The sequence below is a fragment of the Stenotrophomonas sp. JAG2 genome (assembly GCF_041080745.1).
Taxonomy (GTDB): domain Bacteria; phylum Pseudomonadota; class Gammaproteobacteria; order Xanthomonadales; family Xanthomonadaceae; genus Stenotrophomonas; species Stenotrophomonas maltophilia_AA.
This window is the reverse complement of sequence record NZ_JBEUMH010000003.1, coordinates 115,343-171,764: the sequence shown is the minus strand read 5'-3', so window position 1 is coordinate 171,764 and position 56,422 is coordinate 115,343. Positions and strand designations below refer to the sequence as shown.

Below are 56,422 nucleotides of genomic sequence, written 5' to 3'. Positions count from 1 at the left end.
GCCATCCGTTCGATCCCTACGCCGATGACGTCAAGGAACTGGTCGGTACCGACCTGGGCAAGCTGGAGAAGTTGATCCCGCCGGCGCGTCCGAGCAAGGACGGCGAGAAGCGCGCCTGGCGCCAGGAAACCCCGGTGATCCTCGCCGGCCTGGTGGTCGGCGTGCGCCGCAAGGGCGAAAGCCAGATCTTCATGCAGCTCGAAGACGGCAAGGGCCGCGTCGAATGCAGCGCCTTCACCGATGGCCTGGCCGAGTTCGGCCACCTGATGACCAAGGACCGCATCCTGGTGGTCAAGGGCGGCCTGCGCGAAGACGAGTTCAACGGCGGCTACGCGCTGCGCATCCGCCAGGTCTGGGATTACGAAGACATCTGCGCGAACTACGCCACCCGCCTGTCGCTGCGGGTGGACCTGCGCCAGGACGGCGCGGTGTGGAACCGCATCAACGCCCTGCTCGACCGGCATCGCCCGGGCCGCACGCCGTTGCGCCTGGACCTGCTGCTCGGTTCGGAGCAGGGCGCGGTGGCCGGCATGCTCGACGTTGCCGGCGAGATCGCCGTGCGCGTGGACAGCCAACTGGTCGACGCCCTGCGCGCCGATCCCGCGGTGCGCACGGTGAAGGTGCGCTACAGCCCGCCGTGGGCGAACTGATCTTTTTTTCTGTTGCAACACAGGTGTTTTGTTTTGATCAAGCGTTTTGCCGTGCTGCTGAGTGCAGCCGTCGCCATCACCGGCTGCTCCGGCCCCGCCCAGACCTTCGAGATCGACAACCCGGGCGCCACGCCACTGACCCTGCGCATCGATGGCAATGAACTGCCGATCGCCGCGCACGCCTCGCGGCCGGTCAAGCTCAAGCCGGGTGAACATCATCTCCAGACCGAACAACTGGGCGACGTGCGTTTCATCGTCTACGCCAGCGGCAAGGGCGGGTTGATCAACCCGACCCTGGCCGAGTACGTGATCGCCAACGAGATCTACGTCACCGGCGAGGACAAGCTGCAGCACTTCGGCAGCCTGAAGAACCAGATCGCGCTGGGCGGCGTGACCTTCGAAGGGCCATACCAGGCCACCCATGACCTGTTCATCGACCAGGCCTGGAGCTTCGGCGTCCGCGAACCGTTCCCCGAGGTCCAGACCGTGTCCCACGTGGACGCCAGCGGCGGCCGGATCAACGCGAAGATCTTCACCGCCCCGGATTTCATCGCTTACGTCGAAGCAGGCATGGGCCAGCCGGGCGCTTATGCGCGCCAGCAGCCCAAGGGCTACATGGCCCCCGTCTACACACTGGACGCCGCGCCGACCGCCCTGCCCGCACTGGATCCGGCCTTCGAAGCCCATGCCGGCCCGCTGCGCGAGCTGTACAGCCGCTACCTGCAGGCCACCACCGCCGATGCGCAGCTGCAGCTCCAGCAGGAGGCCTTCCAGGCCCAGATGGCGTTCACCGCCGCGACGGCCACGCTGGGCTCCGGCCTGTCCAAGGAGGCGAACGAGGGCTACAACACCTTCGTGCGGACCCGCAGCACGCTGATGGGCAGCGCGGCGCTGGTCGTCCCCTGACCTGACTGGCGCCCTTGGCCCCGCTGCGCTACCGTCGGTTTCCAGACGACGGCGTACGGGGCTTTTCGGCGCATTCGGCTACACTTTCCCTCTTTTCTTCACGACGGTTTCCGATGAATCCGAACTACCTCGACTTCGAGCAACCCATCGCTGATCTGGAGGCGAAGATCCAGGAACTGCGCAGCGCCAGCGCCGGACCTGCGGTCAATGTCGAGGCCGAGGTCAATGCCCTGCAGGACAAGCTGCGGGTGCGCACCGCGCAGATCTTCCGCAACCTGACCTCCTGGCAGGTGCTGCAGCTGGCCCGGCATCCGTCCCGCCCGTACACCGAGGACTACATCCGCATCATCTGCGATGAGTTCCAGGAACTGGCCGGCGACCGCGCCTTCGCCGACGACAAGGCGATCATCGGCGGCCTGGCCCGCATCGGTGGCCGCTCGGTGATGCTGATCGGCCATCAGAAGGGCCGCGACACCAAGGAAAAGATCAGGCGCAACTTCGGCATGCCCAAGCCGGAGGGCTACCGCAAGGCGCTGCGCCTGATGAAGATGGCCGAACGCTTCGGCCTGCCGGTGCTGACCCTGATCGATACCGCCGGCGCCTGGCCGGGCATCGACGCCGAATCGCGCGGCCAGTCCGAAGCGATCGCGCGCAACCTGATGGAAATGGCCGAACTGAAGGTGCCGGTGGTCTGCACCGTGATCGGTGAAGGCGGCTCGGGTGGCGCACTGGCACTGGGCGTGGGCGACCGCACCGTGATGCTGGAGTACAGCGTGTACTCGACCATCAGCCCGGAAGGCTGCGCCTCGATCCTGTGGAAGGACCCGGCCAAGGCCAAGGACGCCGCCGAACAGCTCGGCCTGACCGCCCCGCGCCTGAAGAGCCTGGGCCTGGTCGACAAGGTCCTGCGTGAGCCGACCGGTGGCGCCCACCGCAATCCCAACCAGATGGCCAAGCGCCTCAAGGCCGTGCTGCTCAACGAGCTGGACGTGCTGGAGAAGCTGCCGGTCGACGAACTGCTGCAGAAGCGTTACGAGCGCCTGCGCAGCTACGGGACCTACGAAACAGCCTGATCGGGCTGCGGCGCAGACGAAGAAGCCGGACGCGCAAGCGCCCGGCTTTTTTTTCAGAACGGCTTGGCGAGGACCAGCCAGACCACGCCGATGAACAGCACCAGCGGCAGTTCGTTGAACCAGCGCAGCGCGCGCGAGGACGGCAGCACCCTGCCCTTGACCGCGCCTTTCAGCAGCCGCCCGGTCCACGAGTAATACACCAGCAGCAGCACCACCAGGCCGAGCTTGGCATGCAGCCAGCCCGCCGCGCCGGGGGCGACCATGGTCGGGAAATCCGGAATCACGCGGTAGCCCAGCCACAGCACCAGGCCCAGGATCAGCGCGAGGCCGAACATCATGTGGCCGAACCGATACAGGCGCAGGCCCATCAGCTGCAGCCGCTCGGTCACCGGCAGCTGGCCGGCGGTCTCGCTGAGGTTGACCAGGATCCGCGGCAGGTAGAACACCGCCGCCATCCACGCCACCACGAACAGCAGATGGAAGGTTTTGACCCAGTAATAACTCTGCATGCGCTTGCTCCCGCGGCTGGCGTAGGTTGGCCGCCATTCTCGCACGCCCGGTAGAGCCACCCCATGGGTGGCTGACGCGACCGATCGCCACACCTCAACGACGCATCCACGTGCGCCACGCCGTACGATAGACGCCGCTTTCACCCACGTGCACATCCTCCATGGACAAAACCTACGACGCCGCCTACTTCCAGCGCTGGTACCAGCCTGACCAGACCGGTGGCGCCGCGCGCCTCGCGCGCAAGGTGGCGCTCGCGGTGGCCAGTGCCGAGTACTACCTGGAACGCCCGATCCGCAGCGTGCTCGATATCGGCTGCGGCGAAGGTGCCTGGCGTGCCCCGCTGCTCAAGCTGCGGCCGCGCGTGCAATACCTCGGCTTCGACAGCAGCGATTACGCGGTGCTCCGCTACGGCCGCAGCCGCAACCTGCACCCGGCCAGGGTCGGCGATTTCGCGTGGCTGCGCCCGTGCGCGCCGGTCGATCTTCTGATCTGCTCGGACGTGATGCACTACGTGCCCAGCCGCGAGCTGCGCCCGGCGCTGGAGGGCTTCGCCGAACTGACTGCCGGCGTTGCCTTCCTGGAGGCGTTCACCGCCGAGGACGACTTCGACGGGGATCACGAGGGCTTCCAGGCGCGCCCAGCCCGCTGGTACCGCAGCCAGCTCAAGCGCGTCGGCTTCACCGCGCTGGGCTCGCACTGCTGGCTGTCGCCGGCGCTGGCCGGCCATGCGGCCGCGCTGGAACGCGGCGCACCGTGAGTCTCCATAACAATTGAGACAGGACCCGCATTAACGCGCCCGCGCGGCGGGTACGCTATGCTGCGCGGCAACATAAGACCATACATATTGGACGTCATGCTATATCAGCTGCATGAGTTGACCCGCAACCTGCTCGCCCCGTGGGTGCACCAGGCCCAGGCCAACGCGAAGTTCTTCGCCAATCAAGGTCATTGGTGGTCGCAGATGCCCGGCGCGGATCGCCTGGCCGCTGTGAACGAGCTGTTCCACCGCATCGGCAAGGATTACGAGAAGCCCGAGTGGGGCATCAACGAAATCGACGTCGAGGGCGAGCGCGTGCCGATCGTCGTCCACGAAGAGATCAGCAAGCCGTTCTGCAAACTGCTGCGCTTCAAGCGCCACAGCAATGAAGCCGACCAGCTGCACACCATGCTCAACCAGCCGTTCGTGCTGGTGGTGGCGCCGTTGTCCGGTCACCACGCCACGCTGCTGCGCGATACCGTGCGCACCCTGCTGCGCGACCACCGCGTGTACGTCACCGACTGGGTCGATGCGCGCATGGTGCCGGGCAGCGAAGGCGAGTTCGGGCTGGATGACTACATCGCCTATGTGCAGGAATTCATCCGCCACCTCGGTGCGGAGAAGCTGCATGTGGTCAGCGTCTGCCAGCCGACCGTGCCGGTGCTTGCCGCCGTCTCGCTGATGGCCAGCCGTGGCGAAACCACGCCGCGTTCGCTGGTGATGATGGGTGGCCCGATCGATGCGCGCTGCAGCCCGACCGCGGTCAACAACCTGGCCACGCAGAACCCGATGTCGTGGTTCGAGAACAACGTGATCCACACCGTACCGGCCACCTTCCCGGGTGCCGGCCGCCGCGTGTATCCGGGCTTCCTGCAGCATGCGGGATTCCTGTCGATGAACCCGAGCCGCCATTTCAGTTCGCACTGGGATTTCTATGCCGACCTGGTCAAGGGCGACATGGAAGATGCCGACGCGCACCGTCGTTTCTACGACGAGTACAACGCAGTGCTCGACATGCCGGCCAAGTACTACCTCGACACCATCCGCGTGGTTTTCCAGGAGTTCCTGCTGCCGCGCGGCGAGTGGTACGTGCAGGGTGAACGCGTGGATCCCACCGCGATCACCGGCACTGCGCTGCTGAGCATCGAAGGCGAGCTGGACGACATCGCCGGGCTCGGCCAGACCGAAGCCGCGCAGGCACTGTGCACCGGCATCCCGGCCGCGCATCGCGAGCATTTCATCGTCGAAGGCGCCGGCCACTACGGTATTTTCAGCGGCCGCCGCTGGCGCGAAACGGTCTACCCGAAGGTGCGCGATTTCTTCGCCGCCCATGCGCAGACCGTGGCCAGCAAGCCGAAGAAGGCCGCGAAGATCGCGAGCAACGTCACGCCGCTGCGCCGTAAAGCGGGCTGAGCGATCCGTACCGACCAACGGTCGGTACCTGCAGCGCCGGTAGAACGCTTGACGAACGCCCCCCCGACTCGGGGGGGCACTACCGGATCCTCGGGTTCTGCAGCGCCGGTAGGTGACGACCGTTGGTCGTCACCCTCGCCATCCTCGTGTCCCGTTTACAACCGCACCAGCAGGTGCTTGGCCATCATCCCGTGCAGGCGGCCGATGCCGCGGGCCAGATGCAGCGTCGCGAACAGCAGCAGCACGCCCACCACCGCCAGCAGCGGTGTGATCCAGACCGGCAGCATCTGGCTGCCGTCGATGTGCAGTCCTACGTAGCTGCTGGAGAACAGCGCCGCCACCGGTGCCCAGATCAAGCCCATCGAGGTCGACAACAGCGTGGTGGCGATCGTGAAGTAGACGATGCCCAGCGGCAGCATCAGCACGAAGTACAGCAGGGTCAGCCAGGTCCGCCCGTCAGTGAACATGTCGCCGATGCGCTGCAGCCAGCTGCGGCTGCGGTCGGAGTACGTCGGCCGGCGCGGCATGCGCTCGCCCAGCAGTGCTTCCACCAGCCGTCCTTCCAGCAGTGACAGGCCGCGCACCGAGCCGAAGAACAGCACCGCCACCGGGATGCCGATGATCAGCACCATCAGGCCCAGCGACAGCGACAGGCCGGTGACCACCCAGGTGAAGAAGAACGTGCCGGTGGCGAGCGACAGCAGCATGTAGAACAGCGCGCCATAGGTGCGGGCCTCCAGCGCGACACCGAAGAAACGGGCCAGTGCCGAGCGCGGCCTGGGCGGGGCCGGCGGCGGCACCGATTCCGCGCCGGTGCTGACCGGCGCAGCGCGTCGCAGCGGCGCCGTCCCGGCACTGGGCGTGCGCAGCGCGCGGTTCACGGTGATCTCGGTTTCACGGTAGATGTCGGCGACTTCTTCCGGCGCGCCATAGCTGCCGGCGACATCGGCGATCACCTCGGCCTCGCTGCGGCCGGGCTGGGCGGCCAGCTCCGAACGCAGGTACTCCTCGGCGTCGTACAGGGCGTCCTGCACCATCGCCGGATCGGCGTCGTGCAGCGCCGCGCGCAGCTGGGCCAGATACGCGGGAATGGTGGTCGGCAAGGCCCGACCGGCCACGGACTCGATGTTCATTCGGTTACCCCTTCCAGGACGGAATCGACGGAATCACGGGTGGCGCGCCACGCGGCGATCCATTGCCTGAGCACTTCGCGCCCCGTGTCATTGATGCGGTAGTAGCGGCGCGGCGGACCGGCCACTGACGGTTCAACATGGCTTTCCAGCAACCCGGCCCCTTCCAGGTTGCGCAGCACCGGGTACAGCGCGCTCTGCTTGCCGCTCAGCACGCCCTCGCCGATCCGCTCCAGCTCCTTGGCGATCAGGTACCCGTACAGCGGCTCGCCGGCCTTGGCCAGGACCGCCAGCAGGGCCAGTGAGACCGTGCCGGAGCTGAGCTCTTTCTGGAACTTTTTCAGGTGGACGTCGTGGTCGCTCATGGCGGTCTCCGCTAGCGTGGAGTCCACACTAGTCCGAAGTTCGCTATAGCGGATGTGTCGTTAGTCACCGTGCCGGTGGGCATGGCCGGCTGGCCGTAGCTGGCGTGCTTCGCGCACAATCGGGGCACTACCTTCCTGAACGGGTCCGCCATGTCGCCACGTCGTCCTGCCCTGCTCGCCCTCGCCCTGGCCTGCCTGCTCCCCACCCTGGCCAGCGCGGCCACGCCTTACCGCAGCCCGCAGCAGATCCTGGACGCCTCGCCGGACAGCGACTGGCGCACGCCCGACCCGGCCAACCTGCTGTACATGAACCTGCCGGCCGGCCGCGTCATCATCGAGCTGGCCCCGGCGTTCGCGCCGCAGCACGTGGCCAACATCCAGACCCTTGCCCACGAGCATTTCTGGGATGGCGAGAGCATCTACCGCGCGCAGGACAATTTCGTGGTGCAGTTCGGCGATGCCGACGCCGATGATGCAGCCAAGGCAAAGCCGCTCGGCAGCGCCACGCGCAAGCTCCCGGCCGAGTTCCAGCGCGACAGCAAGGGGCTCAAGGTCAGCCTGCTGCCCGACCGTGATGGCTGGGCCGACCAGACCGGTTTCGTCGACGGCTTCCCGGTGGGCCAGGACCGCAAGGACGGCAAGACCTGGCTGGCGCATTGCTATGGCGCGCTGGGTGCCGGCCGCAACAACGAGGAAGACAGCAGCGTCGGCGCCGAGCTGTACGTGGTGACCGGACAGTCACCGCGTCAGCTGGACCGCAACATTACCGTGGTCGGCCGCGTGCTGCAGGGCATGGAACTGCTCAGCGCCCTGCCGCGCGGCCCGGCGCCGATGGGCTTCTACACCGATCCGGCGCAGCGCACCGCGATCCAGTCGATCCAGCGTGCGAGCGACGTCCCGGCGGCGGAGCGACCCAAGCTGCAGGTGCTGCGCACCGACTCCAGGACCTTCGCCGATGCGACCGAAGCGCGCCGCAACCGCGTCGATGATTTCTACAAGCGCCCGGCGGGCCACATCGACCTGTGCAACATCCCGGTGCCGGTGCGCTGAGGATGAGATAACCGACGCGTCAGCGTCCGGATGCCCCGGTAGAGCCACCCCATGGGTGGCTGCACGCGGACCCGCCGGCCTATCGCTGCGATGCCGCCACGCTGCCAAGGATCAGCACACCCGCCACCACCATCGCGCCGGTCACCGGTTCGCCCAGGAACAACCAGGCGAACAGTGCGCCGAACATCGGCACCAGATAGGTCACGGTGGAGGCGCGCGCCGGGCCGATGCGGGCGATGAGGCGGTAGAACATCAGGAACGCCAGGCCGGTGCAGACCACGCCCAGGGCGATCGCGCAGGCCCAGGACAGCATCGGGATCGGGCCGGTCGGCCAGTGGGTCAGCGCCATCGGCAGCAGCAGGATCGCCGCGCAACCCAGCGTGGCGCCGGCCGAGGCCGCCGGCGGCAGGCCGGTCATGTGGCGCTTCACCAGATTGACGCCCAGGCCGTACAGCAGCGCCGCCAGTGCACCGGCCAGCACCGCCGCGCCGATACTCAGGCCGGAGACCTTGGCCGTCGCCAGCACCACCACCCCCGCGAAGCCGACCAGCAGGGCGATCGCGCGGCGCATGCCGATCTTCTCGCCGAAGAACAGGAAGGCCATCAGCGCGGCGAACAGCACCGTCATCGCATTGCAGATCGCACCGATCGCCGCCGGGGCGCGCTGCGCGGCCCAGGCGAACAGCACGAACGGGATGGCCGAGTTGATCAGGCCGATCGGCGCCAGCCACAGCCAGCGGCGAGCCGGGAACTGCGCCCGCGCCTGCCACAGGAACGGCAGCAGCACGAGCGCGCCGAGCAGCAGCCGCACCTCCACCAGTGCGTAGGGTCCGAAGGCAGGCACGGCCACGCGCATGAACAGGAACGAGCAGCCCCAGATCGCGCCGAGCACGGTCAGCTCCAGCGGCGTGCGCCAATCGCGCTCGACCGTGCCGGCCGCCAACGGCGCCCCGCTCATGACCGGCCCCCCAAGCAGGGCAGACACGCGGGGCAAGCGGAAAGGGACGGCAACATGCGCGTGAATCCTGGGAGGAAGGGCGACAGCATCCGCCCGCCGTTGCGCGCCCACAAGCGCGTAGTATCCGTGCAAGCCACAAACATGATTTGGGTCTCGACCATGATCCTTCGCCCCGCCCTGCTGCCCGCCCTGGGGGTGTTCGCGGTAGCCGCTCGCCACCAGAACTTCGCCCATGCCGCACAGGAACTGCACCTCACCGCCAGTGCGGTCAGCCACCACGTGCGGCGGCTGGAGGATCTGCTGGGCACGGTCCTCTTCCAGCGCCATGCGCGCGGCGTGCGGCTGACCGCCGAGGGCCGCCAGTTGGCCGATGCGGCCGCGGCGGCATTGAGCGATCTCAATGCGGTGGCCGGCAACCTGCATCCCCAGGCCGACATCGTGCCGCTGCGGGTCACCACCATCCGCTCGCTGTCGTACTGCTGGCTGATCCCGCGCCTGCCGCGTTTCACCCACCAGCATCCGCGCATGCGCATCGAACTGCAGACCAGCACCGAGCTGGTCCGCTTCGACGAGACCGGCCCGGAGCTGGGCATCCGCTACGGGCTGGGCCAGTGGCCCGGCATGACCGCGCATCACCTGATGGACGACGAACTGTGCCCGGTCGCCTCGCCGTCCCTGGCGGGCGTCTCGACGCTGCGCGAACCGGCGCAGATCGCTGCCCTGCCGCTGCTCAGCGACATGTCACCGCAGGGCTGGCGCGACTGGTTCCGCGCGGCCGGCGTGCGCGGGCTGGATCTGCCGTCGCTGCACACCTTCAGCGACAGCACCGATGCGATGCGCGCGGCGGTGTATGGCATCGGCGCGGTGCTCGCCCGCAAACACATCGCGCAGCCCTATCTGCAGCGCTACGAGCTGGTGCGCCTGCCCGGGCCTGCGCTCAAGGCACGCTACGCCTACTACGTGGTGCACGCCGAGCACCGCCCGCTCAGCCCGACCGCGCAGGCGTTCATGGACTGGCTCAAGCGCGAGGCGCTGGACGAACGCACCCCGCTGCCCGCGCTCCCCGACGAACTGCTGGGGTTGCCCCCTGCCGACGGCACGCACGACTGAACCGCACGCCGCAGTCCGTCGCGCGTCCTCACCCGGCCTTTTCCGTCCGCTGGCTAGGCTGGAGTCCCTTTCCCCCGAGGCTCGACCCATGGCCCTGTTGCGACTGCGAATCACCGGCACCGAAGACGATGCACGTGCCATCACCGACCTGCTGCAGAGCATCGAGGGGATCGAACACGTCGAAGAAACCGACGACCTGATGCCGCACATGGACGACGACGATTCCAGCTCGGCCGGCCTCTCCGACGACATCGGCCCCGGCACCCACGAACTGGAAGTGGAAGTCGGCAATGCACTCGGCGCCCAGCGCGTGCGCGATGCCGTGCAGGAGCTGGCGCTCGAGCTGGATGTCTTCGTCGAATACGAGCAGGACGAAGGTTGAGTCAACGGTCGTGCCGCGCGTTGAGGCGCGGCACGACCCGTTTCATCAGCGCGCGGCCGCGGCGGCCTTGCGACGCTTGCGGCGGCGCCACAGCGCCACGACCACCGCACCGACCGCCCACACCACCACGCCGACCGGCAGCAGGGCCGCCACCGCGCGGATCACGAAGGCGATGCCGGTGGTGAAGATCGCCCCGAACTCGCTGAACGCCTTGCCGATCTCGCTGCGGCTGCGCTGCCCGGCCGGGCCTTCGAAGTTCATCGTCACCAGCTGGGTATCGATCCGCCGGCGTTGCTGTGCCGCGTCCTTGTTGGCCTGCTCCAGCCCCGCCTCGATCTCCGCCATGCGCTGCGAGACCGCCAGCAGGTCGGCCACCTTCATGTCGCTGCGCTGCTGATACGCCTGCAACTGCGCGTGTTCCTTCTGCAACCGCGTCTGGGTCAGCGCGGTATCGGCCACCTGCTGGGCCAGATCTTCGGCATGCGTGTTGCGCGAGGCCACATCGCCGCCTTCACCGGCCAGGGCGATGATCGGTTCCACGCCCTTCGGCGCGATGCGCACGCGGATCGAGCCGGACCGGGTTTCACCGCCCTCCTCGCCCACCTGCAGGACGGCGCAGTCGCCGAAGCGATTGCTCTGGCAGGCCTCGGAGACCGCCTTGACCCGCGCGCTGATGCGCTGCGCATCGAGCTGGATGCGGATGTCGTGTTCGTAGGCCAGGAACGCGCCTTCCGGCGACGCGACGGCCCCGGCAGCCGCATCGGCGGCGTAGTTCGGCCCGCTGCGGCCACAGGCCACCAGGCCCAACAGCAGCATCCCTGCCAGCCCGGCGCGGGCCCCTCCTGTCCATCCAATCACAGTGCAGCTCCATCAACGGCGGTGAATTTCACAGCGCATGGTAATCCAATGGCACGGGGACAAAGGGGGCCATCGGCCCTATGCTCGGGGATTGTCCCCAGTACAGGAACACCGATGCGCCAGCATCTGCTTGCCCTCGCCCTGATCGCCGCCCTCGGTGGCTGCCAGCAGGCCGACTCCCCGACGCCCGCCACCGGCACCGAAGCGGCCACCCCGGCCGGCGATGCCGCGGTCGATGCGGCCTTCGCCGACCTGTCCAAGCGCGCCCTGGACACCTGGATGCAGCTGTCCCCGATCAGCGCCACGCAGATCGGCGACCACCGCTACGACAGCGAGATCGACGACCTCAGCGCCGCCGGCCAGCAGAAGGTGCTGACCGCGTACAAGGCGCTGCTCGGCGATCTGGACAAGATCGATGTCAGCAAGCTCTCGCGCGAAAACCAGGTGGATGCGGCGATCCTGCGCAACCAGCTGCAGTCCGAAGTCTGGACCGCGGAAGTGCTGCAGTCGCCCAAGTGGGATCCGCAGATGTACAACGGCATGGCCGGCAGCGCGCTGTACGGCCTGATGGCGCGTGAGTTCGCGCCGCTGCCCGACCGCCTGAAGTCGGCGACCGCGCGCATGGAGAAGCTGCCGCAGATCTTCGCCCAGGCCCGCGAGAACCTGGACCCGGCCCGCGTGCCGAAGATCCATGCCGAGACCGTGGCCAAGCAGAACCGCGGCATCCTCAGCATCGTCGATACCTTCATCACCCCGCACATCGGTGAACTGCCGGCCGAAGACCAGAAGCGTCTGCAGGCCGCGATCGACGGCCTGAAGAAGGCCGTCGACGAACAGCAGACCTGGCTGGACAAGACCCTGGTGCCGAACGCCAAGGGTGACTTCCGCATCGGCGCCGACCTGTACGACCAGAAGCTGAAGTTCGCCCTGAACTCCTCGCTCTCGCGCGCCGAGATCGGCGAGCGCGCGCGTGCCGAACTCAAGCGCGTGCGCCAGGACATGTACGGCATCGCGCAGACCGTGCTCAAGGACAAGCCCGGCGCCCCGGCGCTGCCGGCCAACCCGAGCGACGAGCAGCAGCAGGCCGCGATCGAAGCCGCGCTGGAGCTGGCGTATGCCGACAAGCCGGCACGCGACAAGGTCGTTGAAGACGCCAAGGCCGCGCTGGAGCAGTCCACCGAATTCGTGCGCAAGCACGACCTGATGACGCTGCCGGATTCCCCGGTCGACATCATCCTGATGCCGGAATTCCAGCGTGGCGTGGCCGTGGCCTACTGCGATTCGCCGGGCCCGCTCGACAAGAACCTGAAGACCTTCTACGCGGTCTCGCCGATTCCGGACGACTGGACCGACAAGCAGGTCGATTCGTTCCTGCGCGAATACAACAGCCGCATGATCCACCTGCTGAGCATCCACGAAGGCACGCCGGGCCATTACCTGGAAGGCTGGCACTCGGGCAAGTTCCCGTCGACGCTGCGCGCGGTGCTGCGTTCGGGCCTGTTCGCCGAAGGCTGGGCGGTCTACACCGAGCGGATGATGCAGGAGCAGGGTTACCTGGACAACGATCCGCTGTTCCACCTGGTGCAGCTGAAGTTCTACCTGCGTACCATCTCCAACGCGATCCTGGACCAGGGCGTGCACGTGGACAACTGGACGCGTGAGCAGGCGATGCACCTGATGACCCATGACGCCTTCCAGCAGGAAAGCGAAGCCTCGGGCAAGTGGGTGCGTGCACAGCTGACCTCCGCGCAGCTGCCGACCTACTTCGTCGGCGCGCAGGAACACTTCGACACGCGCAAGGCCGTGCAGGACAAGCAGGGGGCGAAGTTCAACCTGAAGGCCTACCACGACCAGATGCTGTCCTACGGCGCTCCGCCGGTGCGCTTCGCGCGCCAGCTGATGCTGGACCAGCCGATCGAGTAAATCCACGCCATGCGTGGATGAGCCTGCAGACGGCCCGGGGATCCCGGGCCGTTTTTTTTTGTCACGGAACCAGATGCATCCACGCCAGGCGTGGACCTACGCGTCGGCGGCCACGAATCCGCCGGTCTGTCGCGCCCACAGGCGTGCATACAACCCGCCCGCCGCGATCAGCTCGGCGTGCGTGCCGGTCTCCACGATGCGGCCCTGGTCCATCACCACCAGCCGGTCCATGCGCGCGATGGTGGACAGCCGGTGCGCGATCGCGATCACCGTCTTGCCGGTCATCAGTTCGTCCAGGTTGTCCTGGATCGCCGCCTCCACTTCCGAATCCAGTGCCGAGGTGGCTTCGTCCAGGACCAGGATCGGCGCATCCTTGAGCAGCACCCGCGCGATCGCGATGCGCTGGCGCTGGCCACCGGAGAGCTTCACTCCGCGCTCGCCGACATGCGCGTCGTAGCCACGACGCCCTTCCCCGTCCACCAGCGTGTCGATGAAAGCCGAGGCACGCGCCTTGGCCACCGCCGCATGCAGCTGTTCCTCGGTCGCATCGGGGCGCCCGTAGAGCAGGTTGTCGCGGATCGAACGGTGCAGCAGCGAGGTGTCCTGGGTGACCACGCCGATCTGCCGGCGCAGGCTTTCCTGGGTAATTCCTGCGATGTCCTGGCCGTCGATGCGGATCTGTCCGCTTTCCAGGTCGTACAGGCGCAGCAGCACGTTGACCAGGGTCGACTTGCCGGCACCCGAGGGACCGACCAGGCCGATCTTCTCGCCCGGTTTCACGTTCAGATCGAGTCCGGCGATCACCCCGCCGCTCTTGCCGTAATGGAAATGGATGTGATCGAAATGCACGGCGCCCTGGCTGACCAGCAAGGGCACGGCATCGGCACGGTCCTGCACGGTCAGCGGCTGCGAGATGGTGGTGATGCCGTCCTGCACCGTACCGATATCCTCGAAGATGCCGTTGATCGTCCACATGATCCAGCCGGACATGTTGTGGATGCGGATCACCAGGCCGGTGGCCAGGGTGATCGCACCCACCGTGATGTGCCCACCGTTCCACAGCCACAGCGCCAGCGCGCACGTGCCGACGATCAGGAAACCGTTGACGACGGCGATGGTCACTTCCAGCCCGGTGGTGACACGGGTCTGGCCGCGGTGCTTGGTCGCCAGTTCCCCGATCGCTTCGGCCACGTAGGCCTGCTCGCGCCCGCCATGGGCGAACAGCTTCAGCGTGGGCACGTTGGTGTAGCCATCCACGATGCGGCCCATCGCCTTGGAACGCGCCTCCGAGGCAAGCCACGCCCGCTCCTTGGCGCGCGGCACGAAGTACCACATGATCACCACGTAGCTGCCCATCCACAGGGCCAGCGGAATCATCAGCCGCCAGTCGGCCTGTGCGAACAGGTACAGCGCGGTGCCGGTGTAGACCAGGATGTACCAGACCGAATCGACCATCTGCACCGCCGACTCGCGCAGCGAGGTGCCGGTCTGCATCACCCGGTTGGCCATGCTGCCGGCGAAGTCGTTCTGGAAGAAGCTCAGGCTCTGCCGCACCACGTAGTTGTGCATCAGCCAGCGCGAGCGGTTGCTCAAGCCCGGCACGATCGCCTGGTTGACCAGCAGACTGTGCAGCGATACCAGCAGCGGCCGTGCGATCAGGGTGATGCCGGCCATCCACAGCAGTGTGTTGGCATGCCGTGCAAAGAAATCACTGCCGGGCTGCTCGGCGACCATGTCCACGATGCGGCCCAGAAAATCGAACATCGCCACTTCGACCAGTGCCAGCAGCAGGCCGGCGATCAACGTGGCCAGCAGCACCGGCCAGACCGGGCGCAGGTAATGGATATAGAACGGCACCACCTTGCGGGGTGGCATGCGCGCGTCGATCGGCGGGAAGACCGGAATAATCGATTCGAACCAGCGGAACATCGCAGTGCACCAAAAACAAAACAGGCCGCGATTATCCCACCGCGGCCTGCCCTTTTACTCTCACCCCCATCACAGGCCGGCGACGGGGTTCAGCCCTTGGCCTCCACGGCGATCGGCATCAGCAGCAGGTCCTGGAAATCGAAACTGAAATCGGTGAGCGAGGACACTGCCTGCATGCGCACCTCGCGGACCTTGCCGTCCGGATCGAGGCTGAAATTCACGAAGGCATCGGCATTGAGCGAACGATCATCCCAGCGCACCAGGAAGGTATCGTGCTGCCAATGCTCCAGCGTACCGATCAACTGCGCGGTCTTGCCGAAGCGCAGGCGCAGCTTGCCGCCCTGCTGTTCGACGAACACATCGCCGTACCACGCGTCGCGGTAACCACCGGCATAGCGCGACAGCGGCAGCGACGGCCTGGATTTCGCATCGCGCGCGGCCTGGTGCCTGGCCCAGCCTTCGTCTGCTTTCTCCTGTGACTTGGCAACGGCAGCGGCATAGGCGGCGACCCAGTCGGTGGCCGGGGCCTGCAGGTAAGCGTCCAGCGCTTCCATCGTGATGGCGTTGAAGGCCGCGCCGACTTCCTGGTTGGTGAGCACCACGATGCCCAGCTTGTGCTCCGGCACCAGGGTCACGCGCGACACCATCCCCGGCCAGCCGCCGGTATGCCAGACCAGTTTCTGGCCGCGGTAGTCGCTGAGGCTCCAGCCTTCGCCATAGCCGGCGAAGTTCGGCCGCGCCGCGGCCAGCTGCGGCACGCTCGGCTCGGGCACGACCTGCGGCGTGATCATCTGCCACATCGCCTGCTGGGTCTTGGCGGTGAACAGCGGCTGCCCGTTCTCCAGCGTGCCCTGGGCCAGCTGCACGTTCATCCAGCGCGCCATGTCGTGGACGCTGGAATAGATGCCGCCGGCGCCGGCATTGTTGGACCAGGTCAGCGGCGCGACGGTGCGCAGCTGGCTGAAATCGAACTTGGCGTGTCCGACCGCGGCGTTGTCGCCGGGCTGCAGATGGTCGGCGTTGTAGCGGGTGCCGCGCATCCCGACCGGCGTGAAGATGTGCTGCTGCAGGAAGTCCGCATAGGTCTGCCCGGACACCTGCTCGATCACCTGCTGGGCGACCGCGTAGAGAATGTTGTCGTAGGCATAGCGATCACGGAAACCCGCCTTCAGCGGCACCTTGCCCAGACGCTGCACCACCTCTTTGTTGCTGTAGGAGGTGGTCGGCCAGAACAGCAGGTCGCCCGCCCCCAGGCTCAGGCCACTGCGGTGCGAAAGCAGATCGCGGATGCGCATCTCACCGGTGACGTACGGATCGGACATGCGGAAGCCGGGCAGATGATCGATCACCCGGTCGTCCATCTTCAGCTTGCCCTGCTCGGCCAGCAGGTTCAGCGAGGTGGCGGTGAACGCCTTGGTGTTGGAGGCGATCGCGAACAGCGTATCGGCCTGGACCGGATCCGGCTTGCCCAGTTCGCGCACGCCGTAGCCGCGTTCCATCACCACCTTGCCATCCTTGACCACCGCCACGGCAATGCCGGGAATGTCGAACTCGGTGCGAGCGCGTTCGATGGTGGCGTCCAGCCGCTGCAGTTCGGCCGGCACGGCGGCCGATGCCAAGGGTGCGCATGCGAGCAGCACGGCGCCTCCGATCCAGGATGTGTTCAAGCAGTGTCTCCGGTTGCGTGTGGCGGGGGCGTCGAGGGTCGCGATGCCCCGGTTTCGCACGATGGTAACGCGGCCCGGATCAGGCTCGCCTGTGCCAGAAGGAGGCCCGTCATGACCGCGCCCGCCGCGACCACCGCCACCATCATTCCCTGCCTGCGCTACCGCGATGCCCACGCCGCGATTGCCTGGCTGCAGCAGGCGTTCGGCTTCCAGAAACACGCGGTGTACGCCGATGGCGATACCGTCCACCACGCCCAACTTGTGTACGGCCACGGCATGATCATGCTGGGCTCGGTGGACAACGCCAGCGAATGGGGCCGTTACAGCGTCCACCCCGATGAGGTCGACGGCCGCCAGACGCAGACGGCCTGCGTCATCGTCGCCGACCCGGACGCGCACCACGCGCGTGCCGTCGCCGCTGGTGCGCGGATCGTGATCGAGATCGCCGACCAGCCTTATGGTGGCCGCGGTTACGCCTGCCGGGACCTGGAAGGCTATCTGTGGTGGTTCGGCAGTTACGATCCGTGGGCCGACCCCGCGGGCGGCGCATGAGCACAGCGGCCGGCTCCATCTGCACGGGTATCGGTGGCTGGGTGTTCCCGGCGTGGCGCGGCGGCACGTTCTATCCGGCCGGGCTGCCGCAACGCGAGGAACTGGCCTACGCCAGCCAACAGCTGGGCTGCATCGAGATCAACAGCACGTTCTACCGCGCGCAGAAGCCGGCCATCTATGCGCAGTGGCGCGAACAGACGCCCGAAGGTTTCCGTTTCTCGGCCAAGGCGCCGCGCACGATCACCCAGACCCATGACCTCACCACGGTCGGCGAACGTGCCGAGCGTTTCATCGATGGCATCGCGGCGCTGGAAGACCGGCTTGGCCCGTTGATCTGGCAGTTCGGCGACAGCCATCCGGCCGGTGCGGCCGAGTTCGATCGCTTCCTGGCGATGCTGCCGCACAAGGTCGATGGCCACCGCCTGCAGCACGCACTGGAGGTGCGCAATCCCGCGGCGTGGACGCCCGGGCTGCTGACCGCCGCCCGTGCGCATGGCGCCGCGCTGGTGTTCAGTGGCTCGGACGAGCATCCCAGCTTCGCCGACCCCACGGCGGACTTCATCTATGCGCGGTTGATGGGCTCGCGCGCCAACCTGCGTGCCGGCTACCCGGCACGTGCGATGGAGCAGTGGTGCCTGCGGGCGATGCGTTGGGCCCGGGGCGAGGACAATCCGGACCTGCCCCATCTGGGCGCCGAGGTGCCTGCCTCGCCGCCGCGCGAGGTCTATGTGCTGTTCATCGGGGCGGCCAAGCAGCGCAATCCCGGCGCGGCGATGGCCCTGCGCGACCAGCTGCAACAGCTCGGCGGCGGCTGACGCCCTTAGCCGCGCCGGCGGCGTTGCGCCAGCGCGCCATCCAGCCACCACAGCAGCCCGCCGCACACGACGAACACCACCGCCACGGCCAGCACGTTGCGCAGGACCAGCACGAGGCCCAGCGTGCCCAGGTCCAGGAAGGGGTACGGGTACTGGCCACTGACCCGGCCGACCAGCAGCGCCCAGCCGAGATAGACCATCGGAAACGCCAGCGCGCCGAGCAGCCCGCGCCGGTGCAGGCCACCGTGCGGGCCGGCCAGCCAGCCCAGCAGGTACAGCACCGGTACGGCGTAATGCAGGCCCCCGTCTGCCCACCATTGCGCGCCCTGCGGGTGCCACAACGGGCGCAGGATGATCACGTAGATCAACCCGGTGATGCCGATGAACAACGCCACCGCCGCGCGCGGGGCGGGGCCGGCCAGGGAGTCGCCACGGCCGCGGGCCAGTGCCAGGCAGACCGCGGCCACCCCGATGTTGCTGAGGATGGTGAAGTAGCCCAGGTAACGCAGCGTCGCGTCCGCCGCACCCAGGCCGGGCGTGCGCAGCAGCAGGTGGTACTGCAGCAGCAGGGAGGCCACGGCAATGACCGCGGTCAGGCCGGCCCAGGCGCGCAGCGCGGAGGTCGGGGCGGCACGGACGGGATCGGTGCGGAGGCGTGTCATCGCCGCAGGATGCCACGGCCGTGCAGCGGATCGCGTGGAAGGCATCCTTCGCGGCGCGGCTTGCCGCACAATATGCCGATGCCGATGACCGATACCCGCAGAGCCCTGCTGCAAATCCATTTCTGTGTGCTGCTGTGGGGCGTCACGGCCATCCTCGGCAAGCTGATCACCCTGCCCGCCCTGCCGCTGGTGTGGTGGCGCATGCTGCTGGTGGTGGCGATGCTGGCGCTGGTGCCACGCGTCTGGCGCGGCCTGCGCCAGCTGTCGCCGCGTCTCGTGGCCGGCTACTGCGGCGTGGGCGCCCTGGTCGCCCTGCACTGGCTGACCTTCTATGGTGCGGTGAAGTTGGCCAATGCCTCGGTGGCGGCCACCTGCATCGCGCTGGCGCCGGTGTTCACCGCAGTGATTGAACCGTGGGTGGCCAAACGTCCCTTCCAGTTCCGCGAACTGGCCTTCGGCCTCCTGGTGCTGCCCGGCGTCGCGCTGGTGGTCGGTGGCGTGCCGGACGGCATGCGCCTGGGCGTGCTCATCGGCGCGTTGTCGGCGCTGCTGGTGGCGATCTTCGGCTCGTTCAACAAGCGTCTGGTCAGCCACGCCGACCCGCTGACCGTGACCGCGCTGGAACTCGGTGCGGGTACCCTCACCCTGACCCTGCTGGCGCCGGCGCTGCCGTTCCTGCTGCCGGCCCTGGCCAGCCCGTTGTGGGTGATCCCGGACCTGCACGACGGCCTGCTGCTGCTGGCCCTGGCCGGGCTGTGCACGCTGCTGCCGTTCGCGCTCGCGCTGGTGGCGCTGCGCCATATCAGCGCCTATACCTCGCAGCTGGTGACCAATCTCGAACCGGTCTACGCGATCCTGCTGGCGATGGTGCTGCTCAGCGAGCAGCGCGAGTTGACGCCGCTGTTCTATGCGGGCGTGGCGATCATCGTCGGCGCGGTGTTCCTGCACCCGCTGCTCAACCGCCGCAGGAAGGTCCAGCACCCGGAAATCCTGGCGACCTCCGAGGCGCGCAACATCGCCGAGTGAGGCGAAGGCCCCTCAGTCGGCGCGGATGACCCGGTTGCGGCCGTCGCCCTTGGCCCGGTACAGCGCGGCATCGGCGCGGGCCAAGGTCTGCTCGATCCCGTCGCCAGGGCGGTGCGCGGCCACCCCGATGCTGATCGTCAGCGGCAGGCCCAACGGCAGATCGGCCACCGCCATGCGCAGGAAGTCGCACTGCAGTTCGGCCGTGGCCAGCGGGGTATCCGGCATCAGCACCACGAACTCCTCGCCACCGTATCGCGCGGCCAGGCCGTGCCCGGCGAAATGCGCGCGCAGCAGCCGCGCCAGTTCCGCCAGTACATGGTCGCCGGTGGCGTGGCCGTAGAGATCGTTGACGGTCTTGAAGTGATCGATGTCGAGCAGCGCCACCGCGGTCGCACGCGGTTGGCCATCGGCATCGACCACGGCCGCTTCCAGCGCGGCGCTCATCGCACGGCGGTTGGGCAGGCCGGTGAGCGGATCGGTCCGGCTCTGCTCGGCCAGGTCGGAGTTCTGCTGCTCCAGCAGTTCGTTGTATTCGGCCAGGCGCTGCTCGTACCAGGCGCGGTCGGTCATGTGCTGCTGGATTTCATGGGCATACCGGCGCAGCTCCATCACCAGCGAGACCTGTCGCGACAACGCCGACAAGGCCTCGCGCTGGCCCACGCTCAGGTGCCCCGGAAGGGCATCGAACACGCACAGCGTGCCCAGCGGCAGCCCTTCGCTGCTCAGCAGGGGGGCACCGGCATAGAACCGGACATGCGGATCGTCGACCACCACCGGATTGTCGAAGAAGCGCGGATCGGCAAGGGCGTCTTCGACCACCATCACCTGGTCCGGCTGCAGGATGGCGTGACCGCAGAAGGAAATGTCCCGGTGCGTTTCAGCCGCCTCGAGCAGCTGCCGCGACTTGAACCACTGGCGGTCCTGGTCGACCAGGGTCACCGCGCCCATGCGGGTGCCGCACAGCGCGGTGGCGATCGTGACCAGATCGTCGAAGGAGCGCTCGCGGGGCGTGTCCAGGATCTGGTACCGCTGCAGCGCCAACAGGCGCTGCGCTTCGTTGTCCGGTTTGGACGGCTTGATCATCGTGGCAGGCGGTAGCGTGTGCCTGCGCAGTCTAGCCCGGGTGCGGCGTCAGCACGTGACGCACGGTTATCACCAGTCCAGCTGTTTGGGCAGCAGACCCTTGAGCTCGGCATCGGTGAGGTTGCGCCACTGCCCCGGCTTGAGCGCGCCGAGCTTGATGTTGTCGATGCGCACGCGGCGCAGCTGGGTGACGCGGAAGCCGAACGCGGCGGCCATCAGGCGGATCTGCCGGTTCAGGCCCTGCTGCAGGGTGATCCGGAAGCCGAACTTGGCCAGTTTGCTGGTCCGGCACGGCAGCGTGACTTCATCACGGATGCGCACGCCACGGGCCATGCCGCGCAGGAACTCATCGGTGACGGCCTTGTTGACCGCGACCATGTATTCCTTCTGGTGGCCGTTCTCGGCGCGCAGGATCTGGTTGACGATGTTGCCGTTGCTGGTGAGCAGGATCAGGCCTTCCGAATCCTTGTCCAGGCGGCCGATCGGGAAGATGCGCTGCTCGTGGCCGACGAACTCCACGATGTTGCCCTTCACCGAGCTCTCGGTGGTGCAGGTGATGCCCACCGGCTTGTTCAGCGCGATGTAGACGTGCTTGCGGCCACCGGCCTTCTTCGCTTCGCGCGCGCGCAGCGGCTGGCCGTCGACCAGCACCACGTCCTGTTCGCCCACCACCGCACCGGTGCCGGCCGGATGGCCGTTGACGGTGACGCGGCGCTCGCCGATCAGGCGGTCGGCTTCGCGCCGGGAACAGAAGCCGGTGTCGGCGATATGCTTGTTGAGTCGGGTTGTCATCGGCCCATTATCGGGCAAAAGGCGGCCGCCGCTGCGTTTTTCGGCACGCGGGCGGTTCAGGCCGGTACCGGCTCGCCGGCCGTCGTGGTGCGCTCGCCATCATGGATCTGGTTGCGGCCGTTGCGCTTGGCGCAGTACATGGCATGGTCGGCCCGGCGCAGCAGCCCGGCCAGGTCATCGCTGCCGGGCCTGAGCACCGCCAGCCCGATGCTGGCCGAGACCGTCAGGCCGGGGATGCCGAGCGTCTGGGTGACCGCCGCCACCTGCTGGCGCACCGTCTCCAGCCGCGCCACGGCGGCGGCATGCCCGGCCCCGGGCAGCAGCACCAGGAATTCTTCCCCGCCCATCCGGATCACGTCGTCGTGGTTGCGCACCGACCCGCGCAGCGCGCGCGCCACCGCGACCAGGACCTGGTCGCCCACGTCGTGGCCGAACTGGTCGTTGATGTCCTTGAACAGATCGATGTCGAGGAAGCCGATCGCCAACGCATGCGGCTGCTGATGCGCCCGCTCCAGGTACTCGGCCAGCAGGCGCAGGCCGGCGCGGCGATTGGGCAGCCCGGTCAGCATGTCGGTGTCCGCCAGCTGGCGCATTTCATCGCGCTGGCGACGCAGGCGCCCGAGCCGCAGGTTGAGCGCATAGGCGGCCATCATCAGGAACCAGGTGGCCGCCAGCTGCAGCGCTTCGATCCGGTAGGCCACCAGCCAGCGCGCATCCAGCACATCGGCCCCGATCATGATCCACCACGGGGCCAGTGCGGCCAGACCCGGCAGTGCGTGCGCATCGCGCCGCCACACGCCCCACAGGCCCGCGCCGAGGCACAGCGTGCAGACCGCCAGGAAGCTCCACTCCAGCACGAACGCCACCGCGCCCAGCCCCTCCAGCCCCCACAGCGGTACGCTCAGCCCGATCGCGACCAGCCCCCACAGCACGAGATGCTGCGCCGGGCGCGAGCGCGGCCAGCGCCGGTCGCCACCGCTGAGCCGCCACAGGATCGGCAGCAGCAGCGCCTCGCTGAACGCCGTGAGCGCGACCAGCCACCAGGAGGCACGCTCCTGCACCGGCAGCCAGGGCTCGGGATAGCCGCTCAGGCCGCCCAGCACCGCCTGCCACAGCACGAACACGGCACAGGCACCGACATAGACAAGGAAAGATTGATCGCGGGTGGTGGCCCAGCCCATCAGCGCCGACAGCGCCAGGGCGATCGCCACGGCGATGCAGGCCGCACGCACCAGCAGGCGGGCGGTGTCGTTCTGCTGGACCGGACTGGGCGCGCCGAGCTGGATGGTCGGCACCCAGCGGGCCTTGAGCGGGCGGGTCCAGGAGACCACGATCGGCTCGTGATCGCCGGCCTCGGGCACGACCACCAACCCGACCCCGGCGCGGAAGCGCGAATCGCGCGTGCGGGCATCGTGCATGCTGCCGCAGATCTCGCGGTCGCCGTGGCTGATGCGCACTTCGCCGGTCAGCACCCCGAACACATCCACGGCCTGCGGCTTGCCCGACCAGCCGGCGGCGGGCGCGGGGATCGAGAGCACTTCCTGGTGGCGCGCCAGCACATCCGGCGTGCAGGCACGCTGCGGCGTCACTTCATCGGTCGCCCCGCCGAGCAACAGGAAATCCTGGCCCACGCGCGGGGCCGCCTGCAGGCTCCATGGCAACAGCCACAGCAGCACCATGATCAGCGCCGCCCACCCGATTGAATACCCGCCCCCGTTGCTCACACCTGCGCCCTGCCCGCCCGTGATCGCCCGCGGACACCTTGTCCGCTGCCGCCGGTGGCGATTATCGCATCATGGCATGCCCCGCCAGGGATCGGACGAGCCCCCTGCCCGGACCGGCCGTATCGCCAACTGCGTCATCCTTTCCAGCGGAATCGGCCGTTCGATCGCATACCCCTGCAGGCCTTCCACGCCCATCTGGGCCAACTGGTCGGCCACCACCGCCGATTCCACCCACTCGGCGACCACCATCATGTGCAGCTCGCGGCCGACCTCGGTGATTGCCCGGACGGCGGCACGGTTGACCGGATCCACGTTCATGTCGCGCACGAATACGCCGTCGATCTTGAGCATGTCCGCCGGCAGCTGGCGCAGATAGCCGAACGAAGAAAGCCCGGAGCCGAAATCATCCAGGGCCATGCGGCAGCCACGCGCTTTCACCGCATCGATGAAGGCGCGCGCCTGGGCCAGGTTGCTGACCGCCGCGGTCTCGGTGATCTCAAAGCAGAGCTTGCGGGCCAGGCCGCGGTTGCGCTCGAGCAGGTCGGTGACGAACGCCAGGAAGCTCGGCTCGGCAATCGACTGCGCCGACACGTTGACGTTGCACAGGCCCAGTTGCTGCACATGGTTCGGGCACACCTGCAGATGCCGGAACAGCAGCGACAGCACGTGCCGGTCCAGCGCCATGGCCATGCCGTAGCGTTCCACCGCGCCCATGAATTCGGCCGGCCCCTGCAAGGCCCCCTCCGGGCTGCGCATGCGTACCAGCACTTCGTAATGCAGGAACTCCGGGTCACCGACCCGCTCGATGCGCTGGGCATACAGCAGCATGCGGTTCTCGGCGATCGCGCTGGAGACATTGGCCAGCCGCTCCGCTTCGTGGCGGCGCTCGTCCAGCGCCATGCGACTCTCGTTGTAGCAGTGCACGCGGTTGCGGCCGGCCTCCTTGGCCGCGTAGCAGGCGCTGTCGGCCGCGCTCATCAACCAGTTCACGTCCGGTGCCTCGGCGGTCACTTCGACTACGCCGATGCTGCAGCTCACCTTGGGCGCGCCGTCCCCATGCTGGAAGCTGACCTGGCCAAGCGTGCGGATCACCCGCTGCAGCACCTGCTTGGCCTCGTCCTGGCTGGCGTTGGCCAGGAACAGGGCGAATTCGTCGCCCCCCAGGCGGCCGACCCAGTCGCCGTCGCGCACCGCCCCCACCAGGTAGTCGGCGAAGCTGCGCAGGAGCTGATCGCCGGCGGCATGGCCGAGCCCATCGTTGACCAGCTTGAAGTAGTCCAGGTCGATATAGCACAACGCGTGGGTACCGCCTTCGGCACGCACCGCCGCCAACGCCTGGTCCAGCAGCCGCTCGATTTCGCGGCGGTTGATCAGGCCGGTCAGCGGATCGTGGCTGGCATGGTGTTCCACCTCGCGCGCCAGCGCATGGTTCTGCGACACGTCCTCGACCAGCGCGAACACCGTCGGCGCCCGCGCCCGGGTGTGCACCACGGTCCCGCTCCAGCGCCCCCACATCAGGCTGCCGTCGGACCGCAGGAAACGCAGCTCGCCCGGGCGCAGCTGGCGTGGCCAGTCGATCCGGCCGTGCTCGTCCAGGATCAGCTCGCCTTCCACCAGCAGGTCGGCCAGCGACAGGCCGAGCAGCGCCTCGCGGCGATGGTCGAGGATGTCGGCCATCGCCTGGTTGGCTTCGACGATGCGGCCGCCCTCGTCGAGTTTGAGCATGCCCACCGTGGCCTGGTAGAAGGCCGCGCGGAAGCGGCTCTCCTGCTCGGTCAGGTCGTTGCGCACGCGCCGCGCCAGCAGCACCGCGATCAGGGTGATCGCCAGCACCGACAATCCGCCCACGACGAAGGTCGTCATCCGCACCATCGCCGCGGTATGCAGCAACGCACTGGAGAACGCACGCGCCTGGTCCTGCATGCCCACGTCCAGCGCCTGCACCCGGCGCACCAGGGCCTGCTCCACCGCCGGGGTCAGGCTGCCGGCGGCATGCCCGGCCTGGACCCGGTCGGTGATGGCGGCCAGCTGCAGCAGATCGTCATCGGTGTCGCGCCACAGGCGGACCGCATCGCGGAAATACGCCTGATCGCGCAGGTAGCGGTAGGAGAGGATCAGGCGGTTGATGTCACCGCGGGCGTTGCCGCCTTCGATGAAGCCCTGGCGTGCCGCGGCAACGTCCGGCTCGGCCTGTTCGAGGGCGAGGCGGGCATGTAGATCGCCCAGCGGCACCCGCAGCGCCTGCCGTGTCGCGGCCAGATCGGCGGGATCGCCGGAGGTGATGTACCGCGACAGCGCATGGGTAGCCTGCTGCTGGCCACGCGACCAATGACTCTGGCCCATGATCCACGCCGTGGAGGCCGCCTGCAGCTCCTGGATCAGCGCGGAGATGCCGACCAGGCCGATCGCCATGCCGGTCAACAATGCAAAGCGCAGGGTCAGGCCCCGCGTTGAATACGGTATCGCGGTGCCGCCACTCTCCCTGCGACCTCCAGACATCGCCGATCCCCCCGGGGCTGCGGATGTGGAAACTCATTCCATTGGAGCATGGTCCAATCCGCAGGCTAGGGCCAGCACTGTTGAGACCGTGCGAAACCGGCACGGCGGGGACGCGGACCCCGGAAACGACGACGCCAGCCCGGAGGCTGGCGTCGAGGCGATCACCCGGGGGCGATCAGAAGTTGCGCGGACCGCGCGGCTTGAAGCCATCGCGACGCGGCGGGCGGTCGTTGCCGCCCGGGCCGCTGCGCGGGCCACCCGGGCCACCCGGACCACGCGGCTTGCCCTGGCCGAACTTCGGCTTGAACGGCGGACGCGCGGACGGGGTCAGGTCTTCACCCGGCTCGACCTTGCGCATCTGAAGCTGCTGGCCCGAGACCCACACCTTCTTCAGGTGGGTCAGCAGGTCCTGCGGCATTTCGGCCGGCAGGTCCAGCACCGAGAAGTCGTCATGGATGTCGATGCGGCCGATGAAACGGCTTTCCAGGCCGGCTTCGTTGGCGATCGCGCCGACGATGTTGCCCGGCTTCACGCCGTGGACGTGGCCGACTTCGATACGGAAGGTTTCCATGCCCGCCTCGGCGGCACCGCGCGGGGCGATGTCACGGCGCGGGGCGCGCTCGAAACCACCCTCGCTGTTGCCGAAGTCGCCTTCCGGACGCGGCGGACGCGGGCCGCGGTCGTCTTCACGGCGCGGGCCACGCTCGAAGCGCGGCTCGAAACGGGCCGGGCGTTCGCCACGGTCGTTGCTGCGCTCGTTGCGCTGGTGCGGGGCACGCTCTTCACGCGCACCACGGACCGGCGGGGTCAGCAGGAACGGCGAATCGCCCTGCAGCAGCTTGGCCAGCGCGGCGGCGATCTCGATCGCCGGCACGTTCTTCTCGCCTTCCAGGCGCTGCAGCAGGTCGCGGTAGAACTCGGTGCCGCCGGCATCGAGCACATCGCTGATGCGGCTCATGAACTTGGTGATGCGGGTGTCGTTGACCGCGTCCACGCTCGGCAGCTGCATTTCTTCGATCGGCTGGCGGGTCGCGCGCTCGATCGCACGCAGCATGCCCTTTTCGCGCGGGGTGGCGAACAGGATCGCGTCACCGGTGCGGCCGGCACGACCGGTACGGCCGATGCGGTGCACGTAGCTTTCGGTGTCGTACGGGATGTCGTAGTTCAGCACGTGGCTGATGCGCTCCACGTCCAGGCCGCGGGCGGCCACGTCGGTGGCGACGAGGATGTCCAGCTTGCCTTCCTTCAGCATGCCGATGGTGCGCTCGCGCTGGGCCTGCTGCATGTCGCCGTTGATGGCGGCCGCGGCCAGGCCACGGGCCTGCAGCTTCTCGGCGAGCTCTTCGGTGGCGGCCTTGGTGCGCGAGAAGATGATCATCGCGTCGAACGGTTCCACTTCCAGGATGCGGGTCAGCGCGTCCAGCTTGTGCATGCCGCTCACCCACCAGTAACGCTGGCGGATGTTGGCCGAGGTCGTCGTCTTGCTGACGATGGTCACTTCGGCCGGGTTCTTCAGGTAGGTCTGCGCGATGCGGCGGATCTGCGACGGCATGGTGGCCGAGAACAGGGCGACCTGGCGGGTCTCCGGCAGCTTCTTCAGCACGGCTTCGACGTCGTCGATGAAGCCCATGCGCAGCATCTCATCGGCTTCGTCGAGCACCAGCGTCTTCAGCTCGGACAGGTCCAGGGTGCCGCGCTCGAGGTGATCGATCACGCGGCCCGGGGTGCCGACGATGACGTGCACGCCACGGCGCAGGGCCGACAGCTGCTGGCCGTAGGGCTGGCCGCCGTAGACCGGCAGCACGCGGAAGCCGGGAATGCCCGACGAATAGGTCTGGAACGCCTCGGCGACCTGGATGGCCAGCTCGCGGGTCGGCGCCAGCACCAGCACCTGCGGCTTGGTCTGGTTGAAATCGAGGTTGGACAGCACCGGCAGCGCGAACGCGGCGGTCTTGCCGGTACCGGTCTGGGCCTGGCCCAGCACGTCGCGACCTTCCAGCATGGCGGGAATGGTGGCGGCCTGGATCGGCGAGGGGGTTTCATAGCCGACGGTGGCGACCGCCTGCATGACGGCGTCGGACAGGCCGAGGTCTGCGAACAGCAGCGGCGTGGTGGTTTCTTGGGACATGGGGAACTCCGAAACACTGCCGTTTACAGGCAGTGAGATAAAAAAGGGGGATGGTCCGCGCTTTGGGCGCCCTTTCTTATCGCGTGCCCTAGCGCTGCTCGGTCGGAGGAGAATTCACTCGCTCAGGGCGCGATGATACCGCATCGTTCCTGAACAACGCGTACAGATTCCCGCATGGATGCGGTCCTGCCCCGCGCTGGCGCACAATACGCGCCCTCTTCCGGCCCGGCCCAGCGGCCGCGCCCCTTCCCTAGGATACCCGTTCCATGCAGACCCTCGAATTTGAACTGGACCGCGACTATGTCGAGCTCAAGCAGCTGCTCAAGCTGGCCGACCTGGTCACCAGCGGGGGTGAAGCCAAGACCGTGATCGGCGACGGCCAGGTCCTGGTCGATGGTGAAGTCGAACTGCGCAAGGCGTGCAAGATCCGCGCGGGCCAGCAGGTGCAGTTCGCCGACACCGTCATCCACGTGATCGCCGACAGCGACGCGCCCTGACCATCTGTGACGACCAACGGTCGTCACCTGCCGGTGAGGTGGGCCGCGATCAGCTGGCGGAACGGGGCCACCCCGTGCGCCAGCCGCAGCCCGGCCCGGCGCAGCAGCCGCGCCGGCAGGCGGTCATCGGTATACAGCGTGGCGATCGCATTGGTCGCCTCGTACAACGGGCGCGAGGCCAGACGATGACCGCGTTCGTAAGCGGCCAGTCCGGACGGTGCGCCGATGTCGCGCCCCTGCCCCGCGGCCTTGCGCAGGATGCCGGCCAGCCGGTGCTGGCTCTGCAGGCCCAGGTTGAATCCATGCGCGGTGACCGGATGCATGCCGACGGCGGCATCGCCGATCAACGCGCAGCGATCGCCGGCGAACGCATGGGCATACACACCCACCAGCGGATAGGCCACCGGTTTGGCGACCGGCCGCATCGCGCCCAGCCGATGCTCGAACAACGTGCTGATGCTGCGGCCGAATCCGCCCTCGTCCTGGGCCATCAGGCCGGCGATCTCGCGCGGCGGCAGGGTGATCACCGCCGAGGCCTGGTCACCGTTGAGGGGCAACAGCGCCATCGTGCGGCCGTAGCCGAACCATTCCCAAGCGGTGTGCTGGTGCGGCACCTCGATCTGCATGCGGCAGACCAGCATGGACTTGCCGAAGTCGCGCATCTGCGCGCCGATGCCGAGCAGGCGACGGGTCGAGGAGAAGCGGCTGTCGGCCGCGACCACGAGCCTGGCGGCCACTTCGCGGCCATCGGCCAGGGTCACGGTGCTGTGCGTCTTGCCGGGTGTCACGGCCGTCACGCTGGCCTGGTCGACGATCTCCAGCCCGGCCTGGCCCTCCACGCTCTGCCACGCCGCGCGGCGGAGCAGATGATTGGGCACCAACCAGCCCAGGTCTTGACCCGTGCGCGGGTCCGCCGCGAAGGTCAACGCGAACGGCGAGCCGCCGTCCATCACCTTGGCATCGCGCAGCGGGGAGATCTCGGCCGGGTCCAGCCGTGCCCACAGGCCCAGCGATTCCAGGATCTGGCGCGAGGCATGGGTCAGCGCGATCTCGCGGCCATCGAACGCGGGCGCGGCCAACGCGGCACGCGGCTGCTGTTCGATCAGGGTGACGCTGAGGCCGGTATCGGCCAGCGTGCGTGCGAAGCACAGCCCGGCCGGGCCGGCGCCCACCACCACCACATCCACTGACTGCATGATCCCCTCCTGCCGTTACGTGTCCGCTGCAGCTTACCGCCGCCGCACCGGCACCGTCCTTGATCTGGATCAGGGGCGCCAGCGGAGGTTCACAGCAGCGCCCACAGCAGCATGACGATCCCGAGCAGGGAAACCAGCCAGACCAGGCTGCGCACGTACGGCACGCCGGCCGCGTACAGCGGCAGATAGATCAGGCGCGCCCAGAAATACAGCTGCACGGCCACGGCGGTCATCCCGTCCTGGCGCTGGGTCAGCACCACCGCCAACACCGCGGCGGCGAAGAACGGGAACGTCTCCATGAAGTTGCTCTGCGCACGCTGCAGCCGCCCGGCCAACGGTCCCGGCGGCGGCATCGGTTGATCGCGCGCCGACGCATTCCAGCCGATCCCGCGCTCGCGGGTGATCAGCGTGGAAGGGGCGAAGACATGCACGATGCCCAGCAGCATCGACCACACCAGCATCTGGATTTCGATACTCATCTGCGCAGGCTCCGGCAATCAGGGGGTGGCGGCGCGCACGCTGTAACCGGCCAGGCGCCAGATGCGGTCTTCATCGAACCGGAAGGAGACCAGCTCGCGGACCGGCTGGGCACTGTTGGCAAAGCGCGTGGGGAAACTGACGTTGATGTAGAGGCCCTCGGGCACGGTCGCGCCGGCGGCGTATTTGACCCGGGTCACCACCGGCTGGCCACGCGAGGCCAACGCACCGAGGCGCTGGCGATCCGCGGTGAGCTGGCTGACGAAGGCCTGCTCGGTCACCGATTTCTTCGCCACGGCGGAGGCACCCTTCCATGCCTCGCCGGCACGATTGGCGTCGATCAGGCGGGCAACCTGCAATGCGGCGGCGGTCATCTCCGCATCCTGCTTCTGCACCTGCGCCTGCTGCGCCGGGCTCAGTGCCGGGCGTGCCGCAGGGGCGGCGGCGGGCGCGGGGCGCGCCGGGGCCGGTGCAGGCGTGGCCGGTGGTGGTGGCGTCTGGGCCAGCGTGGCGAAAGGCAGCAGAGCGGACAACAGCAGCAGCGGAACACGCATCAGGGACACCGTTGGCTGGAAGGAACTGCGCTCCAGTCTACGGGAAGGACGTGAGTCCTCCGTCAGTTGCGCTCGGCCGCGTCCGCCGGTGCCGGGCGGGCATCGCCCAAGGTCTGCTCCACCGCCTCCGGCTGGCCCGGTGCGGTCGTCTCCGGCAACAGCGTGGAGACATCGATCTCCGACAGCGGACTCTCATCCGGGCAGGTCTCATCCGGGAAACCGAAACGCTGCTTCAGCGCCTGCCCGCAGCTGTTGACGGCGTCCAGCTCGCTGCCTTCGCGCTTGCACTCCTGATCGAAGGCGACAAGGAACGCATCCTTTCGGCGGACGAAGGCATCGCCGCATTTGCGCATCTGCTTGATCCGCTCCAGATCGTCCTGCACCGCATTGGTGCCATCCAGACCGAACTGGCGCAGCTCCTCGGCGGTCAGCAGGCGCAGGCTGCGGTTGGGCACGGTCATCATCAGGTCGGCCACGCCCACCGCCACGCCATTGCGCTGCAGGTAATCCTTGACGTTGTCGTAGACCTCGTGGAGCTCGCGGTTGAGCTCGGCGCGCGAGGTCGCCTTCGAGCTGATCCGCATCATGCGATGGATGCCGACCTTGCCCGACACCAGCCGGTTGTCGCCGGCCGCCAGCACGAACACGCAGGCGCTGTGGCAGACCGAGCCTTCGCGCACCCAGATCGTCCAGTTGGATTCGCCGATGCGGTCACCCGCTACGATGGCGGCTTCGACCTGGCCGCCGCTGGAATCCAGATCGAGGATGCGGCGGGAAATACGCTGCGCATCGGCGACCACGGCCAGCCGCGCCACCAGCTCGGAGAAACCGGGGTTGATCTTGCCCACGTAGCGCACGCGCACCAGGCCGCGTTCCGCACAAGGCTGCAGGGCAGCATCGATGCTGGCCCGATCCAGCGCCTCCAGCGGTGCACCATCGCCCGCATCGCCGGCGTAGTCGGTATCGCAGCTGATCCACGCCTTGCCGTTTTCCAGGGCGGCGGCCGGCCAGCTCAGGTCGCCGCGCTTGGGCGCGGGCGGCGGCGGTGGCGGCGCATCGGCGGCGTTGATCGACACCATGTGGTCGCCATCGGCGGTCTGTGCCCGCACGGCCTTGTCGGCGGCGGTGACATTGCCGGGGTTTTCGAGCTGGCTGCAACCGGCCAGGCCCAGGCACAACAACGGCAACCACCACGACTTGAGCAACATGGACAACCCGGAATCCTTGCGAGGGGGAATGCGCGGCAAAACGAGCGCGGATGCACAGTCTAGTGCGCGGCTGGCGTGTCGCGGCAACCTGTCCTGAACCGGGCGGCGCGGGGCTGGCATTGCTGTCCGAAAATGGCGAGCCTGCACCGGCGGGCAGGCATAGACTGGCCCCCATGGAGACCGCCCTGCCCCTGGATCACGCCGCCTGCGAAAGCGCCCGCCTTGCCCGCGATGCGCGCTTTGACGGGGTGTTCTTCACCGCCGTGCGCAGCACCGGCATCTATTGCCGGCCGGTCTGCCCGGCCCCGGCGCCGAAGCCGTCCAACGTGACCTACTACCCGACTGCCGCCGCCGCAGCCGCCGCGGGTTTCCGCCCCTGCCTGCGCTGCCGCCCCGAGCTTGCGCCGGAGGCGCAGGACGCACTGAACAATGAAACCCTGCAGCGCGCGTTGGCGCTGATCCAGGATGGCTACCTGCAGGACCAGCCGGTCGCCGATCTGGCCGCGCACGTCGGCCTGAGCGCCCGACAGCTGCAGCGCCTGTTCGTCGCCCGCCTCGGCGCGGCGCCGGCGCAGATCCACGCCACGCGTCGGCTGCTGCTGGCCAAGCAGCTGCTGACCGAGACCGCACTGCCGGTCACCGATGTGGCGATGGCCTCGGGCTACAACAGCCTGCGCCGATTCAACGCGGCGTTTCTGGAGGGCTGCGGCATGCCCCCCACTGCGATCCGTCGCCAGCGCGGCGCGCTCACCGAAGGCGCATTGACCCTGCGCCTGGGCTATCGCCCGCCGCTGGATTTCCCCGCGATGCTCGGCTTCCTGCGCCGCCGCGCGATTCCCGGCATCGAACAGATCGACACCGCCAGCTATCAGCGCGTGATCGGCCCACCCGAACGTCCCTCGCTGCTGCGCGTCACCGCGGACCCGCGGCGCCCTGAGCTGCTGCTGCAGCTGGGCCAGGTCGACCCGCGCGCGATCCCGGGCATCGTGCGTCGCGTGCGCCGCATCTTCGATCTCGATGCGGACCTGCGCATGGTGCACGCGACACTGGGGCAGGAACCCCTCCTCGCCACGGGTATCGCGCAACGCCCCGGGCTGCGCGTGCCCGGCGGCTGGGACGGGTTTGAAGTCGCCGTGCGCGCGGTGCTCGGCCAACAGGTCAGCGTCGCGGCCGCAGCCACCCTCGCGCGGCGGGTGGTGGATCGCTTCGGCGCCACCCTCGAGGGCATGCCGGAGGGGCTGGACCGTCAGTTCCCCTCCCCCGGGATGCTGGCGCAGGCCCCTTTGGAGACGATCGGCCTGCCGCGTACCCGTGCCGCCACCGTGCGTGCCGTCGCCCAGGCGGTGGTCGATGGCCGGCTCGATTTCCGTGCCGGCCAATCGCTGGCCGGCTTCGTCGACCGCTGCGTGGCGCTGCCCGGGATCGGGCCGTGGACCGCGCATTACATGGCGCTGCGCGCGCTGGCCCTCCCCGATGCCTTCCCGGCCGGCGACCTGGTCCTGCAACAGGTGCTCGGCGGTGATGCGCGCTTGAGCGAACGCGCCACCGAGGCACGTTCGCAACCCTGGCGTCCGTGGCGCGCCTACGCCGTTCTCCACCTGTGGCACCTGGCCACGCCTTCTTCCGGAGTCACCTCATGAGCCTGCTCTACGACACCTTCGACAGCCCGATCGGCGCGCTCACCGTGGCCGGTGACAGCCAGGGCATCCACCACATCCTGTTCGAGAACAATCGTTACGACGCCAAAGGGCGTGAACACTGGCAGCGCGATGCCCATGCACTGCGGGACGCACGCGGACAACTGCTGGAGTACCTGCGCGGCGAGCGCATGCGCTTCGATCTCCCGTTGGCGCCGCACGGCACCCCGTTCCAGCTGCGGGTGTGGAAGGCGCTGGCCGATATTCCGTTCGGCCAGACCTGGAGTTACGTGGCGCTGGCGCGGCATATCGACCACCCCACCGCCAGCCGCGCGGTCGGCGCGGCCAATGGCCGCAATCCGCTGCCGATCGTGCTGCCCTGCCACCGCGTGATCGGCAGCAGCGGTGCGCTGACCGGGTTCGGTGGCGGGCTGGAAACCAAGGCGGCCCTGCTGCGCCTGGAAACGCGGCGCGATTCGCTGTTCGCGTAGGGCAACACGCGTCACCGCGGGCATGTGCCATGGGTTGTCTTCGACGCGTCACCGCCACGCACTATCATGTCGCGATGATTTCCGTCCGCCTTCCGCTGGCGCTTGCCGCCGCTCTTTCGCTGGCCGCCTGCGCCACGACACCGTCTTCCCCACCTGCCGCGGCGACCGCGACGACAGCGCCGAACGTGGCTGCGCAGCAGCAGAAGCTGCTGCTGATCTCCATCGACGGCCTGCGTGCGGACATGCTTGATCGGGGCATCACCCCGAACATCAGCCGGCTGGTCCGCGAGGGCGTGCGCGCGCAATGGATGACGCCGTCCTATCCATCGCTGACCTTCCCCAACCACTACACGATCGTGACCGGCCTGCGCCCGGACCACCACGGCATCATCCACAACAGCATGCACGAGGACGCACTGGGCCAGTTCCAGCTGCACGTGCGTGAGTCGGTAGCCGACGCACGCTGGTGGGGGGGCGAGCCGATCTGGGTGGGCGCGGAAAAGGCCGGCGTGCGCACCGCGGTGTGGTCCTGGCCGGGCAGCGAGGCCGCCATCCAGGGCGTCCGCCCCAGCCAGCTGCACGGCTACGACGAACGTGTGAGCCTGCCGGACCGCGTCGATCAGGTGCTGGGCTGGCTGGATCAGCACGGCCCGCAGTCGCCGCGCCTGGTCACGCTGTACATGGAGCAGGTCGACAAGGCCGGGCACAATCACGGCCCGGAATCGCCCGAGTACACCGACGCCGTGGCAGTCGCCGACAGCGCGGTCGGTCGCCTGCTGGATGGCCTGCAGGCGCGTGGGTTGGCCGATACCACCAATGTGATCCTGGTCTCCGATCACGGCATGGCGGGCGTGCCGGCCGGCCAGGTGGTGGCTACCGAAGACATGATCGATCCCGCCATTGCCCGGGAAATCTCGGTGGGCCAGTCGATCGGCTTCGCGCCGCTGCCCGGCAGACAGGCGCAGGCCGAGCAGATCCTGTTGGGCGCGCACGCCCACTACGACTGCTGGACCCGCCAGACCCTGCCGCCGCGCTGGAAGTACGGCAGCAACCCGCGCATTCCGCCGATCATCTGCCAGATGCATGAAGGCTGGGATGCCCTGACCCGCGATCGCATCGCAAAACGTGGCCCGGGCAATCGCGGCTCGCACGGCTATGACAATGCCCTGCCCTCGATGCGCGCAGTGTTCGTGGCGCGCGGCCCCGCGTTCAACCAGGGGCAGAGCCTGCCCGCGTTCGACAACGTGGATGTGTATCCGCTGCTGACCCGCCTGCTCGGGATTCCGGCGGCGCCCAACGATGGCGACGCCGAGCGACTGCTGCCTGCGCTGCGCTGAGCACGCAGCGGCTTCGTCGCCGGAACGCGGGCACAAAAAAAACGCGGCGCAAGCGCCGCGTTTTTCATGACCCGCCTGGCTGGATCAGCCGGCCTTGGCCACCGCTTTCTTGGCAACGGCCTTCTTGGCCGGCGCCTTCGTCACGGTCTTCTTGGCAACCGGCGCAGCTGCGCCCACGGCCGCCTTGCTCACGACGTGCGAACGCGAATTGCCGTAGCTGGCATTGAAGCGCTTGCCCTTGGCGGTCTTGCGGTCACCCTTACCCATGTCGTAACTCCTTAGTCTGAATGCTGCGAAATCTGATTACCCCGTACTGACACGGGTTCGGCGGGGCCGCCCTCTCAGGCGCCCCCGCGCACGATCGGAAAGCCTACCATGCGCGCTCTCAATGAGCACAGCTGGCGTCATGCACATGGCCGTGGTTCAGGCGCAGATTCACCAGATGGGCCACACCCACCAGCACGCCGCCCAGGGTCATCACCACGGCATGCGGCACGGCCGAATGGTGCAGCGGGCCGTACAGCAGCCCGGCCCACAGCGCGGTCAGGCCGGGAATGAGGAAGCCCAGCGCACGCAGCGCGCCATGCCGACGCCAGCCCCAGACCAGGCTGAACAGGCCCAGCAGGGTCACGAAGCTCACCAGCGCCAGCTCCACCCCATCACTCATCCAGACCGACAGGCCCAGCGAGGGCGCAGCGGCCAGCAGCACCGGGAGCACAGCGCAGTGCACCGCGCACAGCAGCGAACCGGTGGCACCGAAACGATCGATCAGATGGCGGAGGCGAGGGAACAGGGGCATGACTTCCAGCAGGGTCGGCGAAGCGTTATGGAATAATATAACATCAATCCTGACGCGCACCCTGCCTCCCCCTGACTTGCCCTCCCCCGTTCCGCTACGGGATTCGCGCGCCCCACCATTGATATATTGTAACAATTGACCGAAGGCCCTTGCCCTATGCGCTCCAGCTCCCTCCTGCTCACCCCCCACGCCCTGTCCTTGGCCCTTGCCGCGGCGATGCTGCCCTCGCTGGCAAGCGCCGCCGACGCCCCCGGCAGCCATCGCGACGGCCACCTGACCGAGCTGTCCACCGTGAAGGTCACCGCCTCGCCGCTGCAGGGCGATGCCGAATCGCTGGCCCGCCCGGTCGACGTGCTGGCCGGTGAACGCCTGGACGAGCAGAAGGCCGGCACCCTCGGCGACACCGTGGCCAAGCTGCCCGGCGTGCAGAGCACCTTCTTCGGCCCCGGCGTCGGCCGCCCGATCATCCGCGGCCAGGAAGGCCCGCGCGTGGCGGTGCTGTCCAACGGCATGGGCAACATGGATGCCTCGACCGTCAGCGCCGACCATGCCACCAGCATCGAGCCGTTCCTGGCCGACCAGATCGAAGTGCTGAAGGGCCCGGCCACGCTGCTGTTCGGCAGCGGCGCGATCGGCGGCGCGGTCAACGTGGTCGATGGCCGCATCGCGCGCGAACTGCCGGACCGTCCGCTCAGCGGCCGCGCCGAACTGCGTGGCAATTCGGTCAACGACGAGCGCAGCGGCATGTTCCGCCTGGACGGTGTCAGCGGCAACGTGGTGCTGCATGTCGACGGCCTGGTCCGCAACGGCGATGACTTCCGCATTCCCGGCTACGCCGTGATCGATGGCCTGGAAGACCACAGCGGCCACGACCACGAGGAAGGCGACACCGACGAACCGCGCCGCGGCCGCCTGGACAACAGTTCGATCCGCACCCGCGCCGGCGGCGTCGGTGCCACCTGGCTGGGCGACGAGGGCTACTTCGGCGTGTCCGCCAGCACCTACCGCACCAACTACGGCATTCCCAACGGCGCGCACGTGCATGCGGACGACGACCATGATCATGACCACGATCACGACCATGGCGACGAGGAAGAAGGCGACGAGCATGACGTCCGCATCGACATGGTGCAGAACCGTTTCGAAGCCAAGGGCGGCATCTACCAGCCGACCTCGTTCCTGAAGAACATCAATCTGCGTACCGCCTACACCGATTACGAGCACACCGAACTGGAAGCCGGCACGCCGGCCACCCGCTTCACCAACCGCGGCATCGAAGCCCGCCTGGAAGCGGTGCAGGAACAGATCGGCGGCTGGGACGGCGCGTTCGGCCTGCAGTTCGGCAACAGCGACTTCGGCGCCAAGGGCGAAGAAGCCTTCGTGCCGGACACCGGGACGAAGAACATCGGCCTGTTCGTGCTGCAGGAAAAGCAGTTCGGCCCGTTCAAGCTGGAACTCGGCGGCCGCCATGACCAGGTCAAGCTCGACCCGACCGGTGACTACCGCGCCCGCAAATTCGATGCCACGAATCTCTCTGCGGCCGGCATCTGGACGCTCAATGACGCCGTCGACCTGCGCTTCGGCATCGACAGCTCCGAGCGTGCCCCGACCAACGAAGAGCTGTACGCCGCCGGCGCGCACATCGCCACCCGCTCGCTGGAAATCGGCGATGCCAACCTGAAGACCGAACGCGGCCAGCGCGTCGAACTGGGCATCCACACCCATAGCGACCGCGTCGATTTCTCGGCCTCGATCTACCAGACCAGGTTCAAGGACTTCATCTACCTGGCCGACACCGGCGTGGTCGAATCGCTGCCGGTCCGCCTGTGGACCCAGCAGGACGCCACCTTCAAGGGGGCCGAAGCCGAAGCCCTGTTCCATCTCTTCGAAGGCAACGCCGGCGACTGGGACCTGCGCGTGTTCGGCGACTACGTCAAAGCCGAACTGGATGGCAGCGGCAGCCGCAGCGTCGATATCGCCGTCCCGCACGGTGACCACAACCACAACTACACCGTGGACCTGGCTAACACCGGCTACCTGCCGCGCATCGCCCCGGGCCGCGTCGGCGCCGACCTGCGCTGGTCCAGGGACGGCTGGCGCGCCTCGGTCGGTGCCGTGCGCTACAGCAGCCAGAAGGATGTCGCCCAGAATGAGGACCCGAGCAACGGCTACACACTGGTCGATGCCCACCTCGCTTACCGCTGGGACCGTACCGACAGCAACAGCTACGAAGTCTTCCTGGATGGCAACAACCTGACCAACCGCGAGGTCCGTCCACACACCTCCCTGCTGCGCGACTACTCGCCGCTGCCGGGCCGCGGCGTCGCGTTCGGCATCCGCGCTTACTTCTGATCGTTTGATCGGGCGTTGGTTTTACCCGAGGGGGGCCGCAAGGCCCCCTTTTTTGGTGCTTGACTAACTACGTGCATATGCACGTATCATCCAGCCATTCCCCCCGGCGCACGCCCATGGACCCGCTGACCCAGAGCCCCTGCACCTGCTTCCGCCTGCGCCGCGCGGCACGCCGGCTCTCGCAGATCTATGACGCCCATCTTGCCCCCGCCGGGCTCAGCCTCAACGCCTATTCCATCCTGCGCCGCGCCCCCGCGCCGCGGCAGCTCGGCGAGCTCGCCGAAGCGCTCGGCATGGACCGCACCACGCTCACCCGCAACCTCAAGCCGCTGCTCACCGCCGGCTGGCTGGAACAACGCCGCGGCGACGATGCCCGGCAACGGCTGATCGTCATCACCGCTGCCGGCAAAGCGTGCCTGCGCCGCGCGCGCCCTCTGTGGCAACGGGCGCAGGACGAAGTCGAAACCACCTTCGGGCCCACTCCCACCGCTCGACTCAACGCCCTGCTGGATCAACTCGACCACGCCCTGCCTGCCGGAGCCGACGCATGAGCACGTCCACCGCCGCGACCCGCGCGCCTTCCATGCATTGGGGCCTGCTGGTCGCCGCCTCCGCCATCCTCATGGTCACCATGGGCGTCCGCCAGACCTCCGGGCTCTATGTCGACCCCATCCACCGCGGCACCGGCGTCAGCATCGTCGAGATCAGCTTTGCGCTGGCCATCGGCCAATTCGTCTGGGGCGCGGTACAACCGGTGTTCGGGGCCGTCGCCGATCAGCGCGGCGCCCTGCCCGTGCTCATCTTCGGTGCGCTGCTGCTGGCGGCCGGGCTGCTGCTCGCCCCGCTGCTGACCAGCCCACTCGGCATGACCTTCACCCTTGGCCTGCTCATGGCCGCAGGTGCCGGTGCCGGCAGTTTCTCCGTGCTGATCGGCGCCACCGCCCACCGCCTGCCCGCCGAAAAGCGGTCGTTCGCCGCCGGCCTCATCAATGCCGGCGGCTCGCTGGGCCAGTTCGTATTCGCACCGCTGGTGCAATGGATCATCGGCACCGCCGGCTGGGCGCGCGCCATGATCACGATGGCCGTCATCACGCTGCTCTCGGTTCCTTTGGCCTGGCCGCTGCGCCGTCGCACCGGTGACCACGCGCCTGCCGTCGGCGGGACCGATGAAGGTGGCCTGCGCGCACAACTGCGCGTCGCCCTGCGCGATCGCAGCTACTGGTATCTGCATCTGGGCTTCTTCACCTGTGGCCTGCACATCGCCTTCCTGGTCACCCATCTCCCCGGCGAGATCGCGCTGTGTGGCCTCTCGCCCACCGTCGCCTCCTCCTCCATCGCACTGATCGGCCTGTTCAACGTCGCCGGCAGCCTGATTGTCGGCGCCCTCGGCCAGCGCTACCGCATGAAGTACCTGCTGTTCTGGATGTACGCCAGCCGCGCCGTGATGATCGGGGTCTACCTCGTCGCTCCGCCCACGCCGCTCACCTTCTACGTCTTCTCCGCCGCGCTCGGCTTCACCTGGCTGGCGACCGTTCCGCCCACCGCAGGCCTGGTCGGCAAGCTGTTCGGTCCGCGCTACCTCGGCACCCTGTTCGGCCTGACCCTGCTCTCGCACCAGCTCGGCGGCTTTTTCGGCGCATGGCTGGGCGGACTCGCCCTGGCCCACACCGGCAACTACCTGTGGATGTGGTACGCCGACATGGGCCTGGCCGTGCTCGCCGCGTTGATCAATCTGCCCATCCGCGAGGCCCGGATGGGGGGCTGTCACGGCGTGCCCGCCCCGCGCTGAGCTCACCCGCCCTCGACATTGCCCAGCGCGCGCCAACCAGCGCGCGCCAAAACCGACACCTCCCCCTTCCGCGCCGGACAGTTGTGTCCGATGATGCGCGCATGCCTACCCAACGTGCCGACGCGGCCGCCCGCCGCGCCCAGATCCTCGACGCTGCCGATGCCGTGTTCGGCCAGCACGGTGTCACCGCCCCCCTGGATCTGGTGGTCGAACGCGCGCAGGTCGGCCGCGCCACCCTGTATCGCAACTTCCCCGACCGCACCGCGCTGGTCGAGGCCCTGCTCCAGCGCACCGTCAACCGCATCGCCCGGCAGGTACAGACCCTGGGCGACCGCGACGACGCGCTGTTCGAGGTGCTCGAGAGCATGGCCAACCGCATCGTGCAGTCACCGGCCCTGTCGGACTACTGGCGCGCCGTCGATCCCGACCAGATTCCGATCCGGGCCGCGCGCGAGACCATCTACGAACTGCTGCGCGAACCGATCGCGCGCGCGATCGCCGCCGGGCTGTGCCGGCCGGATCTGGAAACGACGGACATTTCACTCATCTCAGGCATGCTGGGAGCCGCGCTGCGTGGCAAGACGCGTGACGAACGCGCCCGGCTGGTCACGCGCGCCCTGCAATTGCTGCGTGGCGGATTGCGGGGGCCTGCCGACGGGGAGGGATGATGTCGCAGTACCTCAAGCCGGTTCCGGACTGGGAGGAGCACGAAAAACCGACCCTGCCGGGCTCGGCCTCGATGCCGTGGCATCCCCCGCACCGCCGCGTGGCCTATGCGCTGGTCGCCCTGCTGGTCGGCATCACCGGTGGCCTGGGCAATGCACTGGTCAGCGCCAACCTGCCGTTCCTGCAGGGCCAGCTCGGGCTCACCCCGGCGCAGGGCAGCTGGCTGGTGGCGGCCTATGCGATGGTCAACGTGACCGCCAACCTGCTTGCCTTCAAGTTCCGCCAGCAGTACGGCATCCGCCTGTTCGCCGAGATCGGGCTGGGCCTGTATGCCGCCCTCGCGGTGCTGCATCTGTTCGTCGGCACGTTCGAGACCACCGTGTTGATGCGCGCGGCCAGCGGCTTCGCCGGCGCGGCCTGTACCACCCTGGGCACCCTGTACATGCTGCAGTCGCTGCCGCGCAGATACACGGGCAACCTGCTGGTGATCGGCGTCGGCATCTCGCAGCTCGCGGTGCCGATCGCCTGGCTGGTCTCGCCCGGGCTGGTCGACACCGGGCAATGGCACAACCTGTATCTGTTCGAAGCCGGCCTCGCCCTGTGCGCGTTCGCCGCCGTGGTCGTGCTCAAGCTGCCGCCCGGCGCGCAGATCAAGGCCTTCGAACCGCTCGACTTCCTGACCTTCGCCCTGCTCGCCCCCGCCGTCGGCCTGCTGGTGGTCGTGCTCGCACAGGGGTATACGCGCTGGTGGCTGGATACCCCGTGGCTGGGCTGGGCGCTGGTCGCCTCGATCGCGCTCTCCACCACCGCCTTCATCATCGAGCACTACCGCCGCAATCCGCTGCTGCAGACGCGGTGGCTGGCCAGCCTGCCGGTGGTCCATTTCATCATCGGCGCGTTCCTGATCCGCTTCCTGACCACCGAGCAGTCCTACGGCGTGGTCGGCCTGATGCGCACGCTGGGCATGGGGCCGGACCAGATGCGGCCGTTGTTCGCGGTGATCCTGGCCGGCGTGATCACCGGCATGGCCGCCAGCTCGCTCACCTTCGGCCCGAAGCGGCTGATCCCGCAGTTGTTGATGGCCATCCTGCTGCTCGGCAGCGCCGCCCTGCTCGACCAGAGCCGCACCAGCCAGGACCGGCCACACGATTTCTTCGCCAGCCAGTTCCTGGCCTCGGTCGGCGCGGGCATGTTCATGGGCCCGCTGATCATGCTCGGCATCACCCAGGCCTTGAAGCAGGGTGTGGACCACATGATCACCTTCCTGGTCACCCTCTCGATCACCCAGACCCTCGGCGGCCTGGCCGGCTCGGCGGTGCTGGGCACCTACCAGCTGCACCGCGAGCAGGTGTACTCCAGCGCACTGGTCAGCCAGCTGGACCCGGCCGACAACGTGGTCGCCCAGCGCCTGAAACAGCAACAGCAGCTCTACGGCCGGCTGATCACCGACCCGGTCCAGCGCAGCGCACAGGGCACCGCACAGCTGGCACAGATCACCCGCCGCGAAGCCAACGTGCGCGCCTTCAATGATGTGTTCGCGCTCAGCGGCCGCGTCGCCTTGATCTTCCTCGGCTGGTTGCTGCTGCTCGCGGTACGCACCGCCGTGCTCAAGCAATGGCGCAAACGCCACGCGCCGACTCCTCCCCTTTCCGCGCCGACGCCTGGCAGCGTCGCGCCCCGATGAGCCCGCCCATGTCGACCCAACCGCCGCACGACGACGCCGCCCCGGAAAACGTCAACCCACCGCCGCCGACCGACGCCGCGCCCGCCCCTGCACCGCCACCGACGGCCGCGCCGTCGGGCGTGCCCAAGTACCTCAAACCCAGCCTGCGTGCCGTGATCATCATGATCGTGGTCGCGTTGATCGGCATCGCACTCATCCTGCGCGCCTGGTCACTGTGGCCGTTCGAAACGGCACGGGTGACCACCGACAATGCCTACGTGCGCGGCCAGATCACCGTGCTCGCGCCGCAGGTCAACGGCTACGTCACCGAGGTCCTGGTCAAGGACTTCCAGCACGTCAAACAGGGCGAGCCGCTGCTGCGCATCGACGACCGCATCTACCGCGAGAAAGTGGTCCAGGCCGAAGCCGACCTGGACAGCGCGAAGGCCGCACTGGCCAACTCCGACCAGTCGCAGGCGCAGAACCGCGCGCAGATCCAGGCCGCCCAGGCCAACCTCTCCGCCGGCCAGGCCGAGCTTTCCCGCTCGCGTACCGAGCTGAAGCGCTACGAAGAACTTGCCGCCCAGCAGCTGGTGGCCCTCAACGACCGCGACAAGTTCCGCACCACCACGCAATCCGCGCAGGCCAGCGTGCAGCAGTCGCAGGCGCAGATCCGCATCGCCGAGGAAACCCTCACCTCCACCCGGGTCGCCCGGAAAGGACTGGAGGCCCGCGTCGAGACGGCCCAGGCCCAGCTGGAACTGGCCAGGATCGACCTCGCCAACACGGTGATCCAGGCCCCACGCGACGGCCAGGTCAGCGAAGCGTCGGTGCGCCTGGGCCAATACGTCACCGCCGGCTCGCAGCTGCTGTTCCTGGTGCCGGACACCTTGTGGGTGGTCGCCAACTTCAAGGAAGGCCAGACCTGGAAGATGCGCATCGGACAGCCGGCCACCTTCACCGTGGATGCCTTCGATGGCCAGAAACTGCACGGCCACATCGAACAGATCGCACCGGCCACCGGCTCGGAGTTCAGTGTGCTGCGCCCGGACAACGCCAGCGGCAACTTCACCAAGGTCGTCCAGCGCCTGCCGATCCGCATTTCCATCGACCCCGATCAGCCACTGGCACCGCGCCTGCGTCCGGGCATGTCGGTGATCGTCAAGGTGGATACCGGCGTGGAAGGGCGTGAGCCGGTCGAGGGGACGCCGTGATACGGCTGCGATGACGCCGACTGGCGTGGCAATGATCCCGCGCATCCCGGGGCGAAAGATGGCCGTCAAAAGCATCGAGCGCGGCCTCGATCCAGCGTACGCGACGCCCAACGCAACGCAGAAACGGCAGATCAGCGGGCACGGAACAGCGCCACGTAGCGGGAGACGGGGCGACGAGCATGGAGTCATCCGGTGGCCATGAAAATGGAATGGCTGCTCTCGTGCAGAAACGAAAAAGCCGCGCAGGTGCGCGGCTTTCAACATCAACAGCGTACCGACCAACGGTCGGTACCTACCGGTGCAACGTACCGACCAACGGTCGGTACCTACCCCGCAACGGTCGGTACCTACCCCGCACAGCGCGCGCACAGGCCATGCACTTCCAGCGTCTGCGCCTGCGGCTGGAACCCCAGCTCCTTCGCCCGCTTTTCCAGCTGGCTGACAATCTCCTTGTCCTCCAGCTCCACCGCACTGTGGCAGCTGTTGCAGATCAGGAATGGCACCGAATGCTGCGCACTGCTCGGGTGGTGGCACGCCACGAACGCGTTCACCGATTCCAGCTTGTGCACGAAGCCATTGGCCATCAGGAAATCCAGCGCGCGGTACACCGTCGGCGGCGCGTCGGCACCGACGCCCTTGCCATTGCGCACCCACTCCAGCAACTCATACGCCTTGACCGGTTTCCCGGCCTCGGCGATCAGGCGCAGCACGTTCGCGCGGATCGGCGTCAGCCGCAGCCCGCGCTCCGAGCACACGCGTTCGACCACCTTCACGAAGTCGGAGGCATCGTGAACATGATGGTGCGGAGCGGTACAAGCGGTCTTTGCGGACATGCGCGGTCTCCTGTGGTCAGGCCGTCGGTACTTTAGTGAGTGCGACGTCGATGCGTTTCAAGGCCTCTTCACGCCCGGCCAGGAACACCGTCTGCGAAATGTCGGGGCTGACCTGGGTGCCGGTGATGGCCACGCGCAGCGGCTGGGCGACCTTGCCCATGCCGATCTCCAGCGCCGTTGCGACATCGTGCAGGGCGGCCGACACACTCTCCACCGTCCACTCCCCCGCCGCACCCAACAGCTCGCGGGCCTTGCCCAGCGCCAGTTCCGCGCCCGGCTTGAAGTGCTTGGCCACGGCGGCCTCGTCGTACTCGGTCAACGGCTGGTACCAGACCACCGCCTTCTCGGCCATTTCCTTCAGCGTCTGCACACGGTCGCGCAGCGCCACCACCACGTCCGCCGGCGCCGGACCGGCGTTCAGATCCAGGCCCAGCTTGTTCAGCTGGTAGACCAGGTGCGGCGCGATGTCGGCCGGCTGCTCGGTCTTCAGGAAGTGCTGGTTGACCCAGCCCAGCTTGGCCATGTCCAGGCGCGCGGCCTTGGAATTGCAGTGGGTCACATCGAACAGATCGATCAGCTCCTGGCGGCTGAACAGCTCCTGGTCACCATGCGACCAGCCCAGGCGGGCCAGATAGCTCAGCAGCGCATCGGGCAGGTAACCGGCGTCCTTGTACTGCATCACGTCGGCCGCACCGGTGCGCTTGGACAGCTTGGCGCCCTGCTCGTCCAGGATCATCGGCATATGGCCGAACTTCGGCACCGGCGCACCGATGCCTTCATACAGATTGATCTGGCGCGGGGTGTTGTTGATGTGGTCGTCGCCGCGGATGACCTCGCTGATGCGCATGTCCCAATCGTCCACCACCACCGCGAAGTTGTAGGTGGGGAAGCCGTCCGGACGGAAGATCACCATGTCGTCCAGCTCGCTGTTGGCGATCTCGATGCGGCCCTTGATCAGGTCGTCGAACACCACGGTGCCCTCGAGCGGATTCTTGAAGCGGATCACGCGGTTCGGGTCGTCCTTGTACGGCAGGGCCAGATCGCGCGCGGCGCCGTTGTAACGCGGCTTTTCCTGCTTGGCCATGGCGGCCTCACGCATCGCGTCCAACTCTTCCCTGGTCTCGTAGGCGTAGTAGGCCTTGCCATCGGCGACCAGCTGCTCGGCCACTTCCAGGTACCGGGCCACGCGCTGGGTCTGGTAGATCGGGCCTTCGTCATAGCCCAGGCCCAGCCACTCCATCGCCTCCAGGATCGCGTCGATCGCGCCCTGGGTGCTGCGCTCGCGGTCGGTATCTTCGATGCGCAGCACGAACTCGCCGCCGCGGTGACGGGCCTCCAGCCAGCAATACAGCGCCGTGCGGGCGCCACCGATGTGCAGGTAGCCGGTGGGACTGGGGGCAAAACGGGTGCGGCAGGTCATGGAGGGCTCAGGGCGGGAAACGGAATCCCGGCAATTTTACCCCGCCCCGGCCGCAAACCGGGCACTCGTTGCCCGGCATGGCCGGGACCGCCCTCTCCGGGCGGTCCCGCGGTGCCTCTCAGGGCGCCAGCAACGGCTTGCGCGGCAGCTTTTCATCGCGCATGGCCGCGTTGTACACGAACGAGGCGACGATGGCGGCGGCCTGCTTCAGGTCTTCCGGCTCGGCGTGGTCCCAGGTGTCCAGGTTGCTGTGGTGGACGTTGGTGAAGTAATCCAGGCGATCCTGGATGAACTGGAACCCGGGCAGGCCGACACGATCGAACGCGATATGGTCGGTGCTGCCGGTATTGCGGGTCGCCACGGTGGTCGCGCCGACATCATGGAACGGGGCCAGCCATGCCTCGAAGATCGGCACCGCGGCCAGGTTCTCCTGCGCATAGATGCCGCGGAAGCGGCCCGAGCCGTTGTCCATGTTGAAGTACGCCGAGAATCTGTCGTAATCGCGCTGGCGCTGCAGGGCGCCGGTCGGCTCACGCATCGAGGCCGGCAGCGTGAGCTGCGCCGGGTCGGTCGGCTCCGGGTAGCGCGCCAAGTGCTTGGACACGTAGTCCTGTGAGCCGACCAGGCCCTGCTCCTCGCCGCTCCACAGCGCCACGCGGATGGTGCGCTTGGGCTTGGCACCCACCGCCTTGAGGATGCGCATGGCCTCCATCATCACCGCCACGCCGGCGGCGTTGTCGGCCGCACCGGTGCCGGTGTGCCAGGAATCCATGTGCGCCCCCAGCATCACGATCTCGTCGGCCTTGCCGCTGCCGCGGATCTCGGCCAGCGTGTTGTAGCCCGGCTGGTCCTGCGCATCGGTGAAACGCGCCTCGACATTCACGCGCAGCTTGACCGCCTGCTTCTGGTCGACCGCCCGCACCAGCTGGTTGTAGTGCTCGGCCATCATCGCCAGTTCGGGCACGCCGACCGGCTCGCCGGCCTTGCGCGAGCCACCGCCGCCGACGCGGATGATGCCGTTGTCCCAGCCGCTGATGCTGATCGTGGCCAGCACGCCCTGCTCGGCGAAGAAGGCGTTGGTGGCGCGGGTCAGCGCCTGCTTCTCCAGGTATTCCTTGGCCTTCTTGGCCCGGTCGGCCTTGGCATCGGCGACATCCTTGGGTACCGCGAACACCTGCAGCTCGGCCAGGCCGGCGTCATCGTGGCGGTGCGAATCGGACTTGGTGGCCCGCTCGTAGTCGCGCGCATCGTTGAGCAGCAGGATCTTGCCGGCCAGCTTGCCCTTGTACTGATCCAGGTCGGCCAGCTTCTTGATCTCGACCTTGATCACCTCGCCTTCGACCGGACCGTTGGTGCCGGGCGTCCAGGCCTTCGGCAGCGCATACAGCGGCGCAACGCGCGGGCTCAGCAGTTCCACGCTGGCGTTGCTGAATTCCCAGCCGCGGCCGAACGCGTCGAACGCCTCGTCGTGCACATTGACCAGACCCCACTCGTTGAACTTGCTGCGGGTCCAGGTGTTGGCCTCGCCCATCGCGGGGGAATTGGTCAGGCGCGGGCCGATCTGCTCGGTCAGATGGCTGAAGGTCGCCATCACCTGCGATCGGTGGAAGGCTTCCTGACGGATGCGGCTGACCATGTCCAGGTCCACCGTTTCCCTCGTCTGTGCATCGGCGACGCCGCTCAATGCCAATGCCACGCTCAACATGCCCCACTTGAACACGATTACCCCCGCCTTTCGGCCAGACCACGAACAATCCCCGAGTCTATCGAGCGCTGGCCCGGTACCCCCGGGCCAAGAGTCATGGTCCGTCCATCCAGCCGTACCAGAGCTGGCCGCGGCTCGGCAGCACCAGCAACCAGCGGCTGCGGTCCAGGGAGGCGCTGGCGTAGACCGGCGCATGCACCGGCCAGTCGCCGGGCAAGCCGCGGATGCCGATCTCGCGCAGGGCCTGCGCACCTTCGCGCCACGGCCGATACTCGCCACACCACTGCGGCAGCGGCAGGCGCCCGCGCGCCTGCCGTGCCTGTTCCAGAAAGCGCAGTCCCTGCGCCGCGATCGCCTCGCAGGTGACCGGGGCCAGCCCGAAGCGGACCAGGCCCGGTGCCCCCTGCGCGCCCGGCAGTGCCATCAGTGGCGACGGCCATCCCGGGGCCTCGCCGTCCAGCAGCGAGGCCACCTCCAGCCGGGCGGGGAGCGCCCGGCGCATGCGTTCCTGAAGACAACGACGCCAGCTCATGGTCGGTCCTTACTTCAGGCTCGCGCCGAGTTCGTACCAGTCGACCCGGCGGGTCACCCACATCACCGCGGCCAGCACGCCGAACAGCAGCAGCGAGCCCATCAGCAAGGCGTTGTTCTCCGAGATCAGCAGCCCGTACAGCGCGCCGTACAGTGCGCTGAGCATCAGCGCGAAGCCCAGGCCGCGTTTCCAGCTTTTCAGCACCCCGGCCAGGTACACGGTCTGGATGCCGATGCACGCCAGTGCCGAGAGCGCATAGGCCTGCCAGAACGCGATGTGCTCGGAGAGGCTGAGCAGCAGCAGGAAGAAGATCGCCAGTGCCAGGCCGACCATCAGGTACTGCAGCGGGTGGATGCGCAGCTGCTTGATCAGCTCGAACAGGATGAAGCCGACGAAGGTGAGCAGGATGAAGAGGATGCCGTACTTGCTGGCGCGGTCGGCCTGGGTATACACATCGACCGGGTTGACCAGCTCCACGCTGACGGCTTCGGCGTCGATGTCCGGCCGGTTGCGCAGCTGGTGCTGGGCACGCGAGGCCAGCGAAGACACCGCCCACTGCGCGTCGAAACCCTGCGCGTCGACCCTGCGCTCGTTGGGCAGGAAACTGCCACCGAACAGCGGATGCGGCCAGGGCGAGCGCAGCGCGATGCGGCTGTCATCGCCGACCGGCACCACCGACAGCGACCGGGTGCCATCCAGCACCAGCTCCAGTTCGACCTTGCTGCCCTTGAGCAGCCCGCCGCGTGCATCCTCCAGGCCCGGCAGGCCGACATGCAGGCCGGTGCCGATGCCACTGACGCCGCCGGCATCGGGCAGCAGGTTCAGGGCATTGCCATCCACCCGCAGGTTCGGCGAACCGACCAGGCCGCGCACGTCGGCGATGCCCACGGTCAGGAACGGCGCGCCATAGACGCGACCCGCCTTCACCGGGTAATCGTCATCGGCGAACTCGGCGGTGACCGTGGCCTTCCAGCTGTAGACCGGCACCCGGAACAGCCCGACCCGGCGCTCGTCCGGCTGCATCACGCCGTCCACCTTCAGCGTGGCCGGCATCTGCAGCCACTGGCCCTGCTCGACCTGCTTTTCCTTCTTCTTGGTGCCGGCCGCATCCACTACCTCCACCTCGCGGGTCTCGGTCCACGGCACCACGCGGATCGGGCCGGTCAGGATCTGCGCGCCGGCACGGCTCTGCGCCACGCGCTGGTAAGCCTCGTCGCGATACGCCTCGCGTTCGCGGATCACGCCCTTGATCAGGCTCAGCGGAATCAGCAGCAACAGGATCAGCCCGCCCACGATGGCGAACCGCAACAGCATCTTCAGGGATTTCATGACCCGTCCTCGGTTGGGAGGGGGCCAGCTTCCCGCGCGCCGGTGTGCGGGGTTTGTGCCAGGTTTGAAGTCTGTGTGAAGTGTGGCGCGGCGGTCAGCGCCGCGGCGGGAGCGCGGGCAGCCGCGACGGCAGCCACAACACCGCCTGCGCGCCGCCGTCATCGCGGTTGCGCAGGCTCACGCGGCCGCCGTGCAGGCGCGCGACTTCCTGCACGAAGGACAGGCCGAGGCCGGAGCTGCGCTGGCCGGTGCCGGGGCGCGCCAGCGAATAGAAGCGTTCGAACACACGGTCGAGCGCGTACTCCGGCACGCCGCTGCCGCGATCGGCCACGCTCAGTGCGATGCCCTCGCCTTCCACACCCGCACCCAAGGTGATGGCGCTGCCGGCCGGCGAGAAAGCCACGGCATTTTCCAGCAGGTTGTTGAGGGCCTGGCGCAACAGGTAGCCATCGCCCTGCACGCTGTCGGCCCGCACGTCGATCGCGATCACCACCCCGGCCGCCTGCGCGCGTACCGCCACCGCGTCGGCCGCGGCCTGCAGCAACGGTGCCAGCGCGAGCCGCTCATGCTTCTGCAGCCAGCCGTACTGCTCCACCTCGGCCAGCGCCAGCAGTTTGTCGATGGTTTCGGTCAGGCGCTGCGCCTGGCCTTCGATGCTGCGTGCGAAGTGCGCGCGGTCGGCATCCGGCAACGGCTCCTGCAGCAGTTCGGCCGCGCCGCGGATCGCGGCCAGCGGGCTCTTCATTTCATGCGTCAGCGACTGCACGTACTGCTCGACGTAGGCCTTGCCTTCCAGCTTGCGGCGCATGGTTTCCAGTGCCTGGCCCAGATCGCCGATCTCATCGCGGCGCGGCTTCGGTGGCGGCACCGGCTCACCGGCGCTGACCGCCTTGGCATAGCGGTTGAGCCGGCTCACGCCGTGCATCAGCCACGCAGTCATCAGCAGGCCGATCAGTGCCGACAGGCCGATCAACCACGCGCCACGTTTCATGATGGCGCGCTGGCTGGCCGCGATGAACGGATCGATGCTGCGGTTGGGCTGGGCCAGGCTGAGCACGCCGATCAAACGGCGCCCATCGGCCGGATCGAAGATCGGCGCGGCCACGTGCATCACCGAGTGGGTATCGTCACCCGGGGTTTCCGGGCTGGAACGCGCGCCGTATTCGCCACGCAGTGTGCGGTAGACGTCATTCCAGCGCGAGTTGTCGCGGCCGACATCGCGCCCGGTCGAGTCGTACACCACGATGCCCTTGGCATCGGTGATGGTGACCTGATAATCCAGCGTGCGTTTGGGGAACCGCCATACCATGGCCTTGGGGTCGCGCCGCTGCGCCCGGGCCAGGTCGGCGACGAAGCGGCCCTGGCGGATCTGCCCGGCCTTGAGATCGGCCGCGGCCATTTCCGCCAGCACGTTGGCCGCATCGACCAGCGTCGACTCCATCGCCTGGCGCACGCCCGGCTTCACTTCGTTGACGAAGATGCGCATCACGAAGAACGCGGCGATGCCCACGATCAGGAAGAAGCCCAGGAACAGTTTCAGGCCCAGCCGCATGCCTACACCTCCAGTGCGTAGCCCAGGCCACGGTGGGTGCGGATCGGGTCGGTCGCGGCCCCAGCGGCACGCAGCTTGGCGCGCAGCGTTTTGACGTGCGTATCCACCGTGCGGTCGGCGCTGTCGGCGTCACTGTCCCACCCGCGGTCCATCAGCTGGGCGCGGCTGAGGATCGCGCCGGGGCGCTGCAGCAGGGCCGCCATCAGCGCGTACTCGTAACGGGTCAGGTCCAGCGGCTGGTCGCCGAAGCGGATCCGGCTGCCCTCGCGGTCGATCGAGAAACGGCCGTGCTGCTGCCAGCCCGAGGTCTCCGCGGGCGCCGCCGACCGGCGCAGGCGCGCACGGACCCGCGCCACCAGCTCGCGCGGCGAAAAGGGCTTGGCCATGTAATCGTCCGCGCCCAGTTCCAGCCCGAGCACGCGGTCGAACTCGTCATTACGGGCGGTCAGGAAGATCACCGGCACCTCGCTGAAGGTACGCAGCGTGCGGCAGACCTCGAAGCCGCTCATGTCCGGCAGGCCGACGTCCAGCACCACCACGTCGAACGCCTGCTGGCGCAGCCGGACCAGCGCCTCCCCGCCGAGCAGGCTGTGGTGGGCACCGTAGCCTTCGCTGCGCAGCGCATACAGAACGGTGTCGGCGATGGCGGTTTCGTCCTCGACCACCAGGACGTTGTGCAGGGGGTGGTTCATGCGCGCAGCATAGCCGCTGGGCCCGCCGCCCCGTACACTGCCCCGATGAATTACCGCCACGCCTTCCATGCCGGCAACCATGCCGATGTGCTCAAGCACATCGTGCAGCTTGCCCTGCTCGACACCTTCAAGCGCAAGGACAGCCCGTTCTTCGTGCTGGACACCCACGGCGGCGCGGGCCGCTACCTGCTGGCCAGCGAGGAAAGCCGCAAGACGCTGGAGGCCGAGGACGGCGTGATGCGCCTGATGGCCCAGCCGCAGCTGCCGGCGGTGGTCGAGCGCTATCTCAAGGCGGTTCAGGCCGACAATCCGGTCGGGGCGATGATCAGCTACCCCGGCTCGCCGTTGCTGACCGCCCAGACCCTGCGCGAGCAGGACCGCATGGCGGTCTGCGAGGTCCAGGATGCAGAAGCCGCCGCGCTGAAGGCGCTGTTCGCCCATGACAGCCGCGTCGCGGTGTACCAGGCCGACGGCTACGCCCAGAACAGGAAGCTGCTGCCGCCCAAGGCCAACGGGGTGAAGATCGGCCGCGGGCTGGTCCTGATCGACCCGCCCTACGAGGGCCAGGACGCCGAGTACCAGGCCATCATCGCCTCGGTGACGGAGATCCTGGGCCGCTGGCCGCAGGCGAGCTTCGCGATCTGGTTCCCGATCAAGCAGCGCCGGACCATCCTGCATTTCCTGCGCAAGGCCTGCGCCCTGCCGGTGAAATCGGTGCTGACCGCCGAGTTGCTGATCCGCCCGGACGACTCCCCGCTGCGGCTCAACGGCAGCGGCATGCTGCTGCTCAACCCGCCGTGGCAGTTCGACCAGGTCCTGGCCCCGGCGATGCCGGCGCTCAAGCAATACCTGGGCGAGGCCGGTGCCTCGACCCGCCTGCAGTGGCTCAAGCAGGCCGAATGACCCCTCCAGGCCAGACCGGAACCCCGGCCTGGCCGGCTCCTCCCGGCCGGATCGGCGTGAGTGATCCGTTCACGGAACGCTGCCCCCGGGATGCGAGAATCCTGAGACCACCAAGGAATCACCGGTATGGCTACCCGTAACCGCATGCCGCCCTGGCACGAAATTTTCAAGGCACCCAGTGGCCACGAGCTGCTGATCCGCCCGATCCGGCCGGAAGACGGCCCGCCGCTGCATGCTGCCTTCAGTCTGTTCGGTCCCGAAGAGATCCGCGACCGTTTCCTGCAGTCGGTGACCGAGCTGTCGCCGGAAACGACGCAGCGCCTGACCCACCCCAATCCCAAGAGCGAAATCACCCTGGTCGCGGCCGAATCCCTGCCCGCCGGTGAAGCCGTGGTGGGTGCGGTGGCGCGCGCCTCCATCATCCCCGGCACCCGCGAAGCCGAGTACGCGATCCTGGTCAGCCGCTTCCTGGTCGGCCAGGGCCTGGGCCGGCAGCTGATGCGCAAGCTGGTCAAGTGGGCCCGTGGCAAGTACCTGGACCGCCTGTACGGCGATGTCGCCGAGGAGAACGAGCCGATGAAGCAGCTGGCCGCCTCGCTGGGCTTCCAGCCGATCCCGCACCCGAACGGTACGCCGGGCCTGGTGCGCATGGTGCTCGAACTCGACAGCTGAAAGGGGCGCCTGTCCGCGCCCTGACCGGTAGTGCCGGCCGCTGGCCGGCTGACCTTGCCCCGGTAGTGCCGGCCGCTGGCCGGCTCCCGAACATCACGCATCGCCTGGAGCCGGCCACCGGCCGGCACTACCGTTGACTGCCAGCGGCCTGCACGCTGCGGTCTGCTAAAATCGACGGTTCATGTCACGCACCTCCTATCCCGTACCGCCGCTGCCACGTCCTGGACAGCTCCGCGCCTGGTGGCGCGCTCCCGCTTCGGCGACAGCGCTGGCGTGGTACATCGCCCGCGCGGCGCAGTCGCACGACGGGCCGTTGCTGGTGGTCGCGCGCGACAACCACGGCGCGAACCAGATCGAAGCGGACCTGCACACCCTGCTGGGCACGGCCGGCGACGTGCCGATCGTGGCGTTCCCGGACTGGGAAACCCTGCCCTACGACGCCTTCAGCCCGCACCCGGACATCATTTCCCAGCGCCTGGCCGCGTTGCACGCCCTGCCTGCGCTCAAGCGCGGCATCGTGGTGGTGCCGGTGCAGACGCTGCTGCAGCAGCTGGCCCCGCTCAAGTACGTCATCGGCGGCAGCTTCGACCTGACCGTCGGCCAGCGCCTGGATCTGGATGCGGAAAAACGCCGCCTGGAATCGGCCGGCTACCGCAACGTGCCGCAGGTGATGGACCCGGGTGATTTCGCCGTGCGTGGCGGCCTGCTCGATGTTTACCCGATGGGGGCCGACGCGCCGCTGCGGGTGGAACTGCTCGACGAAGACATCGATTCGATCCGCGCCTTCGATCCGGAATCGCAGCGCTCGCTGGACAAGGTCGAGGCCGTGCACATGCTGCCCGGCCGTGAAGTGCCGCTGGATGACCTCAGCGTCTCGCGCGTGCTCAACACGCTGCGCGAACGCTTCGACGTGGATACCCGGCGCAGCGCGCTGTACCAGGATCTCAAGGCCGGTATCGCACCGGCCGGCATCGAGTATTACCTGCCGTTGTTCTTCGACAAGACCGCGACCCTGCTCGATTACCTGCAGCCCAACGTGCTGCCGGTACTGGCGCCGAACGTGTTCGATGCTGCGGCCGCGTTCTGGGCACAGACCCAGAACCGCTACGAGCAGCGCCGTCATGATGTTGAACGCCCGCTGCTGGCGCCGGAAGAGCTGTATGCCAGCCCCGAACAGCTACGCGCCACGCTCAACGGCCTGGCCCGCGTGGAAGTCTGGCCGCCGGATCACGATCGCATCGGTGATGCACAGCCGCTGGGCGACCAGCCGCTGCCCCCGTTGCCGGTGGCCGCGCGCGATGCCCCGGCCGCCGAGGCACTGAAATCCTTCATCGGTCACTACCCGGGCCGGGTGCTGATCGCCGCCGATTCCGCCGGCCGCCGCGAAGCGCTGCTGGAAGTGCTGCTCGCCGCCGAGCTGAAGCCGCCGGTGGTCGCCGATCTGCCCGGCTTCCTGGCCGACGACAGCGTGCGCTTCGGCATCACCGTGGCGCCGCTGGAAGATGGCTTCGCGCTGGAAAATCCGCCGATCGCGGTGCTGACCGAGCGCCAGCTGTTCCCCGAACGCGCCGGCCAGCAGCGCCGCAGCCGCCGTGCCGGGCGCGAGCCCGAAGCGATCATCCGCGACCTCGGCGAGCTCAGCGAAGGCTCGCCGATCGTGCATGAAGACCACGGTGTCGGCCGCTACCGCGGCCTGATCGTGCTGGATGCCGGCGGCATGCCCGGCGAGTTCCTGGAAATCGAATACGCCAAGGGCGACCGCCTGTATGTGCCGGTTGCCCAGCTGCACCTGATCAGCCGCTATTCCGGCGCGTCGCCGGAAACCGCGCCACTGCATTCGCTCGGTGGCGAGCAGTGGACCAAGGCCAAGCGCAAGGCGGCCGAAAAGGTCCGTGACGTCGCCGCCGAGCTGCTGGAAATCCAGGCGCGTCGCCGTGCGCGTGCCGGCCTGGCGCTGCACGTGGACCGCGCGATGTACGAGCCGTTCGCGGCCGGCTTCCCGTTCGAGGAAACGCCGGATCAGCTCGCCGCGATCGACGCGACGCTGCGCGATCTGGCCAGCAGCCAGCCGATGGACCGCGTGGTCTGCGGCGACGTCGGCTTCGGCAAGACCGAGGTCGCCGTGCGCGCCGCGTTCGCCGCCGCCAGCGCCGGCAAGCAGGTCGCCGTGCTGGTGCCGACCACCCTGCTGGCCGAACAGCATTACCGCAATTTCCGCGATCGCTTCGCCGATTGGCCGCTCAGAGTGGAGGTGCTGTCGCGCTTCAAATCCACCAAGGAGATCAAGGCCGAACTGGAGAAGGTCGCCGCCGGTACCATCGACGTCATCATCGGCACCCATCGCCTGCTGCAGCCGGACGTGAAGTTCAAGGACCTCGGTCTGGTCGTGGTCGATGAGGAACAGCGCTTCGGTGTGCGCCAGAAGGAAGCGCTGAAGGCGATGCGCGCCAACGTGCATCTGCTGACGCTGACCGCCACGCCGATTCCGCGCACGCTCAACATGGCCATGGCCGGCCTGCGTGATCTGTCGATCATCGCCACGCCGCCGCCGAACCGGCTGGCGGTAAAGACGTTCATCACCGCCTGGGACAACGCGTTGCTGCGCGAAGCGTTCCAGCGCGAACTGGCCCGCGGTGGCCAGCTGTATTTCCTGCACAACGACGTGGAGAGCATCGGCCGCATGCAGCGCGAGCTGTCCGAGCTGGTGCCCGAAGCGCGCATCGGCATCGCACATGGGCAGATGCCCGAGCGCGAGCTGGAGCGGGTGATGCTGGACTTCCAGAAGCAGCGTTTCAACGTGCTGCTGTCGACCACGATCATCGAATCGGGCATCGACATCCCCAACGCCAACACCATCATCATCAACCGCGCCGACCGCTTCGGCCTGGCCCAGCTGCACCAGTTGCGCGGCCGCGTCGGTCGCTCGCATCACCGTGCGTACG

At 68.1% G+C, this 56,422-nt stretch carries 51 protein-coding genes (2 of these 51 cut by a window edge); 25 read left to right on the top strand and 26 right to left on the bottom strand.

The features are described from left to right. From dnaE to AB9O74_RS04895, 3 genes are all read left to right on the top strand, one after another. A protein-coding gene (gene dnaE / locus AB9O74_RS04905) for a DNA polymerase III subunit alpha (RefSeq protein ID WP_369348641.1) crosses the window boundary here: on the top strand, window positions 1-650 show its 3' end. Its footprint begins 2,932 nt before the window's first position; only the last 650 of its 3,582 coding nucleotides appear in the window; its start codon lies beyond the left edge, outside the window; it ends in the stop codon at window positions 648-650. Window positions 651-683: 33 nt separating this feature from the next. Continuing rightward, window positions 684-1,556, top strand: coding sequence for a hypothetical protein (locus tag AB9O74_RS04900; protein ID WP_176989971.1), 873 nt, complete (start codon window positions 684-686; stop codon window positions 1,554-1,556). A gap of 113 nt (window positions 1,557-1,669) precedes the next feature. Continuing rightward, window positions 1,670-2,629 (top strand): acetyl-CoA carboxylase carboxyltransferase subunit alpha, encoded by a 960-nt coding sequence (locus AB9O74_RS04895; RefSeq protein WP_176989972.1) that lies wholly within the window; start codon window positions 1,670-1,672, stop codon window positions 2,627-2,629. A 53-nt stretch (window positions 2,630-2,682) separates the two neighbouring features. Here AB9O74_RS04895 and AB9O74_RS04890 read toward each other — a convergent pair whose 3' ends face one another. Beyond that, entirely contained in the window at window positions 2,683-3,138 is a 456-nt protein-coding gene (locus AB9O74_RS04890) for a CopD family protein (protein ID WP_346492266.1), read from the bottom strand. 161 nt (window positions 3,139-3,299) lie between these two features. Here AB9O74_RS04890 and AB9O74_RS04885 point away from each other — a divergent pair, with 161 nt between their 5' ends. Together AB9O74_RS04885 and AB9O74_RS04880 are read left to right on the top strand one after the other, a co-directional pair. Beyond that, a complete protein-coding gene (locus tag AB9O74_RS04885) occupies window positions 3,300-3,896 on the top strand; it encodes a class I SAM-dependent methyltransferase (protein ID WP_369348640.1) in 597 nt (198 codons plus the stop codon). Between the two features lie 57 nt (window positions 3,897-3,953). Continuing rightward, window positions 3,954-5,309 (top strand): polyhydroxyalkanoate depolymerase, encoded by a 1,356-nt coding sequence (locus AB9O74_RS04880; RefSeq protein WP_176989975.1) that lies wholly within the window; start codon window positions 3,954-3,956, stop codon window positions 5,307-5,309. Window positions 5,310-5,464: 155 nt separating this feature from the next. Here the strand turns inward: AB9O74_RS04880 and AB9O74_RS04875 are convergent, their stop codons facing one another. Together AB9O74_RS04875 and AB9O74_RS04870 are read right to left on the bottom strand one after the other, a co-directional pair. Then, entirely contained in the window at window positions 5,465-6,442 is a 978-nt protein-coding gene (locus tag AB9O74_RS04875; RefSeq protein ID WP_369348639.1) for a sensor domain-containing protein, read from the bottom strand. Continuing rightward, window positions 6,439-6,804: a PadR family transcriptional regulator gene (locus tag AB9O74_RS04870; protein ID WP_369348638.1), complete on the bottom strand. Its 366-nt coding sequence runs from the start codon at window positions 6,802-6,804 to the stop codon at window positions 6,439-6,441. The genes AB9O74_RS04875 and AB9O74_RS04870 overlap by 4 nt, the downstream gene beginning before the upstream one ends. Before the next feature lie 150 nt (window positions 6,805-6,954). Between AB9O74_RS04870 and AB9O74_RS04865 the strand changes: the two genes are divergently transcribed. Further along, entirely contained in the window at window positions 6,955-7,854 is a 900-nt protein-coding gene (locus AB9O74_RS04865; protein WP_369348637.1) for a peptidylprolyl isomerase, read from the top strand. A gap of 79 nt (window positions 7,855-7,933) precedes the next feature. On the opposite strand, the gene AB9O74_RS04860 is transcribed toward AB9O74_RS04865, so the two are convergent. Further along, window positions 7,934-8,812 (bottom strand): DMT family transporter, encoded by an 879-nt coding sequence (locus tag AB9O74_RS04860; RefSeq protein ID WP_176989979.1) that lies wholly within the window; start codon window positions 8,810-8,812, stop codon window positions 7,934-7,936. Window positions 8,813-8,971: 159 nt separating this feature from the next. On the opposite strand from AB9O74_RS04860, the gene AB9O74_RS04855 reads away from it, so the two are divergent. Together AB9O74_RS04855 and AB9O74_RS04850 are read left to right on the top strand one after the other, a co-directional pair. Next, a complete protein-coding gene (locus tag AB9O74_RS04855) occupies window positions 8,972-9,922 on the top strand; it encodes a LysR substrate-binding domain-containing protein (RefSeq protein ID WP_346479459.1) in 951 nt (316 codons plus the stop codon). An 88-nt stretch (window positions 9,923-10,010) separates the two neighbouring features. Next, window positions 10,011-10,304: a hypothetical protein gene (locus tag AB9O74_RS04850; RefSeq protein ID WP_019184421.1), complete on the top strand. Its 294-nt coding sequence runs from the start codon at window positions 10,011-10,013 to the stop codon at window positions 10,302-10,304. A 45-nt stretch (window positions 10,305-10,349) separates the two neighbouring features. Here the strand turns inward: AB9O74_RS04850 and AB9O74_RS04845 are convergent, their stop codons facing one another. Beyond that, entirely contained in the window at window positions 10,350-11,120 is a 771-nt protein-coding gene (locus tag AB9O74_RS04845) for a DUF4349 domain-containing protein (RefSeq protein WP_369348636.1), read from the bottom strand. 156 nt (window positions 11,121-11,276) lie between these two features. Here AB9O74_RS04845 and AB9O74_RS04840 point away from each other — a divergent pair, with 156 nt between their 5' ends. Next, the gene (locus AB9O74_RS04840) at window positions 11,277-13,085 is read left to right on the top strand and encodes a DUF885 domain-containing protein (RefSeq protein ID WP_176989982.1); all 1,809 of its coding nucleotides are present in this window, start codon (window positions 11,277-11,279) and stop codon (window positions 13,083-13,085) included. 96 nt (window positions 13,086-13,181) lie between these two features. Here AB9O74_RS04840 and smrA read toward each other — a convergent pair whose 3' ends face one another. Together smrA and AB9O74_RS04830 are read right to left on the bottom strand one after the other, a co-directional pair. Further along, a complete protein-coding gene (smrA, locus tag AB9O74_RS04835; protein ID WP_369348635.1) occupies window positions 13,182-15,014 on the bottom strand; it encodes a multidrug efflux ABC transporter SmrA in 1,833 nt (610 codons plus the stop codon). An 89-nt stretch (window positions 15,015-15,103) separates the two neighbouring features. Further along, the gene (locus AB9O74_RS04830) at window positions 15,104-16,681 is read right to left on the bottom strand and encodes a serine hydrolase (RefSeq protein ID WP_369348634.1); all 1,578 of its coding nucleotides are present in this window, start codon (window positions 16,679-16,681) and stop codon (window positions 15,104-15,106) included. Window positions 16,682-16,792: 111 nt separating this feature from the next. Here AB9O74_RS04830 and AB9O74_RS04825 point away from each other — a divergent pair, with 111 nt between their 5' ends. Both AB9O74_RS04825 and AB9O74_RS04820 read left to right on the top strand, forming a co-directional pair. Beyond that, window positions 16,793-17,233: a VOC family protein gene (locus AB9O74_RS04825; protein WP_369348633.1), complete on the top strand. Its 441-nt coding sequence runs from the start codon at window positions 16,793-16,795 to the stop codon at window positions 17,231-17,233. Further along, on the top strand, window positions 17,230-18,048 hold the full coding sequence (locus AB9O74_RS04820; RefSeq protein WP_369348632.1) for a DUF72 domain-containing protein: 819 nt from the start codon (window positions 17,230-17,232) through the stop codon (window positions 18,046-18,048). Before AB9O74_RS04825 ends, AB9O74_RS04820 begins: the two co-directional genes overlap by 4 nt. 5 nt (window positions 18,049-18,053) lie before the next feature. On the opposite strand, the gene AB9O74_RS04815 is transcribed toward AB9O74_RS04820, so the two are convergent. Then, window positions 18,054-18,710 carry a Pr6Pr family membrane protein gene (locus AB9O74_RS04815; protein WP_369348631.1) on the bottom strand — a complete coding sequence of 219 codons (657 nt, stop codon included), beginning with the start codon at window positions 18,708-18,710 and terminating at the stop codon, window positions 18,054-18,056. A 78-nt stretch (window positions 18,711-18,788) separates the two neighbouring features. Here AB9O74_RS04815 and AB9O74_RS04810 point away from each other — a divergent pair, with 78 nt between their 5' ends. Continuing rightward, window positions 18,789-19,736, top strand: a complete 948-nt coding sequence (locus tag AB9O74_RS04810; protein ID WP_179459402.1) for a DMT family transporter — start codon at window positions 18,789-18,791, stop codon at window positions 19,734-19,736. A 12-nt stretch (window positions 19,737-19,748) separates the two neighbouring features. On the opposite strand, the gene AB9O74_RS04805 is transcribed toward AB9O74_RS04810, so the two are convergent. The 5 genes from AB9O74_RS04805 to AB9O74_RS04785 all read right to left on the bottom strand — a co-directional run bounded on the left by AB9O74_RS04805 (window position 19,749) and on the right by AB9O74_RS04785 (window position 27,962). Continuing rightward, the gene (locus AB9O74_RS04805) at window positions 19,749-20,819 is read right to left on the bottom strand and encodes a GGDEF domain-containing protein (RefSeq protein WP_369348630.1); all 1,071 of its coding nucleotides are present in this window, start codon (window positions 20,817-20,819) and stop codon (window positions 19,749-19,751) included. Between the two features lie 69 nt (window positions 20,820-20,888). Then, a complete protein-coding gene (locus AB9O74_RS04800) occupies window positions 20,889-21,611 on the bottom strand; it encodes a pseudouridine synthase (RefSeq protein WP_019184431.1) in 723 nt (240 codons plus the stop codon). Between the two features lie 56 nt (window positions 21,612-21,667). After that, window positions 21,668-23,290, bottom strand: a complete 1,623-nt coding sequence (locus AB9O74_RS04795; RefSeq protein WP_369348629.1) for a diguanylate cyclase — start codon at window positions 23,288-23,290, stop codon at window positions 21,668-21,670. A gap of 114 nt (window positions 23,291-23,404) precedes the next feature. Further along, window positions 23,405-25,834, bottom strand: a complete 2,430-nt coding sequence (locus AB9O74_RS04790) for a putative bifunctional diguanylate cyclase/phosphodiesterase (RefSeq protein ID WP_369348628.1) — start codon at window positions 25,832-25,834, stop codon at window positions 23,405-23,407. A 175-nt stretch (window positions 25,835-26,009) separates the two neighbouring features. Continuing rightward, window positions 26,010-27,962, bottom strand: a complete 1,953-nt coding sequence (locus AB9O74_RS04785; protein ID WP_346479470.1) for a DEAD/DEAH box helicase — start codon at window positions 27,960-27,962, stop codon at window positions 26,010-26,012. A gap of 266 nt (window positions 27,963-28,228) precedes the next feature. On the opposite strand from AB9O74_RS04785, the gene AB9O74_RS04780 reads away from it, so the two are divergent. Next, window positions 28,229-28,459, top strand: coding sequence for an RNA-binding S4 domain-containing protein (locus AB9O74_RS04780; protein ID WP_019184435.1), 231 nt, complete (start codon window positions 28,229-28,231; stop codon window positions 28,457-28,459). A gap of 23 nt (window positions 28,460-28,482) precedes the next feature. On the opposite strand, the gene ubiM is transcribed toward AB9O74_RS04780, so the two are convergent. From ubiM to AB9O74_RS04760, 4 genes are all read right to left on the bottom strand, one after another. Then, window positions 28,483-29,655, bottom strand: coding sequence for a 5-demethoxyubiquinol-8 5-hydroxylase UbiM (ubiM, locus tag AB9O74_RS04775; RefSeq protein WP_369348627.1), 1,173 nt, complete (start codon window positions 29,653-29,655; stop codon window positions 28,483-28,485). Between the two features lie 89 nt (window positions 29,656-29,744). Beyond that, window positions 29,745-30,134 carry an MAPEG family protein gene (locus AB9O74_RS04770; RefSeq protein ID WP_346489990.1) on the bottom strand — a complete coding sequence of 130 codons (390 nt, stop codon included), beginning with the start codon at window positions 30,132-30,134 and terminating at the stop codon, window positions 29,745-29,747. 18 nt (window positions 30,135-30,152) lie between these two features. Next, window positions 30,153-30,686 carry a DUF4019 domain-containing protein gene (locus AB9O74_RS04765; RefSeq protein WP_346489989.1) on the bottom strand — a complete coding sequence of 178 codons (534 nt, stop codon included), beginning with the start codon at window positions 30,684-30,686 and terminating at the stop codon, window positions 30,153-30,155. A 62-nt stretch (window positions 30,687-30,748) separates the two neighbouring features. After that, window positions 30,749-31,891, bottom strand: a complete 1,143-nt coding sequence (locus AB9O74_RS04760; protein WP_354274087.1) for a hypothetical protein — start codon at window positions 31,889-31,891, stop codon at window positions 30,749-30,751. Window positions 31,892-32,067: 176 nt separating this feature from the next. On the opposite strand from AB9O74_RS04760, the gene AB9O74_RS04755 reads away from it, so the two are divergent. The 3 genes from AB9O74_RS04755 to AB9O74_RS04745 all read left to right on the top strand — a co-directional run bounded on the left by AB9O74_RS04755 (window position 32,068) and on the right by AB9O74_RS04745 (window position 35,359). After that, window positions 32,068-33,534 (top strand): AlkA N-terminal domain-containing protein, encoded by a 1,467-nt coding sequence (locus AB9O74_RS04755; RefSeq protein WP_369348626.1) that lies wholly within the window; start codon window positions 32,068-32,070, stop codon window positions 33,532-33,534. Further along, entirely contained in the window at window positions 33,531-34,022 is a 492-nt protein-coding gene (locus AB9O74_RS04750) for a methylated-DNA--[protein]-cysteine S-methyltransferase (RefSeq protein ID WP_369348625.1), read from the top strand. Before AB9O74_RS04755 ends, AB9O74_RS04750 begins: the two co-directional genes overlap by 4 nt. 74 nt (window positions 34,023-34,096) lie before the next feature. Next, a complete protein-coding gene (locus AB9O74_RS04745) occupies window positions 34,097-35,359 on the top strand; it encodes an ectonucleotide pyrophosphatase/phosphodiesterase (RefSeq protein WP_369348624.1) in 1,263 nt (420 codons plus the stop codon). Window positions 35,360-35,443: 84 nt separating this feature from the next. Here AB9O74_RS04745 and AB9O74_RS04740 read toward each other — a convergent pair whose 3' ends face one another. Both AB9O74_RS04740 and AB9O74_RS04735 read right to left on the bottom strand, forming a co-directional pair. Next, window positions 35,444-35,626, bottom strand: a complete 183-nt coding sequence (locus tag AB9O74_RS04740; protein ID WP_019184443.1) for a 30S ribosomal protein THX — start codon at window positions 35,624-35,626, stop codon at window positions 35,444-35,446. Between the two features lie 118 nt (window positions 35,627-35,744). After that, window positions 35,745-36,158, bottom strand: a complete 414-nt coding sequence (locus tag AB9O74_RS04735; protein ID WP_176990000.1) for a MerC domain-containing protein — start codon at window positions 36,156-36,158, stop codon at window positions 35,745-35,747. 156 nt (window positions 36,159-36,314) lie between these two features. On the opposite strand from AB9O74_RS04735, the gene AB9O74_RS04730 reads away from it, so the two are divergent. From AB9O74_RS04730 to AB9O74_RS04705, 6 genes are all read left to right on the top strand, one after another. Further along, complete coding sequence (locus AB9O74_RS04730) at window positions 36,315-38,510, top strand: TonB-dependent receptor (protein ID WP_346489985.1); 2,196 nt, start codon at window positions 36,315-36,317, stop codon at window positions 38,508-38,510. A 116-nt stretch (window positions 38,511-38,626) separates the two neighbouring features. Then, window positions 38,627-39,061 carry a MarR family winged helix-turn-helix transcriptional regulator gene (locus AB9O74_RS04725; RefSeq protein ID WP_369348623.1) on the top strand — a complete coding sequence of 145 codons (435 nt, stop codon included), beginning with the start codon at window positions 38,627-38,629 and terminating at the stop codon, window positions 39,059-39,061. Then, the gene (locus tag AB9O74_RS04720; protein ID WP_369348622.1) at window positions 39,058-40,299 is read left to right on the top strand and encodes an MFS transporter; all 1,242 of its coding nucleotides are present in this window, start codon (window positions 39,058-39,060) and stop codon (window positions 40,297-40,299) included. The genes AB9O74_RS04725 and AB9O74_RS04720 overlap by 4 nt, the downstream gene beginning before the upstream one ends. 101 nt (window positions 40,300-40,400) lie before the next feature. After that, window positions 40,401-40,967: a TetR/AcrR family transcriptional regulator gene (locus tag AB9O74_RS04715; protein ID WP_179459416.1), complete on the top strand. Its 567-nt coding sequence runs from the start codon at window positions 40,401-40,403 to the stop codon at window positions 40,965-40,967. Beyond that, on the top strand, window positions 40,964-42,649 hold the full coding sequence (locus AB9O74_RS04710) for an MFS transporter (RefSeq protein WP_346479479.1): 1,686 nt from the start codon (window positions 40,964-40,966) through the stop codon (window positions 42,647-42,649). Before AB9O74_RS04715 ends, AB9O74_RS04710 begins: the two co-directional genes overlap by 4 nt. An 8-nt stretch (window positions 42,650-42,657) precedes the next feature. Next, window positions 42,658-43,842, top strand: a complete 1,185-nt coding sequence (locus AB9O74_RS04705) for an HlyD family secretion protein (protein WP_369348621.1) — start codon at window positions 42,658-42,660, stop codon at window positions 43,840-43,842. Between the two features lie 347 nt (window positions 43,843-44,189). On the opposite strand, the gene AB9O74_RS04700 is transcribed toward AB9O74_RS04705, so the two are convergent. From AB9O74_RS04700 to creB, 7 genes are all read right to left on the bottom strand, one after another. Next, entirely contained in the window at window positions 44,190-44,675 is a 486-nt protein-coding gene (locus tag AB9O74_RS04700) for a Fur family transcriptional regulator (RefSeq protein WP_019184450.1), read from the bottom strand. 16 nt (window positions 44,676-44,691) lie between these two features. Then, window positions 44,692-46,095 carry a glutamate--tRNA ligase gene (gene gltX / locus AB9O74_RS04695; protein WP_369348620.1) on the bottom strand — a complete coding sequence of 468 codons (1,404 nt, stop codon included), beginning with the start codon at window positions 46,093-46,095 and terminating at the stop codon, window positions 44,692-44,694. Between the two features lie 118 nt (window positions 46,096-46,213). After that, entirely contained in the window at window positions 46,214-47,800 is a 1,587-nt protein-coding gene (locus AB9O74_RS04690) for a M20/M25/M40 family metallo-hydrolase (protein WP_369348742.1), read from the bottom strand. A gap of 94 nt (window positions 47,801-47,894) precedes the next feature. Continuing rightward, window positions 47,895-48,332 carry a hypothetical protein gene (locus tag AB9O74_RS04685; RefSeq protein ID WP_369348619.1) on the bottom strand — a complete coding sequence of 146 codons (438 nt, stop codon included), beginning with the start codon at window positions 48,330-48,332 and terminating at the stop codon, window positions 47,895-47,897. 9 nt (window positions 48,333-48,341) lie between these two features. Next, window positions 48,342-49,661, bottom strand: coding sequence for a cell envelope integrity protein CreD (creD, locus tag AB9O74_RS04680; protein ID WP_176990008.1), 1,320 nt, complete (start codon window positions 49,659-49,661; stop codon window positions 48,342-48,344). 94 nt (window positions 49,662-49,755) lie between these two features. Then, a complete protein-coding gene (creC, locus tag AB9O74_RS04675; protein WP_369348618.1) occupies window positions 49,756-51,213 on the bottom strand; it encodes a two-component system sensor histidine kinase CreC in 1,458 nt (485 codons plus the stop codon). 2 nt (window positions 51,214-51,215) lie between these two features. Beyond that, a complete protein-coding gene (creB, locus tag AB9O74_RS04670; protein ID WP_346479485.1) occupies window positions 51,216-51,905 on the bottom strand; it encodes a two-component system response regulator CreB in 690 nt (229 codons plus the stop codon). A 45-nt stretch (window positions 51,906-51,950) separates the two neighbouring features. On the opposite strand from creB, the gene AB9O74_RS04665 reads away from it, so the two are divergent. The 3 genes from AB9O74_RS04665 to mfd form a co-directional block, all read left to right on the top strand. Further along, window positions 51,951-52,808 (top strand): 23S rRNA (adenine(2030)-N(6))-methyltransferase RlmJ, encoded by an 858-nt coding sequence (locus tag AB9O74_RS04665; RefSeq protein WP_176990011.1) that lies wholly within the window; start codon window positions 51,951-51,953, stop codon window positions 52,806-52,808. A gap of 126 nt (window positions 52,809-52,934) precedes the next feature. Beyond that, window positions 52,935-53,480 carry a GNAT family N-acetyltransferase gene (locus tag AB9O74_RS04660; protein ID WP_019184458.1) on the top strand — a complete coding sequence of 182 codons (546 nt, stop codon included), beginning with the start codon at window positions 52,935-52,937 and terminating at the stop codon, window positions 53,478-53,480. A 181-nt stretch (window positions 53,481-53,661) separates the two neighbouring features. Continuing rightward, a protein-coding gene (gene mfd, locus AB9O74_RS04655; RefSeq protein WP_369348617.1) for a transcription-repair coupling factor crosses the window boundary here: on the top strand, window positions 53,662-56,422 show its 5' portion. It continues 707 nt past the right edge of the window; only the first 2,761 of its 3,468 coding nucleotides appear in the window; it begins with the start codon at window positions 53,662-53,664; its stop codon lies off the right edge, out of view.

Coding starts and splice junctions, on each gene's coding strand:
- AB9O74_RS04895 (WP_176989972.1), top strand. CDS start 1,670: ATGAATCCGAACTACCTCGACTTCGAGCAACCCATCGCTGATCTGGAG.
- AB9O74_RS04890 (WP_346492266.1), bottom strand. CDS start 3,138: ATGCAGAGTTATTACTGGGTCAAAACCTTCCATCTGCTGTTCGTGGTG.
- AB9O74_RS04885 (WP_369348640.1), top strand. CDS start 3,300: ATGGACAAAACCTACGACGCCGCCTACTTCCAGCGCTGGTACCAGCCT.
- AB9O74_RS04880 (WP_176989975.1), top strand. CDS start 3,954: ATGCTGCGCGGCAACATAAGACCATACATATTGGACGTCATGCTATAT.
- AB9O74_RS04875 (WP_369348639.1), bottom strand. CDS start 6,442: ATGAACATCGAGTCCGTGGCCGGTCGGGCCTTGCCGACCACCATTCCC.
- AB9O74_RS04870 (WP_369348638.1), bottom strand. CDS start 6,804: ATGAGCGACCACGACGTCCACCTGAAAAAGTTCCAGAAAGAGCTCAGC.
- AB9O74_RS04865 (WP_369348637.1), top strand. CDS start 6,955: ATGTCGCCACGTCGTCCTGCCCTGCTCGCCCTCGCCCTGGCCTGCCTG.
- AB9O74_RS04860 (WP_176989979.1), bottom strand. CDS start 8,812: ATGAGCGGGGCGCCGTTGGCGGCCGGCACGGTCGAGCGCGATTGGCGC.
- AB9O74_RS04855 (WP_346479459.1), top strand. CDS start 8,972: ATGATCCTTCGCCCCGCCCTGCTGCCCGCCCTGGGGGTGTTCGCGGTA.
- AB9O74_RS04850 (WP_019184421.1), top strand. CDS start 10,011: ATGGCCCTGTTGCGACTGCGAATCACCGGCACCGAAGACGATGCACGT.
- AB9O74_RS04845 (WP_369348636.1), bottom strand. CDS start 11,120: ATGCTGCTGTTGGGCCTGGTGGCCTGTGGCCGCAGCGGGCCGAACTAC.
- AB9O74_RS04840 (WP_176989982.1), top strand. CDS start 11,277: ATGCGCCAGCATCTGCTTGCCCTCGCCCTGATCGCCGCCCTCGGTGGC.
- smrA (WP_369348635.1), bottom strand. CDS start 15,014: ATGTTCCGCTGGTTCGAATCGATTATTCCGGTCTTCCCGCCGATCGAC.
- AB9O74_RS04825 (WP_369348633.1), top strand. CDS start 16,793: ATGACCGCGCCCGCCGCGACCACCGCCACCATCATTCCCTGCCTGCGC.
- AB9O74_RS04820 (WP_369348632.1), top strand. CDS start 17,230: ATGAGCACAGCGGCCGGCTCCATCTGCACGGGTATCGGTGGCTGGGTG.
- AB9O74_RS04815 (WP_369348631.1), bottom strand. CDS start 18,710: ATGACACGCCTCCGCACCGATCCCGTCCGTGCCGCCCCGACCTCCGCG.
- AB9O74_RS04810 (WP_179459402.1), top strand. CDS start 18,789: ATGCCGATGACCGATACCCGCAGAGCCCTGCTGCAAATCCATTTCTGT.
- AB9O74_RS04805 (WP_369348630.1), bottom strand. CDS start 20,819: ATGATCAAGCCGTCCAAACCGGACAACGAAGCGCAGCGCCTGTTGGCG.
- AB9O74_RS04800 (WP_019184431.1), bottom strand. CDS start 21,611: ATGACAACCCGACTCAACAAGCATATCGCCGACACCGGCTTCTGTTCC.
- AB9O74_RS04795 (WP_369348629.1), bottom strand. CDS start 23,290: ATGGTGCTGCTGTGGCTGTTGCCATGGAGCCTGCAGGCGGCCCCGCGC.
- AB9O74_RS04790 (WP_369348628.1), bottom strand. CDS start 25,834: ATGTCTGGAGGTCGCAGGGAGAGTGGCGGCACCGCGATACCGTATTCA.
- AB9O74_RS04785 (WP_346479470.1), bottom strand. CDS start 27,962: ATGTCCCAAGAAACCACCACGCCGCTGCTGTTCGCAGACCTCGGCCTG.
- AB9O74_RS04780 (WP_019184435.1), top strand. CDS start 28,229: ATGCAGACCCTCGAATTTGAACTGGACCGCGACTATGTCGAGCTCAAG.
- ubiM (WP_369348627.1), bottom strand. CDS start 29,655: ATGCAGTCAGTGGATGTGGTGGTGGTGGGCGCCGGCCCGGCCGGGCTG.
- AB9O74_RS04770 (WP_346489990.1), bottom strand. CDS start 30,134: ATGAGTATCGAAATCCAGATGCTGGTGTGGTCGATGCTGCTGGGCATC.
- AB9O74_RS04765 (WP_346489989.1), bottom strand. CDS start 30,686: ATGCGTGTTCCGCTGCTGCTGTTGTCCGCTCTGCTGCCTTTCGCCACG.
- AB9O74_RS04755 (WP_369348626.1), top strand. CDS start 32,068: ATGGAGACCGCCCTGCCCCTGGATCACGCCGCCTGCGAAAGCGCCCGC.
- AB9O74_RS04750 (WP_369348625.1), top strand. CDS start 33,531: ATGAGCCTGCTCTACGACACCTTCGACAGCCCGATCGGCGCGCTCACC.
- AB9O74_RS04745 (WP_369348624.1), top strand. CDS start 34,097: ATGATTTCCGTCCGCCTTCCGCTGGCGCTTGCCGCCGCTCTTTCGCTG.
- AB9O74_RS04740 (WP_019184443.1), bottom strand. CDS start 35,626: ATGGGTAAGGGTGACCGCAAGACCGCCAAGGGCAAGCGCTTCAATGCC.
- AB9O74_RS04735 (WP_176990000.1), bottom strand. CDS start 36,158: ATGCCCCTGTTCCCTCGCCTCCGCCATCTGATCGATCGTTTCGGTGCC.
- AB9O74_RS04730 (WP_346489985.1), top strand. CDS start 36,315: ATGCGCTCCAGCTCCCTCCTGCTCACCCCCCACGCCCTGTCCTTGGCC.
- AB9O74_RS04725 (WP_369348623.1), top strand. CDS start 38,627: ATGGACCCGCTGACCCAGAGCCCCTGCACCTGCTTCCGCCTGCGCCGC.
- AB9O74_RS04720 (WP_369348622.1), top strand. CDS start 39,058: ATGAGCACGTCCACCGCCGCGACCCGCGCGCCTTCCATGCATTGGGGC.
- AB9O74_RS04715 (WP_179459416.1), top strand. CDS start 40,401: ATGCCTACCCAACGTGCCGACGCGGCCGCCCGCCGCGCCCAGATCCTC.
- AB9O74_RS04710 (WP_346479479.1), top strand. CDS start 40,964: ATGATGTCGCAGTACCTCAAGCCGGTTCCGGACTGGGAGGAGCACGAA.
- AB9O74_RS04705 (WP_369348621.1), top strand. CDS start 42,658: ATGTCGACCCAACCGCCGCACGACGACGCCGCCCCGGAAAACGTCAAC.
- AB9O74_RS04700 (WP_019184450.1), bottom strand. CDS start 44,675: ATGTCCGCAAAGACCGCTTGTACCGCTCCGCACCATCATGTTCACGAT.
- gltX (WP_369348620.1), bottom strand. CDS start 46,095: ATGACCTGCCGCACCCGTTTTGCCCCCAGTCCCACCGGCTACCTGCAC.
- AB9O74_RS04690 (WP_369348742.1), bottom strand. CDS start 47,800: ATGTTGAGCGTGGCATTGGCATTGAGCGGCGTCGCCGATGCACAGACG.
- AB9O74_RS04685 (WP_369348619.1), bottom strand. CDS start 48,332: ATGAGCTGGCGTCGTTGTCTTCAGGAACGCATGCGCCGGGCGCTCCCC.
- creD (WP_176990008.1), bottom strand. CDS start 49,661: ATGAAATCCCTGAAGATGCTGTTGCGGTTCGCCATCGTGGGCGGGCTG.
- creC (WP_369348618.1), bottom strand. CDS start 51,213: ATGCGGCTGGGCCTGAAACTGTTCCTGGGCTTCTTCCTGATCGTGGGC.
- creB (WP_346479485.1), bottom strand. CDS start 51,905: ATGAACCACCCCCTGCACAACGTCCTGGTGGTCGAGGACGAAACCGCC.
- AB9O74_RS04665 (WP_176990011.1), top strand. CDS start 51,951: ATGAATTACCGCCACGCCTTCCATGCCGGCAACCATGCCGATGTGCTC.
- AB9O74_RS04660 (WP_019184458.1), top strand. CDS start 52,935: ATGGCTACCCGTAACCGCATGCCGCCCTGGCACGAAATTTTCAAGGCA.